Here is a 55876-nt window from a genome sequence, read left to right as displayed (position 1 = left end):
GCTCCTATGAGCGAACGCTTGCCGCGCATGGCGAAGTGCTGGAAGCCATTCGCCTGCGCAAGCCCAAGGCCGCCCGCGAGGCCATGCTCGGGCTCATCGATGTCGCCTCCAACGATCTCGAAGGGCTCGACCGCGACACCTACAATTATTCCTTCACCGGCCCGTCGACGAAGCGGCAGAGCGCGAAATAGCAAATCCAGCCTTGTATTATTTTTTATTGGCAATAATATACAAACCCTGAGCGCGCTGGCAAACAGCGGCCGCGGATGGGAGCCATGAACTCGATCGCGCAAAAGGCGGTCCCGCCCTGGCGGTTACCGATAAGCAGCTTCGTCATCTGGCTGGCGGCCATCGGGCTTTTCCTGATCTCCGGCCTCGTCTCGCCGGCCGTGTTGCAGGTGGGCCAGGTCCTCAACATCCTTCAGGTCGCGGCCTTCCTCGGTGTGCTGGCCACCGGCCAGACGCTTGCCCTCCTCATCGGCGGAATAGATCTGAGCCAGGCCGGCACGGTCACCCTCGTCAATATCGTGTCGACAAGCCTCATGCTGGGCAGCGATGCCAATATCGCATCGGCCGTCATCATATGCTTCGTCCTTGCGCTCGCGATCGGATTTCTGAACGGATTCGTGATCGTCGTCTTGCGCGTAACGCCGCTGATCGCCACGCTGGCGGCGAACTCCATCCTTTTCGGCGCAGCGCTCGTCTATACCGGAGGCGCGCCGCATGGTGCTGCGGCGCCCGCCTTTCAGTGGATCGGCGCCGGCAACCTCTTCGGCTTTCCGGTCAGTGCGATCTTCTGGCTCGTTGTCGCCCTGGCGGTCGCCTGGGCCATGAACAGGACTGTCTATGGACGCTGGATCTATGCGACGGGCGCCAATCCGCGGGCCGCGCAGCTCATGGGCGTTCCTGTCGCCTGGGTGACGATTTCCGCCTATGTGGCGAGCGCGGTTCTCGCCGCCTTCGGCGGCCTTCTGTTCACCGCCTATATCGGCGCGCCGAGCCTCGGCATCGGCAACCAGTTCCTGCTCACGGCGGTCGCTGCCGTCGTCGTCGGCGGCACGCGGCTGACCGGCGGCTCCGGCAGCGTCATCGCCACCATGGGCGGAACCCTCTTCATCACCGAGCTCAACAGCTTCACCAACATCATTCGCGCGACAACCGGCACGCAAATGGTCGTGCAAGGCGCCATCATCGCGCTGAGCGTGCTGCTCTACCGCTCGATCTCCTCGGCGCGAGGCTGAGGCACAGACGGCAAATCACGGTCGGCAGATCAACATGGGAGGATTGAAAATGACTGGGAATTCGAAAGGCTTCGTGTTGTCGAAGCGTCGCCTGCTCGCCTATGGCGCAGGTCTCGCCGGTTTTGCGGCTAGCGGCTGGGCCGGCGCGCTCGCCGATACGATCGACAACGCCGAGAAGACCGGCGCCGGCCCCAAGGTGAAGATCGAAAAGAAGAAGGGGCCCTATCGCATCGGCTTTTCCAACGGTTTTTCGGGCAACAGCTGGCGGGCCATGTGCATAAGGGCCCTCGAGCTTGAAGCGAAGGCGCAGTCCGATGTCGCCGATCTCATCATCGTCGACGGCCAGAACGACATCACCAAGCAGGTCGGCGATATCGAATCGCTGGTGAGCCAGCAGGTCGACGCCATACTCGTCATCGCCAATTCGGGAACGGCCGTCGTGCCCGCCATTCGCGCCGCGATGCAGGAAGGCATCGTCACGGTACCGTTCAACCTGCCGATCGAAGGCGAGGACTACCATGCCTATTGCGGCACCGATCCAAGCCGCAAGGGAAAATCCTCAGGCACATGGCTGAAAGATGCGCTCGGCGGCACGGGCAAGATCGTGGCGCTCGGCGGCCTTCCCGGCAATTCCTACACGGCCGCCGGATGGAAGGGCGCGCAGGAAGCCTTCGCGGGCAGCGACATCGAAGTGCTGGCCTTCAAGGATACGGACTGGTCGGAGGACAAGGCCAAGGTGGTGATGAGCGATCTCATCGCAGCCTATCCGCAGATCGACGGCATCTGGGCGGATGGCGGCCAGGTGACATCGGGCGCAAGCAAAGCCCTGCTCGCCGCAGGGCGGCCGCTGATCCCGGTCACGGGAGACGATTATAACGGCCTGCTCAAGCTCTATGATTCCGACAAGGGCAAGCAGCCGAAATTCGACATCGGTCTCATCTCCGAGCCGACCTGGGAAAGCGTGGTCGCCTTGCGCATGGCCTTGGCGCTGCTGCGCGGCGAGGAGATCCAGAAGCAGCTCATCATCACGCCCAAGCTCATCACCAAGGACAATTACAAGGACTATATGCGCCCCGATCTTCCGGACGCGGTGTTCACGGACACCAACCTGCCTGACGATGAACTGAAGAAGATCTTCAGCTGATTGCCGAAGTGACCGGAGGAGTCGAAATACCGCTGGCGGTCGAGGGAATATCGAAGGCGTTTCCTGGCGTACAGGCGCTTACGAATATTTCCTTCGACTGCCACGCTGGAGAAATCCACGCCCTTGTCGGCGAGAACGGCGCCGGGAAGTCGACGCTGATGCGCATCCTTGCCGGCGTCCATCGTCCGGATACGGGCAAGATCCTCATCGACGGCGCCGAGATCACGCTTTCAGGTCCTGCCGATGCGCGTCGGCGCGGCATCGCGATGGTCTATCAGGACACCCGGCTCGTTCCCGATCTCGACGCGGCACAGAACATCTCGCTCGGCCATGAGCCCGGCCGCGTTCTCGTCGATTACACGGCGATGCGCGCTGAGGCTCACGATCTCCTGCGCGAGCTCGGCGATGAGCTCGATCTGCGCCGGCCGGTGCAGGAGCTCTCGCTCGCCCAGCGGCAGCTGATCGAGATCGCCCGCGCGCTGACGGCCAAGGCGCGCGTCCTCATTCTGGATGAGCCGACATCCGCCTTGACGCCGCCCGAGGTGGAGAGGCTCTTCGCCATCCTGGGCCGGCTTCGCGCCCAAGGCACGGCCATCATCTTCATCTCGCACCGTCTTCCCGAAGTTTTCGCCGTTACCGATCGGATCACGGTCATGAAGGACGGCGAGATCGTCGGCACGATTGCGACCGCGGAGACGAACCAGGAGACCATCGTCTCCATGATGGTCGGCCGCGACCTGGGCCTGGCATTTCCGCCGCGCGCGTCATCGCTCGGGCCGGTCGTGCTTTCGGTCGATCATCTCGATGCGCCGGGCTCGTTCTGCGATGTGTCCTTCGATCTGCGCGCCGGCGAGATCGTCGGTCTCGGGGGAATCACCGGAAGCGGCCAACAGGCCGTCGCGCGGGCCCTCTATGGTCTCGTCCCGGCGGCCGGTTCGGTCACCATCGGCGACAGCAATGCCGCACTCTCCGATCCGGACCGGGCGATCGCAGCGGGTATCGTCTATCTCCCGGCCGACCGGCGGGGAGAGGGAATGTTCCTCCCCCATTCGGTGAGCGAGAACATCGCTTTGCCCCATATCCGCTACTGGGCGAGGCTCGGCGTCCTGGATCGCGCACGCGAGCACAGCGAAGTCACGCGCCAGATCGAGACACTCGCCATCAAAACTCCCTCGGCCCGGCAGGCCGTGGGCCTCCTGTCCGGCGGCAACCAGCAGAAGGTCGCCTTCGCGCGCTGGCTTCTGTCCAATCCGCGGGTCTGCATATTCGACGAGCCGACCCAGGGCGTCGATGTCGGCGCCAAGCTCGAGATCTATTCGATCATCCGTGCCCTCGCGGGGCGCGGCGTCGCGGTGATCGTCGTCTCCTCGGACGTTCTCGAACTGATCGGCCTGTCCGACCGCATCCTGACCTTTGCCCAGGGGCGGATCGTCGATGAGGTTAGAGGCAGCGAGGCGACGGAAGAGAGAATCGTGGGAAGCGCCGTGCGAGCCGCAGCGACAACCGGCCTTGCGCGTCTCTCGCAAGCTGCGCCGAAGCCCGCCCGCGAGCGGGGATCGGCATCGCCGCTCCTCAGACGCTACGGCCCGGCCTTTCTTCTCATGGCCATCACCTTGGCCGTCTCAGCCTATGCAACGCTTCAATCGCCCTATTTCCTCACCGGCCGCAACATGGCGAACCTCGCCATCCAGGTGACGCCGCTGCTCATCGTGGCGCTCGGACAGCTCGCCGTCATCTTGACCGGCGGGATCGACTTGTCGGTCGGCCCCAATATCAGCCTCACGACGGCCGTGGCCTCGTTCCTTCTGATCGCCGAGCCTCCATTGCCCATGCCGCTTGGCATCGCCGTCTGCCTGGCGGCGGGACTTATCGTCGGGATCGGCAATGCGCTTCTCGTCCAGACGCTCAAAATCCCCGACCTCATCGCCACGCTCGCGACATTCTCGATCGTCGCCGGGCTTGCGCTTATCGCGCGTCCATCGCCCGGAGGCTTGCTCAGCGGCGATTTCGCCTCAGGCGTGGTCGCACGCTGGTGGGGCGTGCCGATCGCCTTCGTCTTCGCTCTTCTCGCCGCGCTAATTTTCGAGTTGCTGCTGGCGCGCGGCCGGATCGGCATCAGGCTCTATGCCGTGGGCTCGAGCGAGGAAGCCGCCTATGTTGCAGGCCTTCCTACGGGCTGTGTCCGTTTCGCGGCCTATATTTTTGCCGGCCTGATGGCCGCCGTTGCGGGTCTCGTCGTCGCGGCGCGGATCGGCAGCGGCGATCCCCAGGCTGGAACGAACTTCACGCTGCTCTCGGTCACCGCCGTGGTGCTCGGCGGCACCAGCGTCTTCGGCGGGCGGGGAACGGCGGTCGGCACGCTCGTGGCGGCGATCCTCATCATGACGATCCAGAACGCCATGAACCAGCTCCATGTCTCGGCCTATTGGCAATATATATGGACCGGGCTCCTCACGCTGGCGGCGATGGCAATCTATGCCGCGCAGATCGGCCCGGTATCGACTGCGGCGCTGCGCCGGCACTTCATGCGCAGCAAGCGGATTTTCTCGGGAGCAGCCTCATGAGCCGCGTCGATCTTGTCGTCGACTGTCGCAACAAGCTCGGCGAAGTGCCCTTGTGGGATGTCGAGGAACAGGCGCTCTACTGGGTGGACATCGAGGGCAAGCTTCTGCAGCGTTACCGGCCCGGCAGCGGAACGATCGATCGCTGGCAGATGCCGGAACGGATCGGCAGCTTTGCGCTGCGCGAGCAAGGCGGGCTGATCGTCGCCTTTGCGTCGGGCATCGCCTTCTATGACCTGAAGGACGGCGCCATCGAATGGATCGCCAGGCCCGATCCCAATCCCCGCAACCGCTTCAATGAAGGCAAGTGCGACAGGAAAGGCCGCTTCTGGGCCGGCACCATGGACGACAGTCTCAGCGATCACACGGCTGCGTTGTTCCGCATCGATCCCGATCTCTCGGTGCATCGGATGATCGACAATGTCGGAATATCCAACTGCTTCGTATGGTCGCTCGCCAATGACCGCTTCTATTTCGCAGATACGCTCGACAAGCGCATCTACCGATTTGCCTATGATCATGAAAAAGGCGCGCTCGGCGACCGCGAGATTTTCGCCGACACCGCCGCGGAGAATGTCGGGCCTGACGGCGGCACGATCGATGCGGAAGGCTTCATCTGGAACACCCATTGGGACGGCTGGAAGGTCGTTCGCTACGCTCCCGATGGCAGGATCGATCGGGTCGTCGAACTGCCGATCCAGAAACCGACGAGTTGCATGTTCGGGGGGCCTGATCTCGGCACGCTCTATGTCACCTCGGCCATATGGGACCTCACCCCCGACATGCTGAAGGATCAGCCCGGCGCCGGCGGCGTGTTCGCCATCGACGCCGGCGTCCGCGGCGTGCCGGAACCACGCTTCGCCGGATAACTCAAATTCGAGATTGATCAAGCTCATGAAAATCACATCCATCAAGACCATCGTCGTGAATGCCGAGATGAGGAACTGGGTCTTCGTGAAAGTGGAGACGGACCAGGCCGGTCTCCATGGCTGGGGCGAGGCGACGCTCGAATGGAAGACGCGCGCCGTCGTCGGCGCGGTCGAGGATCTGGCCCCGCTCCTCATCGGACACGACCCGCGTGACATCGAACAAGCCTATCGCATGATGAACAAGCAAGGCTTCTGGCGCATGGGCGTCATCGGGGCCTCCGCGATCTCCGGCATCGAGGTCGCGCTGTGGGACATTCTCGGCAAGGATCTGGGGGTGCCGGTATGGCGGCTGCTCGGCGGCAAGACGCGCGAGCGGGTACCCGTCTATACCCATCTCGGCCTCGGCGACATGCGCGCCGTCTATGAAACCATGCAGCCGAACGAGCTTGTCGATCGCGCGATGGAGGTCGTCGAGAAGGGTTACCGCGCGCTCAAGGTCGTCTTCATCCCCTATACGCACTACACCGCGCCGTTGCGCGCCGTCGACCACGTCGCCAGGCTCATGGAGACCCTGCGCAAGGCCGTCGGTGATGACGTCGAGATCATGATCGACTTCCATGGCCGTCCGGCCTCGGCGGCGGCGGCCCTCGATTACATTCGCGCCCTTGCCCCGGGGCGGCCGCTCTTCGTCGAAGAGCCCGTGCCGCCCGGCAATCCGGAGTTGATGAAAGCCGTCACCGCCGCCTCGCCCGTCGCCATCGCAACCGGAGAGCGTCTTATCGGGCGCAGCGAATTCGAGCCCCTGTTCCGGCTCAACGCCATTCATATCGCGCAGCCCGATATCGCCCATACCGGCGGGCTCGCCGAATCCCGCAAGATCGCCGCCGCAGCCGAAACCGCCGGCATCGGCATCGCGCCCCACAATCCGCTCGGGCCGCTCGCCGGTGTCGCCGCCTTGCATTTCGACATCGCCACGCCGAATTTCGTGATCCAGGAAGAAATGACGGGATCGGTGCCCTGGTATTCCGAGGTCGCCGATACGCCGATCAGGATGGTCGACGGCGCTTGGCAGATTCCGCAGGCACCCGGCCTCGGCGTCGAGGTCAACGAAAAGGTCGCGGCAAAGCACCCCTTTGCGCAAGAAGTCATTCACACCAAGCACGCCACGATCGGCGACGGCACTGTGGTGGATTGGTAGCGACTAGGAAACCGGGCGTTGACCCTGCCGATCAGTCGAGCAGGTCGGCGGGCACCTTGCCGCCGTTTTCGGCAAGCTTCTTCATCAAGGCCTTGTGCAGCCAGACATTCATCTTGGCGCTGTCCTTGGTATCGCCCGTATAGTTGAGCTCCTTGGCGAGCCTCTTGCGGGCCTCGAGCCCGCTGTCGAGATCAAGCGCCTTCATCAGGTCGACGATGGACTTGCGCCAGTTGAGCTTCTGCTTCTTGCCCGCAACGGCCTTTTCCAAGACGGCGGACACATCGACGGTCGCTTGCGGGCTTGGCGCGGCCGGGGCTTCAGCAGAAGCCGTCGTCGATGCCGGTGCTTGCGGAGTTGCCGTCGTCGACGGACGGGTGGTCGGCTGGGCAGGCGCTGCATTTGCCTTGCCGAAGATTGCATCTCTGATGCCATCGAAAATTCCCATGTCTTTCTCCTGACGCCGACATAGCCGACCAAAGATGCCGTCCCTCACGTCATTCTAGGCAGCGGAGATGCCCGTCGCAAGCTGCCAATCGCATTGAAGGAAATCTCGGCGCCCATGTGAAATTCACCATCTCGCGGCAGCTTCCTTGAAACAATCGAGACCGGACGCCGTTGCCGGAAGGCAAGCCGACTTGTTGGAAAGGAGAAGCCGCATGACCGATATTCGGAAGGCCAGAATCCTCATCATCGCGACCGACGGATTCGAGCAATCGGAGCTCCTGGTGCCGCTGCAGAAGCTGCGCGAGAAAGGTGCCGTGGTCGAAATCGCCGCCCCGGACAAGACCCGCGAGCGCAGCGAGATCCGAGGATGGCGCGGCGAGAGCGCCAAGGCGGACTGGGGCGACAGCGTGCCGGTCGACAGGAGTCTCGATGATATCGATCCACAATCCTATGACGCTCTCATCGTGCCCGGAGGCGTCATGAATCCGGACAAGCTGCGTCTCGAGCCCAAGGCCATCGAAGCCGTCCAGCGTTTCACCAAGGACGGAAAGATCGTGGCCGCGATCTGCCACGGGCCGTGGCTTCTGGCCGATGCCGGTGTCGCCAAGGGCCGCCGCATGACCTGCTTCTGGTCGATCCGCAAGGATATCGAGAATGCCGGGGCCCAATGGTCGGATCAGGAGGTCGTCACCGACGACGGCATCATCACCAGCCGATCGCCCAAGGATATTCCCGCCTTCATCGACAAGATCGTCCAGGAAATCGGAGAAGGGCGCCACGCGGCGCGGCGCATCGCTGCCTGATGCCGCGGCGGGAACAATATCCCGCGGCGAAACGTTCATGGTTCCTCGGATGATACGCGCGAGGCGCCGTGGATACACAACTCGTCGAGACGATTCTGCGGCTGGGTAGCGCAGCCGCGGTGGGCATGATCGTCGGCATCAATCGCGATCTGATGAACAAGCCGATGGGCATGCGCACGCTCGGGTTGGTCGCGCTCGGCGCGGCCGTCGTATCCCTGGCTGGGATCGAATTCCGCGATTTGGCCGCCCATCCCGACGCGCTGAGCCGCGTGGTTCAGGGCATCATCCAGGGGATCATGGCCGGCATCAGCTTCATCGGCGCCGGCGTGATCTTGCGCGATCCGCATGCACATCACGTGGAAGGCTTGACGACCGCGGCAACCGTCTGGGTCACCGCCGCGCTGGGCATCGCCTGCGCGCTTGCCGCTTGGCATATCGTCGCCGTCGGCCTCGCTTTCGTTCTCATCCTGCTTGTCGGCGTCGCCTGGCTGGAGAACCGCTTCTCCCGCCGCATGCCGGATGACCCGCAATAACATGAACGTAGGAACGTTCCGGCAGACTGCCGGTTGTCGTCACGAGCAAAATCGGAGGTAAATCATGAGCCAAGCCAAGGTCACGACCGATCATGCCGAGATTCGCCGCTGGGCCGAGCAGCGTGGCGGACATCCCGCAACCGTGAAGGCCACGTCCAGTGATAGCAAGGCGGGCATATTGCGGCTGGATTTCGATCCCAAGGACGAAAGCCTGAAAGGCGTCGCCTGGGATGAGTTCTTCCGCAAATTCGACGGTGAAGAACTTGCGTTCCTTCATCAGGACAAAACGTCTGATGGGAAGCTTAGCCGCTTCCACAAATTCGTCGATCGCAACGCGGCGAACGACAACTAAGTAAGGCCAGTTCAGCCGGCGCTGTTGCCGCCATCGACCGCGAGCATCACACCCGTGATGAAGGACGATTGATCGGAGGCAAGGAAGCAGACGGCATCGGCGACTTCGGCCGGCCGGCCGACGCGGCCGAGAGGGATCGCTTCGCCAAGCGTCCGGAGCAGTTCTGCGCGCGGCAATCCGGACATGGCTCCATCCAGCATCCGCGTATCCGTGTCACCCGGACAGACGGCATTGATCCTGATCCCCTCAGCAGCGTGATCGAGCGCCATCGAGCGGGTGAGCTGGACCACCGCGCCCTTGCTCGCGCCATAGGCCGCGGCGCCGCGCGCGCCGACCAGGCCCCAGTCCGACGCAATATTGACGATGGCGCCCGATTTCTTCGCCGTCATGACGCGCAATGCCGCGCGCGACAGGCGGAAGACCGACGTCACATTCGTCTCCAATGTCGCGGTCCATTCCGCATCGGTGCATTCCATCGCCGTGCCGCGAAACAGGATGCCGGCATTGTTGACGAGGACGTCGAGGCCCCCGAACAGCTCGACCGCATGCGCAACGAGGCGGTCGGCCGCTTCCTTATGGGTGACATCGGCGGAGAGATAGTGCACCGCACCTCCCGCCGCGGGATAGCGCGCGGCAATATCGGCGGGCGACAGATTGCGACGCGCAGTCAAGAGCAGGTTCGCGCCAAGGCCGGCAAAGCGGCGAGCAATCGCTTCGCCTATGCCGGAGCTCGCCCCCGTCACCAGGACGGATTTGCCCGCAAAACTGATCATGATCCTCTCCGGCTCAATTCGACAGTGGTTCACTTTCCCGCCTGAAAGCGTATTCTTCCAAGCAGATCGGTTGTCATGGCGAGAGCGGCCGCCGTTGTCTCGATCATGCCGGGAAGGATCATCCATTCGAGCGCCCAGGCCGCACCCGAGCGCTCCTGCTCATGGATGAGAGCGTGATGGATGCCCGAAACTTGTGTCGCGTTGAAGCGCGCCATGGCCACCAGCAATTCCGCCTGAACCGGATTCTGCTTGTGATGCATGGCCGATGATGTCCCGGCTCCTTCTATTTTGACTTCGCCGATCTCATTCTGCGCCATGAGCGCAATGTCCTGGCCGATCTTCCCCAGCGTGCCCGAGACCAGCGACAGCCAGGAGGCGAATTCCGCCAGATTGTCGCGCGCGGTCTGCCAGCCTTCCGGCGCAACACCGAGGTCCAGCTCGCGCCCCAGGGCCGCGACCCAGGGGCCACGGTCGATGCCGACGGGGCCCCCCGTCTGCAGCACGAGCAGATGCGGCGCGAGGACTGCGAGCCGGTCGAGATGGCGCTTGAGAGGTGTCCGCCAGGTCGCGAGCCGGTCCGAAACACGAACCGGCAATGCCCGCTGCATCCGCGTTCGGCCCATCTGGGTGAGCGCGCCATATTCGCCGTCCAGGCGATCGATCGCCGCGAGAATATTGTTGAGGCGTTTCTCGTAGAGCGCGAGGACAGGCTTGAGCCTGAGCGTCAGCGCGGTGTCGATGACATCCTGGCTGGTGGAACGCAGATGCAGCGCATCGCGGTGGCTCTCGGGCAGGGCGTCACGCAACTGGCGGACGAGCTCGGGGACCGCCATGCCGTCGCGCTTTATGCCGGAGAGGAGCTTGTCCCGATCCACGATGAAGCTGGCGCGCAGCCGGCAAATGGCCGATGCGGCGTCGGGCGTGATTAGCCCGCTCTCGGCCTGGGCCTTGGCGAGCGCTACCTCATAGTCGAGCATGGCGGCGAGCTCGGCCTCGGCCGAAAACAACCGGGAAATCTCCTCATCCCGCCACAGCGCCTCATGCAGCGCCTGGGTCACAGGTCGAAAAACACGGTTTCGTGCGCTCCCTGCATGCGGATGTCGAAGCGATAATGGCCGCCGCCCTGATGTCGGGCCAAGAGCGTGTCGCGCCGCTCCTCGGCGATGGAAGCCAGGACCTCATCGTCCTGGTTCACTTTGGCCTCATCGTCGAAATAAAGCCGCGTATAGAGATGCGAGAGAAGGCCACGCATGAAGACGATGACGTCGATATAGGGCCTGGACGGCTTCACCGTCTCGAAGCGGAAGGAGGCATCGGGCGTCGTGCCCGTGCCCTGCCGCGCAATCCCTTCCTCTTGCCACAGCTCCACCAGGGCGTCGGTGATCGCTACTCCCTTTCCATCGAACACCTGCCCCGTGATGGTGATCCTCTTTCCTTTGCCGTCGATGCGGCCAGGGAGGAGCTGCTTGAAGGGATAGCGATATTGCTCGGGCGTCAGGACATAGGCGAAGAATGGCCCGACGGTCTGCGATGGTGTCTGATAGCGCTTCATGTCAGCGGCCCTCGAACGGGGTTTCGGCGGAGCCGCGCAGCACGATGTCGAAATCATAGCCGAGCGCGAAGCCCTCTTCGGTCACGGCGAGAGAGAAACGCGAGATCAGGCGCTCGCGCGCTTTCTCCGGCGTCCCCTGGAAGATCGGGTCATGGGCAACGAGCGGATCGCCCGGAAAATACATCTGGGTGACGAGGCGCGAGACGATGGAGGAACCGAGCAAGGAGAAATGGATGTGGCTCGGCCGCCAGGCATTGGCGTGATTGCCCCAGGGATAGGCGCCGGGCCTGACGGTCAGGAAGCGGTAGCGCCCTTCCGTATCCGTGACACAGCGCCCGCCGCCGAAGAAATTGGGGTCGAGAGGAGCCTGATGCTGGTCGGTCTTGTGGATATAGCGGCCGGCGGCATTGGCCTGCCAGAGCTCGATCAGCACTTGCGGGATCGGACGGCCGCGCTCATCGAGAACGCGGCCCGAGACGATGATGCGTTCGCCCAAAGGCTCGCCGCTGCGCCTGGCATTGCGCGTCAGGTCATGATCGTCGGGACCAATGCCGCCATGGCCATAAACGGCAAGGCTTCGCTTGCTCAGAGCCTGTTTCAAGGGAACGAGCGGCTTCGCCGGCGCCCGCAGGACCGTCGAGCGATAGGCCGGGTAGAGCAAGGGCGGATGGGCCATCCAATCGCGTCCGCCGGAGGTGCTGGTCATGCCGTGCTCCCTGGCGCGGACAGTTCCCGCTTGGCGATCTTGATCGCGCGATTGGCCGCCGGGACGCCGGCATAGAGCGCCACATGAAGCAGCGCCTCCATGATGTCGGAAGCCGAGGCGCCGGTATTCGAAGCGGCCCGGACATGCATCGCCACTTCCTCGTCATGGCCCAGCGCCGCGAGCAGCGCGATGGTGATGAGCGAGCGCTCGCGCAAACTCAGTTGCGGGCGCGACCAGACATGGCCCCAGGCGGCTTCGGTGATGAGCGCCTGGAAGGGTTCATCGAGCGAGGTCTTGTTCGCCTCGGCGCGGTCCACATGCGCCTCGCCCAGAACGCGCCGGCGCATCGCCATGCCTTGCTCGTACCGTGTCTTGGCCTCAGCCATGAGCGCCTACCTTTCCGATGAAGGACGTGATCAATTGCGCCAGTCTTCCCGGCTGCTCCAGACATGGCAAGTGGGCACAGCTCTCGATCACGGTGAAATCGCTTCCCTTGATGCGCTCCGCCATGGATTTGACGAGATCCGGCGGGGTCGAGCCGTCGCCGTCGCCGGCGATGCACAGCGTGGGGACGGCGATCCGGCCGGCGGCCGCGGTCAGATCGGCATCGCGCAGCGCAGCACAGGTGCCGGCATAGCCCCGCGCTTCCTGGCGCAGCAGCATGGTGCGCGCTCCCGCAAGGAGCGGATTGTCCGCGGTGCGGAAAGCGGGGGTGAACCAACGCGTCATGGTACCCTCGGCAATCGCGGCAAGCCCGTCTTTCTCCACCAGGCGGATGCGCTCGTTCCACAGATCGGCCGTGCCGATCCTGGTTGCCGTGCAACAGAGAATGAGCCCTCGCACCAGGTCTGGACGCGCCTCAGCCAGGCCCTGCGCGATCAATCCACCGACGGAAAGGCCGCAAATGACCGCCTTTCCGATCCTGAGGTGATCGATGAGCCCGGCAAGGTCTTGCACATGATCGGCAATGCCATAGGGCGGCGAGCCGAGCTCGGTCAGCCCATGGCCGCGCTTGTCATAGGCGAGGATCGAGGCGCTGTCGCCCAAGAGGTCGGCAACCGCATCCCATATTCTGAGATCGGTCCCGACGGAGTTGGCAAACACCAGCACCGGCTTGCCGCGACCCTTATCCGACCAGCGGTAGTGAATGACGAGACCGTGAAGTTCCGCAAATTGCATTGCAACCCCTGCCAGGAACATTCTGGCACAGCTGCCGCGCCAGTGGCAGAGGTCACGGCGCCAGGATCGGCTGTGCCTTGAGTTTCGATTCCCGGACCGGCGTGCCGGCCAGGGTCGAATTGCCTGCCACGGGGAATTGCGGGATAAGTGTGCATGATCGGTTCATCGAAACTGGCCGAGCGGCCCAAAGCCGACACGCTGCCGCCCATCCGCCAGTCGCTGCCCATGGCCTTCCTTCGTGCCCGTGAAGCCGTAATGGCGCGCTTCCGTCCCCTGCTTGCCGCGCATGATGTCAGCGAGCAGCAATGGCGGGTCATCCGCGTACTCGGTGAATCAGGCCCGCTCGACGCGACCGAGGTTGCACGGCGCTGCTGCATCATGAAGCCCAGCCTGACCCGCATCATCCGAGCGCTGGCGCAGCGCAAGCTCATCATCCGGCGCAAGGACGATGACGACGGCCGCCGCCTCATCCTTGATGCGACACCCAAGGCGCATGAGATGATCACCAGCATGATGCCTCAGATCAATGTGGTCTATGATGCGCTGGAGCAGGAATTCGGCAAGGACCGGCTCGAGCAGCTCCTCGTCATCCTGGAAGAGCTGACCGAGACCCGACCATCATGATCGCCGACCGCTGCGCCGACTTCATTCTCGGGCTTTAGGCTCAGGCCTTGAACTGACGCAGATCGCGCCGGCCGTCGAGCGCCACGCCTGCATCATGCAAATGACAGGCGACGGCATGGTTGCCCTGATGCGTCTCGAGCGCCGGCACTTCCGAGCGGCAGCGGTCCATGACATAGGCGCAGCGCGGATGGAACGGGCAGCCTCTGGGAATGGCCAAGGGGCTCGGCAATTCGCCGCGCACCGCATCGACCACCGAACGGCGCGCCGGATCGAGCTCCGGTGCGGCCTTGAGCAAGGCTTCGGTATAGGGGTGGCCGGGCGCGCCGAACAGCCTTTCGGTCTCGCCCAGCTCGACGATCGAGCCCAGATACATGACGGCGACGCGATGGGAAATATGCCGGATGAGGCGCAGATCATGGGCGATGAACAGGATGGTCAGCTTGAGGCGCTGCTGCAATTCGAGAAGCAGGTTGATGATCTGCGCCTGCACCGATACGTCGAGCGCCGAGACGAGCTCATCGGCGATGAGGAACTCGGGCTCGACCGCCAGCGCCCGCGCTATGCCGATCCTTTGCCGCTGGCCGCCGGAGAATTCATGCGGGTAGCGATCGGCGGCATCGAGCGGCAGCCGCACCAGCCCCAAGAGCTCATCGACCCTTTCGCCAACGGCCTTGCCCTGCCTCAGCTCATGGAACCGGATCGCCTCCGACAGCATCTGACGGGCGGTCATGCGCGGATTGAGCGAGCCGTAAGGGTCCTGGAACACCATCTGGACGCGGCGGTTATAGTCACGGCGCTCGGCCCCTTCGAGCTTGAGGACATCGCGGCCGCCATAGGTGATGGTGCCCCCGGTCGGGGCGAGAAGTCGAACGAGACAGCGCGCCAATGTGGACTTGCCGCAGCCCGATTCACCGACGATGCCCAGCGTCTCGCCGCGCATCAGCGCGAAGCTGACGCCGTTCAGGGCATGGACGATGCGGTGTGGCCGGCTGGCCAGCCGGTCGAGCAGCGCCTGTGGCAGCTCGAATTTCATGGCGAGGCTTTCGACGCGCATGACGGGATCGGCTGGCGCGGAGGCGCTCATCGACGCGCGACCTCCTGGTGGCGCAGGCAGGCCGTTTCGTGCCTGGGCGCAATGCGCAGCAAGGGCGGCGGCGCTTTACGGCATTCCTCGATCACGAAGGGGCAGCGCGGCGCGAAGGCGCAGCCTGCCGGCCGGCTCGTCAGCGATGGCGGCTGCCCCGCGATAGACGACAGCGGCTGGCGCAGGCCGCCACCGCGCGGCACGGAATTGAGCAAGCCCAGCGTATAGGCATGATGCGGCTCCCTGAAGATCGTCGTCACCGGTCCCGTCTCCACTACGCGGCCCGCATACATGACGGCCAGCCGGTCGCAGGTCTGGGCGATGACGCCCAGATCATGCGTCACCAGCACCACGCTCATCTTGAGATCGTCGCGCAGGCGCAAGATCAGCTTGAGGATCTGGTCCTGTATGGTGACGTCGAGCGCGGTGGTGGGCTCGTCCGCCAGCAGCAGCCGGGGCGATGAGGCGAGCGCAATCGCGATCATCGCCCTTTGCCGCATGCCGCCCGAGAACTGGTGCGGATAATCGTCGATGCGCGATCTGGCGGCCGGGATTCCGACGAGATCGAGGAGTTCGACCGCCCGCGCCTGGCGCCCCTTGGCGTCGAGATGGGTGTGCTCCTCGAGATTCTCGCGGATCTGCGTGCCGACGCCGAGCACCGGATTGAGCGCCGACATCGGTTCCTGGAAGATCATCGCGATCTCCCCACCCCGGACGCGGCGCAATTCGTGATCCGGCATGCCGAGAATGTCCCGCCCGCGCCAGAACACCTGCCCTTTGATGCGCCCCGGCGCCTTCACCAGCCTCAGGATCGAGCGCAGCGTCAGGCTTTTGCCCGAGCCCGATTCGCCCGCGAGCCCCAGCACCTCGCCCGGCAGCACGTCGAAATCGACGCCGTCCACCGCGGTCAGTTCCTGGCGCGGCAATCCGAAAGAGACCCGCAGGTCCCGCACCGAAAGCAGAGGCTCCGGCATGCCGGTGATGACATCCATCAGCGCTGCCTCCGGAACAGATCGGCGAGCCCGTCGCCGAGGAGGCTGAAAGCGAGCCCGGCGATCACGATGGCGATGCCGGGAAACACCGATATCCACCAGGCGGTGCTCATGAAATTCTTGCCGTCGGCGATGATGACGCCCCATTCGGCCGTCGGCGGCTGGGCGCCGAGGCCCAGATAGCCGAGACTCGAACCCAAAAGGATGTCGAGCGCCATGTCGGTCATCCAGTAGACGATGATGGGCGTCACCGCATTGGGCAGGAGATGGCGGAAGATGAGACGCGGCTCGGTATAGCCCAGGACGCGCGCGGCGGCGGCATAGTCGCTGTGCTTCTGCACCATGATCTCGGCGCGCGCCAGTTGCGCATAGAACACCCAGCCGACGGCGCTGACCGCGATATACATGTTGAAGAGGCCTGGCCCCAGGACCGAGACGATGGCGATCACGATCACCAGGAAGGGAAAGGTGATCGCCACATCGACGAGGCGGCCGAAGATCGTGTCGAGCCAGCCGCCGTAATAGCCGGTCAAGGTGCCGACGAAGGTGCCGAAGACGAGCGGGAAAATGGTCGAGAAGATCGCGATCTGCATGTCGACGCGCGTGGCCCAGATCACGCGCGACAGCACGTCGCGGCCGAAATTGTCGGTGCCGAAAGGATGCGCGGCACTTGGCGGCTGCATGATCGCGCCATAGTCGAAGGCGATCGGATCATAGGGCGCGAAGACCCAGGGCACGCAGGCCATCACGATCAGGAGCGCCATCAAGGTCGCGCCGGCGACCAGCGTCCAGCGCGGACGCACCAGCAGGACGGAAGAAAATACTGCCGCCGTCATTGCCGACCGACCCTTGGATCGAGCGCCGCCTGGACGAGGTCGGTGATCAGGAACACCAGCGACACGAGCAAGGCGAGGACCAGGGTCAGGCCCTGGATCACCGGATAGTCGCGGCCATAGATGGAATCGATGAGCAGCCTGCCGATTCCGGGAATGGCGAAGACCGACTCGGTGATGACGGCGCCGCTCACCAGCGTGCCGATATTCAGGCCGAACAGCACAACGGTCGGGATGAGCGCATTGCGCAGCACATGGCGGCCGAGCAGGAAGCGGCGGCGCAAGCCCTTGGCGCGGGCGAAATCGACATATTCGGCATCGAGGACCTCGATGATGCTGTTGCGCAGATTGCGCATCAGCACGGCCGACAGGCTGAGCGCCAGCGTCATGGCCGGCAGGAAGAGATGATAGATATTGTCGAAGAAGCCGTGGCCGAAGCCGCCGACCGGGAACCAGCGGAAGCGCGCCGCGAGGAAAGTCAAAAGCACGATGCCGATATAGAAGACCGGCATGGAGAGCCCGACCTGGAAGCCGGCGCGAATGAGGTTGTCGAGGGCTGAATCGCGCCTGACCGCGCCGATGAGCGCCATCGGCACCGCCAGGATGACCGCCATGATCGCGGCGAGCGCGGTCAGGAACAAGGTCACCGGCAGGCGCTGCAGGACGAGATCCAGGACCGGCACTTTGAGGATGATGGAAGAGCCGAGGTCGCCACGGAAGAAATGCTCGAGGAAGATGGCGAATTGCACCGGCAGCGGGCGGTTGAGGCCGAGCTCGGTATTGATGCGGGTCACCGCCTCATCGGTGGCATGAATGCCGAGCACGGCGCTCGTCGGGTCGCCTGGCAGCAAGCGCACCAGGATAAAGACGATGATCATGATCAGGAAGAAGGTCGGCACGACCTGCATCAGCCTGATCACTACATAGTTCAGATTCATGCTTTCACCCGGGCTCTCGGGTCAGCCGGCGAAGGCGTGATCACGGCAGGGCTCGGTTACAGCCGACCGGCGGTCACTTTTCCAAGTAAGCACCCGAAAAGATGTTGTTGCCAAGCGGGATCTGCACAAAGCCCTTCACATTCTTGCGCAAGGCAACCGGATAGCCTGACTGATAAAGGAAGATGATCGGCGCCGCCTGCATGTAGATTTCCTGGATCTCTTTGTACATGCCGGCACGCTTCTCCTTGTCCATTTCCTGCTGCGACTTTTCGAAAAGCTCGTTGATCCGCTTGTCCTCGAAACCGCCATGCAGGGATTGGATAAGGGGGTAATAGGCAAAATAGGACGTGATCTCGCTCGGATCATTGATGTCGTCGGTCCAGGGCGAAACCCGCATCTGGAAATCGGCGTCGCGATAGCGCGCGGTGCGCGTGGCATTGTCGAGCTGCTCGATATTGAGCTTGATGCCGACCTGCCCCCACATCTGCTGGATGGTGGAGAGGATTGCCGTCTCATCGGCGCTGCCCGCCAGCTGGATCGTGGAGAGTTCGGTCCCGGGCGCAATGCCCGCCTCCTGGAGCAAGGCCTTGGCCTTCTCCACGTCATAGGGATAGGCCGGGCCATTGTCCAAGACCATGGGCGTCGCCGAGGACATGAAGGACACGGTGGGAGCGCCGACATCGAAGGTCACGATCTTGATGAGGGCGCTCTTGTCGACGGCATAATTGAGAGCCTGGCGCACCTTCACATCGGCGAGGACGTTCTTGGCGCCGTTCTTGAGCGTCGGGCGGATGTTCATGCCGAGCAAGGTCACGCGCGTGGACGGAAACAGGATCATGTCGAGATTGGGATCGTTCCTCAGCTCGCCGACCCGCGCATAGGGAATGAACTCGGCGCCATCGACCTCGCCCGCCTGCAGCTTGAGGATCCGCGTCGCGTCATCGGGAATGACGGGGAAGCGCACCTTGTCGAGATAGGGCAAAGCCTTGCCGTCCTCACCCATTTGCCAGTAATGCGGGTTGCGGGCGATGACGAGCTCGGTGCCGCGCTGCCAGCTTTCGAACATGAAAGGTCCCGATCCGATCGGATGCTCGGCGAAGACCTTGGCTTTCTCCTCATCGGTCGCACCGGGCGAGGCCTCGAAAGGCTTCTGCGGCAGGATCGCGCTGTTGAAGGTGGCGAGTGCTGCGGCGAGCGTCGGATCGGGATGCTTGAGATGCAGGACGACCGTATCGGCGCCCTTCGTCTCGATGCTGTCGAGCGACACCAGGGTGAAATTCCAGATGCCGTTCTTGGGATTGCGGGCGCGGTCGAGCGACCATTTGACGTCTTCCGGCGTGATCGGCGCGCCGTCGGAGAATTTGATGCCGGGCCGCAATTTCAAGGTGAGGGTCAGGCCGTCGGCCGATACCTGATAGTCGGCGGCGAGGCCCGGCACGACGCCTTTGCCGTCGGGCGAGGGCTGCAGCAGCGTGTCATAGAGGTTGGTGAGGATCCAGATGTCGACATTGGCGTCGTTGAGCACCGGGTCCAGGAACAACGAGTCCGCATATCGCGCATAGGTCATTGTGCCGCCGCGCGTGGCGGCTTGCGCCGCCTGGCCAAGCAACAGCAGCAAACCGCAAGCCAAAAGCACCCGAAACCAGCGAGCCATGAGCGTTCTCCCTGAATGAGTATTATTGTTCTAATTGACTATGACATCACGAAGTGAACGGGCGAGTCAAGCAAGCTCAACCAGACCCTGATTTTCCCTATTTCTTTCAAATGTGTGAGAAAGAAGGCTTCCGTTACGATAGCGCAGGCAATTCTCTTCTTGCTCGTCGGCAAGCTATTGTTCTAACGTAATAGAACATCTGTCTGAGAGCCAACCCGCCGTGATGCCCTTCAACATCGATCCCGAGCTCCCCGTCCCCTTGGGTGTTCAGCTTCGGGGCGTCATCGAATATGGCATCGTGTGCGGTCAGCTGCCGGCCGGCTTGCAGCTGCCGCCGGTCAGGGCGATGGCGAGCCAGCTCAATATCGCGCCCATGACGGTGAGCCAGGTCTATAAGGAGCTGAAGGCCGCAGGCCTGCTCGAGACCAAGCAGGGCCACGGCACCTTCGTCAGCAAATCGATCCCCCAGCAGGTAAGGCCCGCGATCCTCGATCTGCAATTGCGCATCGACCAGTTGCTGCATGACGCCGCCGCCGCGGGCCTCACGGCGCCGGAGCTCGTGGCGCTCGTCAATGCGCGCATCAACCGGCGCGGTGCCGCCACGCAGGGTCTGCGCCTCGTCTTTGTCGGCCTCTTCGAGGAAGCCACCAAAGCCTATGGCGCCGATATCCAGGCGAAGCTGCCGGACGGCGATGTCATCCACACGACGACGCTCAACGCGATATTGACCAACGATCTCCTGCGCCAGCGCGCCGTCAATGCCGATCTCGTCCTCACTTTGGCCAACCGCAAGGCGGATGTGGCGGAGATCCTCGGCGGCAAGCAGCGCGTGCTCGGCATCAACTATATCCCTTCCGAGCGCACCCGCACCCTTCTCGCCGGCATCGATCCCTTGGCGCATGTCGCAATCGTCTCGACTTTCCCTGAATTCCTGCCGATCATGAAAGCCGGCGTGCAGCGCTTCGCGCCGCATGTCCATCACATCAAGGCGACCGTGCTCGAAAGCCCGGATCTCGCGGAAACGCTCAGCCGCGCCGATGTCGTCGTCCATGCGACAGGCTCCGAGAAGGCCATCGGCCTCATCAGGCCGAGCAGCTCTCATTTCGAATACCGGCACACGCCCGATCCGATCGAGATCGACCAGGTGCTGTTGCCGATGCTCGAAGCCATTCGCGGCGACTTGCCCATAACGCCGGCACCCCCCATGCCCGATCTGAGGAGATCCCATGAAAATTAAAGACATGAACTGGATGCAGGTGGAAGACTATCTGAAGCGCGACGATCGCTGCGTCGTGCCGATCGGCTCGACCGAGCAGCATGCGCAATTGAGCTTGCTGGTCGACGGCATTCTCGCCGAACGCGTGGCGACAGATGCCGCCGAGCCCTTGCGCGTGCCAGTGTTCCCGCCGGTGAATTACGGGATCACCCCCTATTTCCGCGCCTATCCCGGCACCGTCTCCTTGCGCGTCGAAACCCTGCTGCATATCGCCGAGGACATATTGGAATGCCTCGCCGAACACGGCTTCAAGCGCATCCTGATCGTCAATGGCCATGGCGGCAATTCGCCGGTGAAAGCCTTGGCGGAGCAATGGGTGACGCATCGCGCCGGAATCCGAGTCAAGTTCCATAACTGGTGGAACGCGCCCAAGACGCTGGCCAAGGTGAAGGAGATCGATCCCGCCGCCTCGCACGCCTCATGGATGGAGAATTTCCCCTGGACCCGCCTCGACGGTGTCAAGGCTCCGACCCAGCAGAAGCCGATGATCGATCTCGATCGGATGAGCGGCGTCAATGCCAAGGATATCCGCAAGCTGCTCGGCGACGGCAGTCTCGGCGGCTATTACGAACGCCCCGACGAGGAGATGCATGCACTGTGGGCGGTCGCCGTCGCCGAAACCCGCGCTCTGATCGAGCACAATTGGTGATGAGCGGCGATCCCATCCTCTTCTGGGGTGCCGGCGCCATTGGCGGCACGGTCGGCGCCTTTTTGCGCGAGGCGGGCCTGCCGGTGCTCTTCGTCGACAAGAGCGCAGCACACGTCAAGGCGATCAACAATCAAGGGCTCGCGATCACCGGGCCGATCAGGGAGTTCCGCGTCACCGCCAAGGCCGCCTTGCCGGAGGAGCTCTCCGGCCGCTTCGGCCTCATCTTCCTGTGTGTGAAGGCGCAAGATACCGCTGCCGCGGCCGACAGCCTCGCCCCCTTCCTCACCGAGGATGGCGCGGTGGTCTCGCTGCAGAACGGCCTCAATGAGCAAGTGATCGCGGCCCGCATCGGCGCTGAACGCACCGTTGGCGCATTCGTCAATTTCGGCGCCGACTATATGTCGCCCGGCGTCGTCCATTATGGCGGCCGCGGCGCGGTGGTCACGGGCGAGCTCGACGGCGAGAGCCGTCCCCGCACCCGCGATGTCCAGCGGCTGCTGCACATATTCGATGAGCGCGCGGTGCTCACCGCGAATATCTGGGGCTTCCTGTGGAGCAAGCTCGCTTACGGCGCGCTCCTCTTCGCCACCGCGCTCACCAACGACTCGATCGCCGACTGCCTTGCCAACCCCCGGTACCGGCCGGTCCTCATCGCGCTGACCCGCGAGGTGATCGATATCGCACTCGCCAACAAGATCACGCTCGAACCTTTCGACGGATTCGATCCCAAAGCCTTCATGGCGGGCAAGCGCGAGGCCGAAGCCTCGCTCGACGCGCTCGTCGCGCATAACCGGAAATCCGCCAAGACGCATAGCGGCATATGGCGCGATCTCGCGGTGAGAAAGCGCAAGACCGAGGTCCGGCCGCAGCTCGAACCGGTGGTCGCCGCCGCCCGCAGCCGCGGCCTGATGGCGCCGCTCACCCGGCGCACCATCGCGCTCATCGTCGAGATCGAGGACGGGGCGCGGCCGCTTGCTTCGGAAAATCTCGATGAGCTTGCGAAACTTCTGCCCAATGCAAGAGCGTCGACATGAAGATCGATTTCTCCGGGAAAACAGTGGTGGTGACGGGCGCCGGACATGGTTTCGGCCGCGCCATCAGCCTCGCCTTTGCCGAGCGCGGGGCGCATGTCTGGGCCTGTGATCTCAACGCACGAGGCCTCAGCGAGACCAAAAGCCTGTGCAAGGGCGCCTGCGAGACCCGCACCCTCGACATCGCCGACCGCGCGGCGGTAGGGGACCTCATCGCCGAGGCGGCAAAGGGCCGCGCGGTCGACATCCTCGTCAATAATGCCGGCGGCGTGCGCGGCCAGGTGGGAAGGCCGCTCGAGGAGATATCCGAATCCGACTGGCACAGCATCTTCGATGCCAATGTGACGGGCGCCTTCTATTGCATCCAGGCGGTGGCGCCCGGCATGAAGCAGGCGCGCTTCGGGCGCATCATCAACATCTCGAGCCGCGCCGGCCTGGAGATCAGCCTCACCGGCATCCAGGCCTATGCCTCGGCCAAGGCGGCGCAGATCGGGCTGACGCGCCAACTCGCCCATGAGCTTGGCCCCTGGGGGATCACCGTCAACAATGTGGCGCCGGGTTTCGTGCGCTCCAATCCCACGACCGAGAAGCAATGGCAGTCCTATGGCGAAGAGGGCCAGCGCCGGCTCGTCGAGTCGATCGCGCTCAAGCGCCTGGGCGCGCCCGACGACATCGCCCATGCTGTGATGTTCTTCGCCTCCGATTTCGCCGGCTGGATCACCGGCCAGGTGCTGAGCGTCGACGGGGGCAAGTGAATGACGAGACCTGAAATCGTCGACGAGCTCATCGCTTTCGCCGGCATTCCGAGCGTCAGCACCGATCCCGCTTATGCATCCCATGTCACCGAAGCGGCCGATTGGCTCGCGGAGCGCCTGAAGCGCGCCGGTCTCGACGCGGTCATCGTCCACCAGACTCCCGGCCATCCGATCGTCACGGCGCAGTGGCTCAGGGCCGAGAGTGCCCCGACCGTCCTCGTCTATGGCCATTATGACGTCCAGCCGCCCGATCCGGTGGAAAGCTGGAAGTCTCCGCCCTTCGAGCCGCAGTTGCGCGATGGACGCATCTATGGGCGCGGCGTCTCCGACGACAAGGGCCCGCTGCTCATTGCCATCAAGGCGGCCGAAGCCTGCTTGCATGGCTCCGGGCGCTTGCCGGTCAATCTCAAATTCGTGATCGAGGGCGAAGAGGAGTGCGGCAGCCCCAATCTCGAAGCCTTCATCAAGATGCATGCGGGGGAGCTTGGCGCGGATCTCGTGCTCTCCGCCGACGGCGCCATGTGGCGGCCGGACGAGCCGTCCATCACCGTCGCCAATCGCGGCCTTGCGGCGCTCGAATTCACCGTGACGGGTGCGGCCAAGGACCTGCATTCCGGCCGTCACGGCGGCGGCATCGCCAATCCGCTGCATGCGATTGCCGCTCTGGTCGCCTCCTTGCACGATGCCGACAACCGTATCGCGGTCGAAGGCTTCTATGACGCGGTGAAACCCGCCGATGACGCGGCGCGCCGGATGATCGGCGCCTTGCCCTTCGACGAGGAGCGCTATCTGCGCTCGATCGGCGCCCGCGAGGGTGTCGGCGAGAAAGGCTATTGCCTGCTGGAGCGGCAGTGGCTTAGGCCGACGCTCGACGTTAACGGCCTGTGGGGCGGCTATCAGGGCCCCGGCGGCAAGACGGTCATCGCGCGCTCTGCCTCCGCCAAGATCACTTGCCGGCTGGTGCCGGATCAAGAGCCTCAGACGATCGTCAGACTCATTTCCCGCCACTTGCAGCGCAACTGCCCCGCGGGTGTTGCGCTCGACATTCGTGCCGACGGCCACGGCTCCAAGGCCTATGAGGTGCCGGGCGACCATCCGGGCCTCGCCATCGCCGAGCGGGCGCTCCAGGAGATCTATGGCAAGCCCGCTTTGCGCGTCAGGATGGGCGCCACCATCCCGATCGGCCTCATCTTCCGCGAGGCGCTCGGCGCCGAAACGATCTTCTTCTCCTTTTCGACGGCGGACGAGGATTACCACGCCCCCAATGAATTCTTCCGGCTCTCGCGCCTCGATGAAGGGGTCAGGGCGTGGCTGCGCTATTGGGAGCTCCTCGGCGCGGAACGTGCATGACTTAAAAAACAACCAAGCATCAAACAGGGAGATACGCCATGAAGTTCGCATATCGCATTCTTGCCGTCCTGTTGTTCGCCCTCGTCAGCATCACGACGGCCGATGCCGCCAATCGCGGCGGCACGCTCACCTTCGCGCGCAACGCCGATTCGCTGTTCCTCGATCCGGTGCTCAACCAGCGCAATGTCGACATCTGGATCCTCACCAATCTCTATGACACGCTGCTGCAGCCGAGCGTCGACGGCAAGTCGATCGAGCCCGGCCTTGCCAGCGAATACAAGACCTCCGATGACGGATTGTCGCTGACGCTCAAACTCCGGTCCGGCGTCAAATTCGCCGACGGATCGCCGCTCACCGTCGATGACGTCAAATGGTCGCTCGACCGGGCGCGCAACCCCAAGAACGGCACCTGGAACTTCCTGCTCGAATCCATCGAGTCGATCGCGGTGGAGGGTACCGACACGGTGACCTTGCGGCTCAAGCATCCTGATCCGGTGATCACCGCCGCGCTCGCCATCTTCAACAGCGCCATTATGCCCAAGAAACTGTTCGAGGCGGCGCCGGGGGCCACGGAAGAGGACAAGGCGAAGGCCTTCGCCGAGCATCCGATCGGCTCGGGCCCCTTCGTGCTCGAGCGCTGGGAGCGCGGCACGGAAATGGTGCTGAAGCGCAATCCCAATTATTGGCAGGCGGGCGACGACGGCAAGCCCCTGCCCTATCTCGATGAGGTCAAGTTCGAGGTCATTCCCGACGACGCGACCCGCATCCTGAAGCTGCAGGCGGGCGAGGTCGACGCTGCCGAATTCATCCCTTACGCCCGCGTCGCCGAGCTCAAGGCGGATCCGGCCCTCAATATGGAGTTGTTCCCCTCGACCAAGGTGACCTATCTCACCCTCAATATCCGACCCAAGCTCAAGAACGGCAGCGACAATCCGCTGGCCGATGAAAAAGTGCGCCAGGCTCTCAATTATGCGGTGGACAAGACCGCCTTCATCAAGCTCGTGACCTTCGATGTCGGCAGCCCGATGCGCTCCTTCATGTCGTCCTCGACGCCTTTGTTCCATGGACCGGTGCCGGCTTACGAATTCAACCTCGATAAGGCCAAGGCGCTGCTCAAGGAAGCGGGCCGCGACGGCGGCTTCTCGGTGACCGCCATGGCGCTCGCCGGCAGCGCTGACGATTCGGCCACGCTCTCCACCATCCAGCAGATGTGGTCGGCCTTGGGCGTCACCTTGACGATCGAGCAGGCCGACAATGCCACCATGGTGGCGCGCTATAATGACGCCGACTTCCAGATCCAGACCGGCTACTGGACCGACGACATCATCGATCCGAGCGAGATCACGTCCTATTTCGCTTATTATCCGACGACGGAATCGCAGCACAGCGGCTATAATGATCCGACCATCCAGGATCTCTTCACCCAGAGCCAGAAGGAAGCCGACAAGGCCAGGCGCGCCGACCTGTACAAGCAGATCCAGGAAATATATGTGAAGGCCGCACCCATCGTCTTCCTTTATCAATCGCCGCTCGCCGTGGCGCTGCGCAAGCCCGTCAAGGACTTCGTGCAGATTCCTCTGGGCAACAATGTGTTCCTGCGCGCTCATATCGAACCGTGACCGGGAAGGGCGCCGGCTCATGGTCGATGATAATCTGCTCTTTTCTTCGATCGCTACGCTCGGCGCCCGTTACCGCGACGGGTCCTTGTCTCCCGTCGCGGTGACGCAGCAATCTTTGGACCGGATCGCCAGGCTCGATCCGGCCCTCAACAGCTTCATTACCGTTCTCGCCGAAGAAAGCCACGCCGCGGCGGAAGCGGCGGGCCGCGAGCTGAAGGCCGGGCGCGATCGCGGCCCCCTGCATGGGGTGCCGGTCGCGGTCAAGGACCTGGTCGAGATGGCGGATGTCCCGACCACTTTCGCCTCGCGCGCCGGGAGTCCGCGACAAGGAGAATCCGATGCCGTGCTGGTGCGCAGGCTGAAAGAGGCGGGCGCCGTCATCCTCGGCAAGACCAACCTGCTCGAATATGCCTATGGCGCCGTGCATCCGGATTTCGGCCAGACCAACAACCCCTGGGACGTGAAGCGCACATCGGGTGGATCGAGCGGCGGATCGGCCGCTGCCGTCGCCTCGGGCTTGAGCTTCGCCGCGGTCGGCACCGACACCGGCGGATCGATCCGCATTCCCGCCGCCTATTGCGGTGTCGTAGGCCTCAAGCCGAGCTTTGGCCTGGTCAGTCTCGACGGCGTCAAGGCGCTGTCACCGTCGCTCGATCACGCCGGGCCCATTGCACGATCCTGCGCCGATGCGGCCCTGATGCTGTCGGCCATGACCGGCATGCGGCACGACCTGCCGTCTGTCGCCATAAGGGGCTTGCGCATCGGGATCCTGCGTCATCCGGGTGCCGAGCGTTTCATGGAAGCGCCGATCCAGGCCTTGTTCGATCAGACCATCGCCCTTCTCGGGAAAGCGGGGGCTCATGTGCGGCCCCTCGAAATAGTGGAGCTCAAATCCGCCAATGATGCTGTGGCAAAGATCATCGAGCCGGAAGCGAGCCAGCTTCACCGCGACTTGCTACGCCAGGAAGGGCATGGCTTCTCGGCGATTACCCGCGACCAGCTCGAAGCGGGTTTCCACGTCACGGCTGTCGACTATCTCGACGCGTTGGCCGTGCAAGCGCGGCTGCGCGGCGCGTTCCAACAAGCCTTCGAGAGCGTCGATGCGATCCTCTCGCCCTCGGTGCCCTGGGTCGCGCCGGCCGAAGATCCGCCGATCGGCGGCGAAAGCGGCGTCGGCGAGATCATGTTCAGCGGCGTCTACAATCTGGTGGGCCTGCCTGCCCTCAGCATCCCCTCAGGCCTCACCGACCAAACCCTGCCGGGCGGACTACAGATCGTGACGCCCTGGAAAGCGGACGACCTGGCGCTCGCCATCGGGGCAGCGATCGAAGGGCTGCTGCCGGCGATGCGACATCCCGCTATCGGTGAGTCGCTCTTCGTTTCCGTGCCGTGAGCGGCTTGTATGCCGTGACCTTGATCTCGACGCGGCAGTCGAACATGAAATCGATGCGGAAAATCGATCGCGTCGGCTGGTTTTTGGTGAAGAACTCGCCATAGGCGCGGTTCATCTCGGCGAAGTCGCGCGGGTCGCGCAGCCATACCGAGGCATCGACGACGTCGGCCAGCGTGCAGCCCGCTTCCTTCAGGCTCGCTTCGATGTTGCGCAAGGTGGCGCGCGTCTCATCCGCCATGCTGCGCGGCGGCAAGCTGTTGCCGTCGCTGACGACAAGGCCATTCTTGTCATAGACCACATCGGCCGGATTGAACCCGTGATCGCCTTGCGCCGATGTGAACACGAAATCGCCGGCCCGCATCGCGAGCGAAATCGGAAAGCCAGGCTCGCTGCCATAGCCCTGGACCAAGGGCTGCGTCTTCCGCAGCGCCGGCTTCTTGCTCTTCGCGACTTTTGCCATCTCATTCCCCCATTCAGTGATCCGCCAGGGCGAAACCCGTGGCATCTATGGTCGGCTGTTCGCCTGCGACCATGGCCGCGACGACCTCGCCCGAGCCGCAGCCCATGGTCCAGCCAAGATGGCCGTGCCCGGCAGCGATGAAGAGATTGGCGATGGGCGATGGCCCGAGAATGGGCGTGCCGCTCGGCGTGACCGGCCTGACGCCTGCCCAGTATTTCGCGGTCCTTTGATCGACGCATCTGGCGAAATCCGGGAACACGCTGATGACGTTGTTGACGATGGCCGCGCATCTGGCGGCGCTCGGCGTCGTGTCGTAGCCCGCCACTTCGGCGGAGCCCGATACCCGCATGCGCTCGCCCAGCGGTACGAGCCCAAAAATGCGGCCGTCATCGATGACCGGTATCGGCGGGCGTTCCGGCCAGGCCTCGCCCGGCACCGTGATGGTGACGCCTTTCACCGGATAGATCGGGACGGTGATGCCGACGCCGCGCAGGATGAGAGGCGTGTAGCTGCCCAGGCTCGCGACGAATTTGTCGGCCCGCATCGTTCCACTGCTGGTGGCCACGGCGGCGATGCCGTTGCCGCCGCGCTCGAGGCCATGAACCGTCGTTCCATAGTGGAATTTGACGCCGAGCTCGGCGCAGCGCTCGGCCAGGCCCGTCGTGAATTTGTGACAGTCGCCGACCTCGTCGCGGGGGAAATAGATGCCGCCCGCCAATGTCGATGCCGTGCCCTTGAGCGCCGGCACGCGTCTTACGCATTCCGTCACATCGGCCTCGCTGTATGTGAGGCCTGAGCCCGACAGGAACTGCGCCGTCGCGATGCCGGCTTTCAGCGATTGCGCGTTGCTATAGATCTTGAGCACGCCTTGCGTGCGCACATCATATTCTATGCCGGTTTCGGCGCGAATCTGCTGCAGGACGCCAAGGCTGTGGAGCGCCAGGCGCAGATTGACCAGCGTATTGGCGTGGAACCGCTCTTCCGTGCAATTGGCGATGAACTTCAATCCCCAATGCCACATCTTCGGGATGGCGCCATAGCGCACCAGGAGCGGCGCATTCTCCTTGCCGAGCCATTTCAGGATCTTGATCGGCATGCCGGGCTGCGACCAGGGCTCGACCTCGCTCGCATGGATGACGCCGCCATTGCCGAAGCTGGTTTCGAGCGCCGCCCCCTTCTGGCGCTCGATCACCTCGACCTCGAAGCCGCGGCGGGCGAGGAAATAGGCCGTCGCCGTGCCCACGACGCCGGCTCCGAGCACGATGACCTTCATATCAACGGCCTCTCGCATCGACCGGCCATATGTCGACCAGCGTGTCGCCGCGTACGCAATGATAGCGGTCATAGAGATTGATGGTCGGATCGCAATGCGGCGTCAGGAACTCGACGGTATCGCCGATCTTCAGTTTCGAACTTTGCGGATCATATCCCACACCGCCATGCTCATCGCCCATCAGCCGATAGCTGGCGCCGGCAAGTTTGGGACTCACGACGACCGGCGGACCGCCCTCCGTCGCAAACGACTTGTAGCCGGCATTGACGATGGCCAGGCCTTCGCGATTGGCACTCACCACCGAGGTCTGCACGAGAAGAGCGGCGGCGAAAGGCGACGAGCCGCCCGACGTCATGGCGATCTCGAGATATTCGCGGTCCATGAACGGATAGGACCCGGGCTGGACCTCGGTATAGACGCCGCCATCGGGATCGATATCGAAAGTGCCCGTCCCGCCGCCGGTGACGATGTCGGGGACCAGACCTTCCGCCTTGAGATGATCGAGAAGCTCGCGCACGCGGATCATCTGGACGGTGGCCGCCGCCTTGCGTTCGGCATGGGTCGGAATGTGCTGAAGATGGCCATAATAGGCCTGCACGCCGGCATAGCGCAGATGCGCGGAATCCTTGATCCGGTGCACCAGCGCCGCTGCCGCTTCCACGCTCACCGTGCCGGTGCGGCCCTGCCCGACATCGAATTCGACGACGAGCGCCAGCCGCCGGCCGGCGGAGGCGCTCGCCGCCGCCAGCGCATCGACATTGGCCGGGTTGTCGGCAACGACCATCAGCCCTGAGCTCGCCAGATTGAGCGTCATCAGCCGGTCGATCATCGGCGGCGTCACGACCGGCGAGGTGATGAGGATGTTCTCGATGCCGCCCGAGGCCAGAGCTTCCGCCTCGCCCAGTGTCGCGCAGCATATGCCAATGGCCCCGGCCGCAACCTGCCGGCGGGCGATCTCGATCGACTTGGCACCCTTGCTGTGCGGCCTGAGATTGATGCCGGCCTTCCTGGCATGCGCCGCCATGGCCGCGATATTGCGCTCGAGCGCGTCGAGATCGAGAAGCAAGGCCGGGGTGTTGAGCTTCAGGCGTCCGCCTTTCACGCCGATGAATCTCTCGTTCGGTCCACGATCGGTCTTCTGGTGGTCAGCCATTTCCATTCCCCATCTCGATGCGGGCGATGCCATATGCCCCGATTTCGATCTCCCGGCCGGTCCGGGAACCCTTATGTGCGTCAAGGAAAGCGGGCTCCGCGGCCGCGGCTTCGAACGTCTCTTCATCGAGGCGGCGCGAAGCGAAATCATCTCCCGGCAGGATGACGCGCTGCGGCTCATCGCTCAGATTGGCGAGCCACAGGACGTTGCGGTTATCCCCGTCGCGATGTGCGAGAGCCCTGATCCGCGCCGGATCCGACGAGATCGTCCCGATACAAGGCCGGCCTGAGGCTTTCGCCATCCCCCGCACCACGTGATAGATCGGATGGACAGCCGGACGATCGATGATCCCGAGTTCGCCCACGAGGGCAGCCGGGCTGATGGCGGCGATGCCGTTCCGGGCAGCTTCCGCGACCGCGGCCAGCGTCCAGGCCGCGCCGAACAGGCCGCGGTGGCGTGGGTCGCTGCGCACCATCGTGCGGCGAGTATTGTCGGGATTGGCCGTCGGCGCGCCATAAGGTCCGCTGTCGAGGCCGAGGCTTGCGGCGATCATCCGATAGGGCATGTTGCCGGCGAAGGCCCGCACCGTCCGCGCCATCGCGCTGAAGGAGTCCAGATTCTCCATCATCGTGCGGTCATCCGCGGCATGGACGACGCTGCAGGCGATATGGGTGATGTAATCGATGAGGCCGACGGGCGGCCAATTGCGGTTGAGCTCGGTGAAGAAGCCGAAGGTCCCGCCGCCGATGGTCATGCCCGGGAAGGCTTCGCGCGTGGCGCGATAGACGTCGCCGAGCAGCGCCAGGGATGGCGGCGGCGGACCGGGCTCGAGGCGGATGCGGTCTTCAGCGATGGCGACCGCGATCGATTCCGGCGATAAGCCGGATTGGCGCAGCATCTCGGCGCATTCCTTGAGCTCGCGCAAGGGATCGCGGCGGCACGGCGCCACCAGCTCGAGCGTCAGGCCGGCGCCGATGGCTTGCGCCAGGGCGCCAAAGCGCTGCAGCTCACCGGTGCCATGACCGGCTCGCGGATCAAAGCGAGCATTGAGCATCTGTGCGCCAACCTCGCGCAAGAGACCGGTGACGGTCGAGGCCTCTTCCAGCCACTGCAGCGGCGCCCGCAAGCCGATGTCCGGCATGCGTGCATCACTGGCAGCGAAAGAGACCCCGACCGGGACACTGCCCCTCATTCTGGACGATCCGGTGCCTTTGGCCGGCAATCCGGAGAAACTGAGCGTCACGGCCTGCGTGACTACGCTGCCGCCCGCGATGGTGTAGGGAAAGGGCAAAGCCAACGGCCGCACATAGGTCTTGAAGGAGGCATCGAGCCAATTGCGATGATCCTCCATCTCCCATGTGTCGCCTTCCATCATGCAGGTCGCGCGGATGCCGGGCTCGACCTCATGCGAGAGGCTGCGGATGTCGAGAAAGCACTGCTCCGGATCGATGAAGCCGGGAAAGCGCGCCTCTCGCTTCGCGCCATTGGTATGGGTGACCTCGACCGGGCAGCCGGCAACACCGTCGAGCGGATGCAGGATGACGAAGCCCGTCCGGTTGGTAAGGAAATCCCTCTGAGGTCTTGCCGTGCCGGTGAAGCGCAGTGTCCCGTCGGCTCGCCCCTCGATCTCGCCCGACCATGGTAATTCGCCGTCATGGGTGCGGCAAAGCGCATCGAAAGTGACGCTGAAGCCGTTCTCCTCCTGCTTCACCACGAGATTGCTGAGCTGCGGCTCGGGCGTATCCCAGTTGCGGTCGCGCACCAGGAAGGCGATGGCGCGCAGAACCTCTCTTTCGCCCAAGCGGACCCAGCGCAATGCGCCATTCTCCAATGTCGCCGACAGCGGTCCGGCCTGGAGCTCGATCCGCTCAGGCGACGGCTGCGACGTACCGAAGAGCGCGATCGACCGTTCAATCATCCTCGCCCCCGGTGGACTTGAGAACGAGCACGGAATCCTCCATGAAGGGCGGCGCCAGGACCGCAGGTCCTTTCGTCAGCAAGGTCCCGCCTGAAATCCGCCGGCCGCTCGCCGGATCGAACCATTCGACGGAAGCCCAAGGCCCTTTGAGCGTGCCGAGCTGCACCTCGACCGGACGGCAGATGGGCAAATAGGCCGCACCGACACGGCCATCGCGGGTCAGCGCCGCCGTCACGCGGTCGAGGCCGCGCGCCTCGCCGAGTCCGCCGGAAACGAGCCGGCGCTCGAGATCGGGCACGAACTCGCTCCACGGCAGCGTCCGGAAGAAATCGCCCCAAAGCGCCATGGCGTGCGAGCCCGGCAGATCGAGGGCCGCTTGCCAGCCTTCGCCGAACAGCCAGACCGGGTGATTGCCCATGCAATGGCCGTTGCCGCCGCACAGGACCGACCAATAGGCCTGGCGGCGGATCTGCTGAGCGCTCGCATTGTGCTCGCCTTCATAGGTCGACTCGATCAGGAAGAACGGCATGGTGGGCCGGCGCTGCCAGTCCTCGATCAGGAGGCGATGCACGATGCCGTAGGTGTAGGTGATGTTGAGGTCGAGCCAGTCGGCGCCGGCGAAGGTCTCGGCGGCCGAGAATTCGGGATGGGTGTGGCCGGTGAAGAGATTGGCCGCGCCGGCGTCACGCAGGCCGTGCGCGACCGCATCGAGCCCGGCCCGCGTCTCCTCCGGATGCCAATCGCCGCCAATGCACCAGATGATATTGGCGAATCGGCCGAAGCGCTGGCCGAGGTAGGTGCCGTATTTGCGGCATCCCTCTGGCCCGGTGGCGACGATCTCGTCATACCAGCCGTCGAGATGCGGCGAGACGCCTTTGCCGCGGTCGCGCCGGTAGCCGATATAAGCGGGCGCCAGGATCACGGCGAAGCCGCGCGCGGCGCAAGCCTCGAGGACGCGCTCGGCGGCGTCGAAATAAGCGTCATTGGGCGTCGTCATGTCGCCCGGTTTCACGAAGGGCTCACGCCCGGCCCGGTCGCGGGGCGCATCCTGCGAGTAAAGATGTTCGATGAGATTGACGATGAGGGTGTTGAAGCCTTTGGCCTTGCGGTCGTCGAGATAATGCACAGCCTCGGCATGATCGAGATTGGCGATGAGCGACCAGGCGGCATCGCCCTGGATGAGGAATGGTCTTCCATCAGAATCAAGAAGGCGTCTCTTGTCGGCGGAGATCGACAGCGGATAGCGCGCCATGGGCGCCTGTGCGGCGGGGGCTGCCCTTCCCAATTCGCGCTCGACCGGATGAACCTGGTGGAAAGGGTGCATGTCTCAGCTCTCCTCGAGCATGGGCATGCGGTTGCCCGCTTCATCGAACAGCCGCAAATGCTCAAGCGGGAAGCGGACGTTGATGCGATCGCCCTCCTTCGCCTTCGTCGCGCCGTCCACACGCACCGTCAGCGCCGCGCCCGCACCCGTCCTTGCGCGTAAATAGGAGTCGGGGCCGACACGCTCCACTGCATCGATCACTGCGGGAAGCCCGCCATTGCGTATCTCGACATGTTCCGGTCGGATGCCGAGCGTCACCGGTCCAGGCTTGAGGCCCGAGGGCACAGCGGCCTCGATGGGACCGCGAAACACACCGCTTTCGATAAGGCCCCCGAACATGTTCATCGGCGGGCTGCCGACGAAGGTCGCGACGAAGACATTGGCGGGTGTCGCATAGAGCTCCGCCGGTGTGCCGACCTGCTGGACGACGCCGCTTTTCATGAGGACGATGCGGCTCGCCATGGTCATGGCCTCGACTTGGTCATGCGTCACATAGATCGTCGTGCGCCCGACGCGCTTGTGCAGCCGGACCAGCTCGGCCCGCATCTCGACGCGCAACAGCGCGTCGAGATTCGACAAGGGCTCGTCCATCAGGAAGATATAGGGCTCGCGCACGATGGCGCGGCCGAGCGCCACGCGCTGGCGCTGGCCGCCCGACAATTCGTCCGGAAAACGGTCGAGCTGGGCGCCAAGCTGCAGCAGATGTGCCGCGGTCTCGACCTTGCCGCGGACCACATCGCGGTCGATGCCGCTCATCTTCAGTGGGAAGCCGAGATTTTCGCGCACCGTCATATGCGGATAGAGCGCGTAGTTCTGGAACACCATGGCGACGTCGCGCTGGGCCGGCTTCAGATAATTGGCGAGCCGGCCGGCAATATGGATCTCGCCGCTCGTCAGCTCGTCGAGACCGGCAATGAGCTTGAGGAGCGTGCTCTTGCCGCAGCCCGAGGGCCCCAGAAGAGCAATGAACTCGCCCGGCGCCACGGTGAGGTTGACGCCGTCCAGCACCGTCGTCTTGCCGTAATGCTTGGCGACCTCGATCAGCTCGATGGCGGGGCCGGTATAGGCGTCGGGTCGGGTCAAATGAACGGTCCTCACTGCTTCAGGGCGCCGGCCAGCGAGCGCGCCAGGAACTGGCGCTGCAGCACGAAGAAGAATATGCCGATCGGCACCAGCGACATCACGGCGGAGGCCGACCACAGGCCATAATTGGCGCCGCCATGGGCGCGCAATGCCGCGATGCCGACGGTGAGCACCTGCAGTTCATCGCTGGTGGTGGCGATCAAGGGCCAGGTGAAGCTCATGAACTGGTCGGTGAAGATGATGACCGCCAGGACCACGAGGCCGGGCTTGATGAGGGGCAGCACGATGCGCCAATAGATCGCGAATTCGCTCAGGCCGTCGAGGCGCGCGGCATTCTCGAGATCGCGCGGCAGCCCTAAGATGAATTGCCGCATCAAGATGGCGCCCAAAGGATTGGCGAGCGGCGGCAGGATCAGGGCGAGATAGGTGTTGATGAGGCCGAAGGTGGAGACGAGCGACCAGAGCGGCACGATCAACGCGCCGATGGGCACCATCAGCAGGATGAGCATCAGCATGAAGACGATGCGCTTGCCGGTGAAGTCGATCTTGGCCAGCGCATAGCCCGCCATCGAATCGAGAAAGACCTTGAGCACGGTGACGCTCGTCGCGACGAACAAGGTGTTGAACATCCAGCGCAGGAATCCCGTGTCCCACAGGAGGTCGCGGTAGTTGCCGAGATAGAGCGGGATCGGCAGGAGCTTGGGCGGATAGCTGAAGATCTCGGTGCTGTCCTTGAGCGAGGCCAGGAGGACATAATAGAAGGGCGCCACCAGGATGAAGGCGACGAGGCCCAGGACGGCATGCCGGCCGAATTCCTTCCAGCGCCTGCGCCTCAGCCTGAGACGGGCGTGCTGCTCGGCATTGAACCCTATCGCCTCGGCCATCAGTCCCCTCCCCTGCGGCCGCGCAGCAAACGCATCTGGACGAGGGTGAGCAGCAATATGGCGATGATGAGGACCAGCGAGATCGCCGAGGCAGTGCCGATCTTGTTGGTCGCGCCGAACATATAGAGCCAGACGCGGTAGATGACCGTCGTCGTCGCGGTCCCTGGGCCGCCGCTGGTCAGGACGAGCGCCGTGTCGAAGACCTGCAGGCCCCAGATTGTCGCCACTACGACCGCGAAGAAGATGATCCGCCGCAACAGCGGCAAAGTGAGGTAGCGCAGGCGCGACCAGGCGGAAGCACCGTCGAGCTCGGCCGCCTGATAGAGCTCCTTGGGCAGGCCGATGATCGCGGCCACGAAGAACAGCGCCCAATAGCCGACATTGCGCCAGACATCGAGGATCGCGAGGACGATCAAGGCATGATCGGCGCCGAGCCACACGATCGGCTTGCCGCCGAGCGCCTTCACCGCCTGGTTGAACAAGCCGAAATCGACATTGGTCATGAACAGCCAGATGAGGGCGGCGACGACGCCCGGCACCAGCACCGGGAAATAGATGAGGAAGCGGTAGATCGAGCCGCCGCGCTCGATTCGGGCAAGAAGCAGCGCGACGGCCAGCGCGCCGATGAGGATCAGGGGCACCGAGATCAGGGCGAAGACCAAGGTGTTGGTGATCGCCGCCGCGGCGCCGACGGTGTCGGGAAGATCGATGAAGTTCTTGAGGCCGACGAATTTCGTCTCAGCCCCCAAGCCGCCCGAACGCAGGCTCCACCATACCGTGCCGATGACCGGCAGCACCAGGAAGATCACGAAGCAGGCGAACATGGGCGCCAGAAACGCCCAGCCCGTGAGCTCACGGCGCGCCCTCGCTTTGCGGCGCAAGCGACGATGTTCCTCGGCCGACAGGCGCAAGCCACCGGTGCTGGTTGCGGCAGCGAGACCCATCTCGACGCTCCCTTCGTCCCTGGCGCTCAGCTTAGAGACCGACTTCGCTCTTCACGATCTTCTCGACATTGGCGACGGCTTCGGCCGCCGTCACCTTGCCGGCATAGCAGTTCTGGATCTCGGCCTCCGCCAGGCCTTCGACGGTCGCCCATTGCGGGAAATTCTCGATGCCGACCGCATATTTCACGAACAGCGGCAAGGCTTCCGCAAGCTGCGGCGCGGCGTTGGTGCCATAGCCGTTCTCGGCCGCATCCGAGCGCGCCGGATAGGTGCCGGAATTGTCCGCCCAATAGGCGTCATTGGTGCCATTCGTCCAGAAGGTCATCACTTCCCACAGCAGGTCCTTGTCCGGCGATTTGGCATTGGCCATGTAATAGGTGACATCGTTGAAATTCACCTGGGTGACCGGCCCCGGCGGATAAGGCAGGAGCTTCCAGTCGAACGGTACCTTCTTCGGCAGGACCGTCGTGCCGGCGAGATCCGACGACAGGATGGCGAGCTTGCCGGCGGCAAAGGCCGCGGGTGCTGCGTCATAACTGTAAGTGCCGAGCGGCGGCGCTATGCCTTTCTTGAACAGATCCGCCATCTGCTCGGTGACCTGCACCACTTCCGGCCTCATCACATTGGGCGCCTTGAGATCGGGCGTCAGATAGGAGCCGCCGGCGGAACGCAAGCGCTGATACCATTCGCCATAGCCGCCGAGCTGGATGCCGATGCCCAGACCATAGGTCTCGCCTTCCTTTGTCATCTTGCCGATGCAATCGACGAAGCTGTCCCAGCTGTTGATGAAGCTCGCGTCGTGACCGACGGCACGCACCTTGTCCATGTTGACGAACAAGGCGTCCTCGACATGCCAGCTGATCGGCAGGCCGAGAAGTTTTGGCCCATAGCTCTCGGTGCGCTCCCAATAGAGGTACTTGGCCTTTTCGGCCGCGAAGGCCGGATCGTTGATCCGCGCGGCCCAGTCCTCAAATCCTGTGCCCGCTTCATAATCGGGATAGGAGCTTTCCGTCGTCATATAGATGTCATGGCCGCCCCCGGCCACGGAGGCACTGATCTCCTGAGCCGCCGTGCCCCACTGATACAGGCGGAAATCGAAAGTCACGTCGGGATGAAGCGCGTTGAAGGCCGACGCGATGTGCTTGTGATGGTCGATCTCGTTTGCGGACCACGGGCCGACGAGGAAGCGCACATGGCCCTTGAGGGGCTTCGCCGCCGCATAGGCCGGCCGGAAATCGGCGGCAATGGAGGCAACGGCCGCGGTCGTCAGACCCATTTGAAGGAGCCGCATGACAAGGCGCGGCGCGACAGCTTTCCGCTGAGATGAGCCTCGGAAAGCGCACAGATTTGCCGATGAATTCGCTGATTCATGACCTGTTTCCATCCCTCTTTGTGCCTCCCGGATGACCGGACTTGTCTCCAGAAGGCTTATGTACCGATCTTGAGTACAATCCCGATATAGGCCTGCGGGAGCGGTGATGTCAATTGAGCGGGCTGACATTTTCGCCGAATTTCTTGTTTCCTGCCTTGATTGCACTAAGATTTGAGCCTCGGTATTGTGCCGCGACTCGATAATGTACCAGCATAGAAACAATATGGAGTTTGAATGAGCGAGTGGTATTCGGGCTGGCCCGTCCGGCGTGACGATGTCGCCACTTCGCTCGCCGATACGTTGGAAGAGGCCATCCGCAGCGGACGGCTGGCGCCCGGCGCGCAATTGCCGACACATCGCGAATTGTCGAAACGTCTGGGCGTGGCCGTGAGCACGGTTTCTCGCGCCTATGCCGAGGCCGGCCGCCGCGGCCTCATCGGCGGCACCGTCGGACGCGGGACTTTCGTTCTGGCGACCGACAAGGAGAACGACCTCGCCTCGAACCGCGAGGTGCTGCGCCCGCTCGAACGCCTCTATCTGCCTTTGATGCAGCGCGAGGACGCGATCAATCTCAGCCTCAACGAGCCTCTCTCCGACGGCACCGGCGAGCGCTTGCGCGAGGCCTTGAAAGCGATTGCCAAAAAGCGCGATCTCGACGACCTCGCCCACTATCAGCCGCCGCAAGGACAAATGGAGCATCGTGTCGCCGGCGCAACATGGCTGCGCGAGCTCGGTGTCGACGCCCCAGCCGACGATATCTACGCCGTGTCCGGCGGGCAGACGGCGCTCATGACCATATTTCTGGCGCTGGCGCGGCCCGGCGACACGGTGCTGACCGAGGAATTGACCTGGCCCGGCGCTTTGTCGGTCGGCCGCCTCACCGGCATCCGCCTGATGCCGGTGGCGATCGACGGCGAGGGCCTGATGCCGGAGGCTTTCGAGGCCGCATGCCGCTCCTATCGGCCGCGCTTCGTCTATACGATGCCGACGCTGCACAATCCGACGACCGCGACGGCGAGCCTTGCCCGGCGCCAGGAGATCGTGCGCATCGCGCGCGAATACAATGTGCTGATTGTCGAGGACGATGCCTATGGCTTCCTGGTCGAGCCGCGCGCGACACCCTATTGCCAGCTCGCGCGCGACATCACGATCTATCTGACCAGCCTGTCGAAATCGATCGCGCCGACCTTGCGGATCGGCTTCATGGCGGTGCCGCCGCGCCTGCACAAATCCATGCGCGCCTCGACGCGCGCGACGACGGCCATGGTGTCGCCTTTGCTCCTCGAGCTCACGACGCATCTGATCAATAGCGGCGCCGGCCGCGAGGCGATCAGTTTTCAAACCAACGCGGCGCGGCACCGGCAAGAGCTTGCCGCATCGATCCTGGGCCAGGCCGGCCCGGCGCCGACCTCGCTGCATTACTGGCTGAGATTGCCTGACGACATGCGCAGCGCCGTCTTCGTCGCCGATGCGCTGGCGCGCGGCGTCGCGGTGACGCCGGGCGATGCCTTCACCGTCGTGCCGGGAAAGGATCCGGGCGGGGTGCGCCTGTGCCTGTGCAGCGAATCGAGCGAGGCGCGCGTGAAGCAGGCGCTGACGACACTGGCGCAGCTGGTGCATGCCGATCACGCGGCCGCTCTTCCGATCGTTTAGCCCTCAAGCCTTCCGGGGCACGACCGCGGTCACGGCAATCTCGACCCGGAAGGGATCGACGCCTCCCGATACCGTCACGCGCGCCGGGAAGGGACGCGGCATCACCTCCTGATAGGCGGCATCGAATGCCGGGAAGTCGATCAGGGTGTCGACAAAGACGTGGACCATGACGATGTCTGCCAGTGTCGCGCCGACTTCGTCGAGAATGATCGCGATGTTGCGGATGGCTTGCCGGGTCTGCTCGCCGATGTCGTCGCTTACCGCCTTGCCGGTGACGGGATCGTTGCCGACCTGCCCGCACACCCACACGAAGCCGTTGGCGGCGATCGCCTGCGAATAGCTTGCCGTTGGCTGAGGCGCCTTGCTCGTGCTGATCGCCTGCCTGCGCTCACCCGCCATGGCCGTCTCCTTTCCCTGCTTTTCCTGTGGCTCAAGCAAAACGTTAATTTGTACTCTCGTCAAGTACAATAGCTGCTCTCTTCGCCTATCTATCTTATCTTATTGAAATTGCTATCATTTCAGTAATGACTCTATTTCTCCTTGAGTTTGACTGTAAGTAATGTACCTTTATGAGAACAATTTTGCAGCGCCCGCAGCCGGCGCCGCAATGACAAGAGGGAGGAACCACCAAATGACAGGCAAGCACGCATCATCTCGGCAACGTTTCTCGCGGCGGGCGGTATTGGCCACGGCCACCGCCGCTCTCACCATGCCCTTCGTCATGCGCTCGGGGCGCGCCGCCGCCATACCGCTGCGCATGTCGAATCCGGGTCCCGCGGACGACTGGCAATCCAAGGGCTTCGTCAAGTTCAAGGAAGTGCTCGAGCAGGAAGCCCCCGGCGCGTTCGACGTCCAGATCCACTATAACGGCACCTTGTTCGCGCAAGGCACCGAGATCGAAGCCATGCAGCGCGGCAATCTCGAACTGGGCGTGATCACGCCGCAGGACTATGCCGCGCTCATACCGGAATATTCGATCTTCACCACCGGCTACATTTATCGCGACGCCGCCCATCTCGATGCCGTCTTCGACGGCGATATCGGCGCCGAGTACAAGGCCCGGGTCGCCAAGGATGTCGGCGTGCGGATCCTGCGCAGCCAGTATTTCGGAGCCCGCCACGTCATCTTGCGGCAAGCGCGCGACGTGAATACGCCCAAGGACCTCGCCGGCCTCAAATTGCGCATGCCGGCAGCGGAATCCTGGCTGTTCCTCGGCAATGCGCTCGGCGGCAATGCGACACCGCTCGCTTTCGAGGAAATCTATCTCGCTCTGCAGACCGGCACGATCGACGGGCTCGAAAACCCGTTGCCCGACGCCATGGCCTCCAAGTTCTATGAAGTGACGCAGCAAGTGGTGCTTACCGGGCATCTGATCGCGAGCAACTTCCCCACCGTCGCCGGGAAATTCTGGGACGGCCTCACGCCCGAGCTCAAGGCCGCCGTCGACAAGGCGGAAGCGGCCGGCAAGAAGCTCTCCGACGAAGGCGTCGCCGCGACCGAGAAGGACGCTAAGGCTTTCTTCGAAAGCAAGGGAGTCAAGGTCACGACACCCGACGTCGCCGCCTTCCGCGATGAGGTGCAGAAGAAGTTCGTCGAGTCCGACTTCGCCAAGAACTGGCCTCCCGGCATGCTGGAGCGCATCAACAAAGCGGGGACTTGACGCCCTCTCCAACTTTCCCTCTCCCGTTGCGAAGCAATGGGAGAGGGTGCCCGAAGGGCGGGTGAGGGCTCTTTATCTCAACAAGGAATACTGTCGAGCTAAGAGCGCGCTGGCCGAAAGAGCCCTCATCCGGCCTTCGGCCACCTTCTCCCACGCGTACCGCGCGGGAGAAGGGGAACGATGGAGAGCGAGTCGCGATGGAGCGTTGGATCCTACGGTGGAAGTCATTCGCCGAGCTCATGGCCGCCGCCATGTTCGCGACGATGTTCCTCGCCTTCATGGCGCAGATCCTCAGCCGCTATGTGTTCAACGTTCCCCTCTCCTGGACGCTGGAAGTGTGCTCGATCGCCTATATCTGGGTGATCTTCTGGTCGTGCGACATCCTGCTCAGCGAGCGCCAGCACATCATCTTCGACGTGCTCTATAAGAAGTTCCCGCCCAGGCCGCGGCGCTGGGTGGCCATCGCCAACACCGCCGCGATCGGCCTCACTTTCCTCGCCGCCCTGCCCGGCATCCTCGACTACATCGCCTTCCTGGGCCGGCGCCACACGATGGTCCTGCATGTGCCTTTCGACATCGTCTATTCCTGCTTCGGCATCTTCATGATCGCCGCCATCGTCGGCGCCGCCTTGCGGCTGCGCCGGCTTCTGAGTTCGTCCTGGAAACAGAATCTCTGACGGAAAGTCGCGATGAGCCTTGCCGCCTTCCTCATGTTCGCGCTGTTCTTCCTCTGGTCGTTCCTCGGCATGCCGATCGGCCATGCGATGATCGCTGCAGGCATCGTCTATCTCTTCCTTACCGGGCAGGATATCGGGCTCGTCGCCTCGCAGAGCCTCAACGGACTCTTCAACAACTTCGTCCTGATGGCGGTGCCGCTCTTCATCTTCGCCGCCGAGATCATGAATGAAAGCAAGATCACCGACCGACTGTTCGGCTTCGCCAATCTGCTCGTCGGCCGGCTGCGCGGCGGCCTCGCCCATGTGAACATCGTCTCCAGCATCATCTTCTCCGGCATGAGCGGCTCGGCGCTTGCCGATGCCGCGGGCCCCGGCAAGCTCGAGGTCGACATGATGGTGAAGGCGGGCTACGCGCCAGGCTTCGCCGCGGCGCTCAGCACGACATCGGCCATCATCGGCCCGATCATTCCGCCCTCGATCCCGATGGTGATCTATGGCGTCATCTCCAACACCTCGATCGGCTATCTGTTCATGGCCGGCGTCATTCCGGGGCTGCTGCTCGGTTTTGCGCAAATGGCCGTCGTCGCGGCGATCGCCAAGCGCCGGAATTTTCCGGTCGAGGCGCCACCGACGCGCCGGCAGGCGGTCGCGACGACACTGGACGCCTTCCCCACCTTACTGCTGCCGGCCATCATGCTGGGCGGCATCTATTCAGGCGCGGTCACGCCGACGGAGGCTGCCGCCGTCGCCAGCTTCTATGCGCTCGTCCTCGCCCTCTTCTGGTATCGCTCACTGAACCTTCGCGGACTTCTCAGTGTGCTCGTCCTGTCCTCGCGCGCCACGGCCGCCGTCGCCATCACCATCGCCGGCGCCCTGGTGATGAACTGGATCGTCGCCGCCGAGCAGATCCCTCAGGCGATGGGCGCCTGGATGAGCTCGCTCGACATGTCGCCGATCATGTTCCTGCTCATGGTCAATATCCTGTTTCTCATCCTCGGCGCCTTCCTCGATTCGCTCCTCATGCTGCTCATCATCGTGCCGATCCTGTTGCCGACCGTCGCCCATCTCGGCATCGATCCGGTGCATTTCGGCGTGACCTCGATCATCAACATGATGATCGGTCTCGTGACCCCGCCCATGGGCGAGCTCGTCTTCCTCATCGCCGGGGTCTCCGGCATCCCGGTCGCCGCCATCACGAAGGAATTGTGGATCTTCCTCATCGTGCTGATCGCGCTCCTCTTCGTCCTCGTCTTTGTGCCCGAGATCACGCTCTGGCTGCCCATGCAAATGGGCTACGAACCGGTCAGGCCTCTCTAGGCTAGATATGAATGGTGCCTTCCATATAGAGGGCGCAGCGGCCGGCGAGCCGCACCTCGTTGCCGCGCAAGGAGCAGTGCAATTCGCCGCCGCGCGGCGACAGTTGCAGAGCGAGATGCTCCGAGCGGCCGAGGCGCTCCGACCAATAGGGCACCAGCGCCAGATGCGCCGATCCGCAGACCGGATCTTCCGGCAATCCCTCTTTCGGCGCGAAGGCCCGCGATACGAACTGGCAGTTTTCACCCGGCGCCGTGACGATGACCCCATCGCGATCGAGCTTCATCAGCCTCGCCATGTCGGGTGCGAGCTTCGACACCTCGGCCTCGTCCTCGAGGAAGACGAAATACTGATTGTCGTTCACGCGTGTCTCCATGAAGGGAACGCCGAGGGCAGCTGAGAGCTCGGCCGGTGCCGGACAGCTCAGCGCCGGCAGGATGGGGAGCGTTATGGCCAGCAATTTGTCGCTCAAGCTCGCGACCTTGAGCATGCCGTTGCGGCGATGGAGAACGGCTTCCGGAAGATCGGACTTCAGGATACGCAACACGACATAGGCCGCGGCGAGCGAAGCGTGCCCGACGAGACCCAGTTCGCCCAGGGCGGTAAAATAGCGGATGTCGAAATGGGCGCCGCGGTCGACCAGGAAGGCGACGACGGCCGCATTGTGCTCCGTCGTGATGGACTGCAGCAGCGCATCGTCGAGCCATTCTTCGAGACAGCACACCATGGCCGGGTTTCCGGCGAAGACCCGGCTCGCAAATGCGTCGATCTGAAAGACATCCAGTTTCATGGCCACCTGCCAAAGGGTTGAGATTATTGTCACGCTTGCAGGGCAATGCCCGGCTTTAGGATTTTCCTGATGTTTCGTGCAGCAGTCCCATTGACAGGCGGGAGTTTTATCATCTAACGTAGCTTTGTACCGACAATCGGTACATAGTACAAGAATAATTCCACTTGGGATGGGAAACAACGGGGAGGCCGCAATGACTGCACGGCTCGGCGGACTACTGGCGCTCATGGCGAGCGCCTTCATCTTTCCGGCAATCGCTCAGGCGCAGGATTCAACGCCCCAGAAAGGCGGCACGCTCACCATGGCACGCGACAGCGAGCCTCTGACCCTCAATCCGATCGGCGCCAGCGACAATGGATCGATCTTCATGGTCGTCCAGATCTTCGACACACTGGTGGAAACGCGGGACGCAGCCGTGCCGCAGCCCGCCATCGCCAAGAGCTGGACGGTATCGGACGATTCAAAGACCTGGACATTCACGCTGCGCGACGACGTCAAATTCTCCAATGGCGATCCGCTCACCTGCGATGATGTGAAATTCTCGATCGACCGCTTCGCCGATCCCAAGGTCAATACCAGCTATGGCGGCTTCGGCGCCGCCATCGCCTCGACCGAATGCGCAAGCGCGTCGTCCTTCATCGTCAAGCTCAAGGATCCGCAAGGCGCCTTCCTCGATTATCTCTCGACCTTCATTCCCTCGATCGTGCCCAAGGCGGCTTACGAGAAAATGGGCGACAAGGCCTTTGGCGAGAAACCCGTCGGATCGGGCCCCTTCGTTCTCAAGGAATGGGTGCGCGGCCAGCGCCTGGTGCTCGAGCGCAATCCCCATTACTGGAAGAGCGGGCAGCCTTATCTCGACCAGATCGTCATCGACTATGTGCCCGATGAAAACAGCCGCATGCTCAAGGTCGAATCGGGCGAGGCGCAGATCGCGACCGAAGTGCCCTATTCGCAGATCGAGCGCATCTCAGGGCTCGCCCATGTCGATGTCCAGATCGAGGACGTCATGGCCTGGGATGCCGTCTGGTTCAACAGCCGAAAAGCGCCGTTCAACGATCCGGAGGTCATCCGGGCCCTGAACTACGCAACACCCAAGGAAGCCATGCTCAAGACCTTGATGCATGGCGCGGGCGACGTCGCCAATCATGTCATCGCCAAGGTCAAATACTGGGATGCGACGGTGCCTGCCTATCCTTACGACCTCACCAAGGCGAAGGAGGCGCTCGCCAGGTCTTCCGTGCCAAACGGCTTCACCTTCTCTTGCCTCATCGTGGCGGGCGATCAGTTCGAGCTGCAGCAGGCACAGATCCTGCAGTCGGAATGGGCCAAGATCGGCGTCAAGATGGAAGTCCAGGCGGTGGACACCGGCACCATCTGGACGCGCTGGGGCAGCGGCGATGAGAGCTGCTTCACCTTCACGGGCTCGGGCCTCTCCAGCGACGCGCTCTCCGACGACAATCTCGCCGTCGTCTTCTTCGACTTCAACGGCGGCATCCAATCCTTCTGGACCGGCTGGGACAACAAACAGGCGATCGACCTCGTCAGGCAGGCGGGCAGCACGATCGATGAGGACAAGCGCAAGGCGGCGTTCCACGAGCTGCAGCGGCTGGTGATGGCCGAATTCCCCGCCGTGCCGCTGTTCTTCATCAAGGCGCGCACCGCGGTGTCCGACAAGGTCAAGGGCTTCAAGACGCTGCCGGTCAAATGGTGGAATCTCGAGGATGTCTGGCTGGCACCCTGATATCGGCGCGGGAAGCAACAGGGAGACTCAATATTGTCGCTCTTAGCTTTCACCGGCCGAAGGCTGGCGCACTCCATCCCTGTCCTCCTCATCATCACACTGGCGGCCTTCTCGGTGATCCATCTCGTTCCCGGCGATCCAGCCCGCGTGATGCTGGGCTCGCGTGCGACCGAGGAAGCAGTTACCGCCTTGCGTGAACAGCTCGGCCTCGACAAGCCGCTGGTCACGCAATATCTCGACTTCCTCGTCAATGCGCTGCGCCTCGATTTCGGTGAATCGCTGTTCCAGCGCGCCTCCATCGGGCCTATCGTGGCGATGCGCGCCGCCCACAGCCTGGCGCTCGTCGCCTATTCCATCGTCATCTCGCTCGTCATCGCGGTTCCGCTGGCGCTATTGTCCGCCGTGAGGCGCAATCTCCTCCCCGATCACATCGTGCGGATGCTGACGACTCTCGCCTTCTGCATGCCGTCCTTCTGGACGGCGCTGCTGCTGGTCCTCTTGTTCAGCATCCGCCTCAAATTCTTTCCGACCTCGGGCCTGGGCGAAGGGATTACGGGCTATATAGCGAGCCTCACTTTGCCCGCGGTCAGCATCGGCCTTTATCTTGCGCCCATATTGTTGCGCAGCCTCAGGGCCAGCATCATCCAGACTTTGACGGCGGAATATATCGAAGCGGCGCGGGCGCGCGGCTTCAGCGAGGCCCGCGTGCTCTTCAAGCACGTGCTGCGCAATTCGCTGATATCGATGCTGACGATACTCGGCGTCAATGTCGGCTTCCTGATCTCGGGCGCCGTCATCGTGGAGAATGTATTCTCCATACCGGGGCTTGGGTCCTTCATGGTCGCGGCGATCGTCCAGCGCGACTACCCGGTGATCGTCGCCTTGACCCTGATCTTCGGCGTCGTGGTGGTCATCGCCAATTTCCTGGTCGATCTCTCTTACGCGATGCTCGATCCGAGGATACGGCAGTGAAGCCCCCTCCTCCCGGCATTGCGGAAAGCGCCTGGGCGCGGCTCAACAAGCGGGCCGTCCTCGATCGTCGCTGGGCCACGATCTCGCTCTATACCGGGATCGCGATCACGGCGGTCATCGTGGCCTTGAGCTTCGCAGCGCCTTTCCTCGGCCTCAGGGATCCTCTGGCCACGGACCTCATGAATGCTCTGGCGCCGCCGTCTTCCGAATTCCTCTTCGGCACCGATGATCTCGGCCGCGACATCTTCAGCCGCGTCCTCCATGCCGGGCGGATCGATCTCGTCTTCGGCATCGTCACGACCTATGTCTCGCTCGTCATCGGCCTCCTGATCGGCGCGCTGTCCGGCTATTTCGGCGGCATCATCGACACGATCATCATGCGCATCGTCGATCTGGTGATCTCCTTTCCCTTCATCATCCTCATCCTCACCATCGCCGCCATCGTCGGGCCGGGCCTTGCCGGCGCCTATATCGGCGTGATCGCGGTGAGCTGGGCGCTTTATGCCAGGCTGACGCGCGGCGAGATGCTGGCGATCCGCCGCCGCGAATTCATCCTGAATGCCGAAACCCTCGGCTACGGCACGCCGCGCATCATATTCGTGCATGCCCTTCCCAATCTCCTGCGTTCGAACCTCGTCTTCTCCATGTCGGATATCGTTCTCAACATCCTGACGCTGGCGGCGCTTTCCTATCTGGGCCTCGGCGTCGCGCCGCCGACCCCCGAATGGGGCGAGATGATCGCGCAAGGGCAGAAGAACCTGCTCAATGCCTGGTGGATCTCGACCTTGCCGGGGCTCGTCATCGTCCTGGCGGGCGTGGGCTTCAGCCTGATCGGCGATGGCCTCGCCGACCGGCTCGACGACAGCGGCCGATGATGTCCCACACGCCGCCAGCAAATCCGCTGCTCGATGTGCGCGATCTTTCGGTCGGCCTCACCAACCGGCATGGCGCCTTTCTCGCCGCCGACCGCGTCACGCTCCAGGTCAAGACCGGCCAGAGCCTCGGCCTTCTGGGGGAATCGGGATGCGGCAAGAGCATCACCTTGCGCGCCCTTCTCGGGCTGGTGCCGCATCCGGGAGAGATCGTCGGCGGGCACATCGAGTGGAAGGGGCGCGACTGGCGGAGCTTCAGCCGCCGTGAGATCATGAAGATGCGCGGCAAGGAAATCGCGATGATCTTCCAGGATCCCGCCTCCTGCCTCAATCCGGTCTTCACCATTGGCGATCAGATCACCGAGACGCTCCGCCTCAAGCTGGGATTGCGATCCAAGGCGGCCCAGACATACGCGGCCGATCTCCTCGATCAGGTCGGCATCCCCGCGCCCGCCGAGCGGCTCAGGCTTTATCCGCATGAGCTCTCGGGCGGCATGCGCCAGCGCGTGATGATCGCGATCGCGATCGCGACCGAGCCCGATCTGCTGCTCGCCGACGAGCCGACGACGGCGCTCGACGTCACCATCCAGGATCAGATCCTCAATCTCCTGGCGCGCCTCAAGGACCGAACCTCAATGTCGATGATCCTGGTGTCGCATGATGTCGGCGTGGTGGCGCAAAATTGCGACGTGATCGCGGTCATGTATGCCGGACGCATCATGGAATCGGGGCCCGCGCGCGAAATCCTCGAAGCTCCGCGCCATCCCTATACACGGGGGCTCCTGGCGGCGATCCCGCAATTGCGCGTGGGCGCCGGACGCCCGCCCCTCAAGACCATTGCCGGATTGCCGCCCAACCCGGCCGCGCTGCCGCAAGGCTGCCCGTTTCAACCGCGCTGTCCGTCGGCCCGGTCCGAATGCGGGACCATCCCCGTGACGCTCGACCGGAAGCTGCCGGGCCACGGGTCCGCCTGCCCGTTCGTGAATTGAGAGCCCCATGATTGCCGCCCTGGAAAATCCAATCTTGAGCGTGACCCGGCTTCGCAAGACCTATGGCGGCCGGAACTCGCTGATGAACATGATGCGGGGCACGCCGGCGCGACGCCTCGTCGCTCTCGATGACGTCTCCCTGTCAGTCGGCCGGAACGAGGTTCTGGGCATCGTGGGTGAATCGGGCAGCGGCAAGTCGACCATCGCCCGCTGCATCGTGAGACTCGAAAGACCGGATCGCGGCACTATCGCCTTCGACGGCCGGGACGTCTGGGAGGCGCGGACCCAAGGCCTCAGGCAGATCCGCCGGGACATGCAGATGATCTACCAGGATCCCTGTGGCTCGCTCAATCCGCGCCTCAGCATCGCCCGCGCCATCAGCGAGCCGGCCTTGGTGCATGGCCTGATCGGGAAGGATGGCGTTAAGCCCCTGGTCCGCGAGTTGCTCGACCGCGTGGGTCTGCCGCAATCCATGGCCGAGCTTACCCCTCGCGCTCTGTCGGGCGGACAGCGCCAGCGCGTCGCCATCGCGCGCGCTCTGGCGCTCAAGCCCCGGATGATCATCGCCGATGAGGCGGTGAGCGCGCTCGATGCCTCGGTCCAGGCGCAGATCCTCAATCTGTTCAGCGAGCTCATCCGCGATCTGGGCTTGAGCATGATCTTCATCTCGCATCAGCTCTCGGTCATCGCCCATCTCGCCGACCGCGTCGCCGTCATGTATCTCGGGCGCATCGTCGAATTGGGATCGACCGCCGATGTCTTCACCCGTCCGCGCCATCCCTATACCGAGGCGCTGCTCAAGGCGCATCCCGATCTCGAGGGCAAGGCATCGCGCGAGCCGGCATTGGCAGGCGAGATCCCCTCTTCCTACGCCATTCCAGCCGGCTGCCGCTTCAACACCCGCTGCCCCCACGCCGAAGCAGCCTGCTTCGCCAGCGATCCGCCGCCTACCGCATTCGAAGCTGGACACAGCACCTGGTGCCATGTCCTGCCCGCACTCAAAGGCATCGACGCCACATAGGAGGAAGCCCATGTATCCGATCAACTATTCGAAATTCTCCTACTATAGGATCGAGCCGGACGACCTCGATTCGGTCGAGCCGAAGCCGATCGATTTCTTGGGCGGCGGGCTCCATCGCATGGTGGGAGTCGGCATCGAGGAGCCTTGCTGCCAAGTGGTGTTCGAGGATTTCTTCCCGGGCCATGAATATAAATGGACGACCTGGGTCGACCAGCTCGATTTCGTGACCTCGGGCAAGGCCGAAATCACCTACTATCAGCCGCCGTCGCTGGAAGAGAAACGCACCGTCCTGGTCGAGGCGCCCTGCATCTATCTGATCCCGCGCGGGACGCCGCTGGTCTGGAAAGTCATCGGCGAGGAGATCTTCCGGCATTTCTCCTTCGACGTGCCGCATCCGCAATTTCCGTCCGATCTCGCCAAGAGCGTCAAGGCGAAACGTGCCGCCGGCAAAGTCTGAAGCAAGGAGGATCGCCCGTGAAGATCATTGCTGAACGTTTCGCCGGCCGCCGCGCCGTCGTCACCGGGGCCAGCGCCGGCATCGGCCGCGCCACGGCCTTGCGTCTCGCCGCCGAAGGCGCGCGGGTCGGGCTCATCGCCCGGCGCCGCGAGCCGCTCGATGAAGTCGCGCGCGAGATCCAGGCAAAAGGCGGCGAGGCTCTCGTCCTCGTCGCCGACGGCTCGGTCGAAAGCGAGATCGCGGCCGCGATGGACAGGGCGGCCAAGGAATGGGGCGGGCTCGACATCATCGTCTCCAATGCCGGGATCGAGCTCCTCGGCCAGGACGACCGCGTCGACCGCCTCGACCGCGCCATCTGGGACAAGCTCATCACGACCAACCTGACCGGCCAGTTTCTCGCCTGCAAGCACGGCGCGCGCCACCTTCTGGCGGCAGGCGGCGGCGCCATCGTCTGCCTCGGCTCCAACTGCGCCTATCTCGGCATGGCGACCAACGAGCCCGCCTATAGCGCCAGCAAGGGCGGCGTGCTGGCGATGATGAAGGTGATGGCGATCGACTATGCGCGGCTCGGCATCCGCGTGAACATGGTCATACCGGGTTTCATCGATACGCCGATGAATGCGCCAGTGATGAAGGACACGAAAGAGCTCGCTTATTGGAGCAACCAGATCCCGCTCGGGCGGCCCGGCACCGCGGATGAATGCGCCGCCGCCATATTGTGGCTCGCCTCCGACGAAGCGAGCTACTGCATCGGGACGACGCTCGTCATCGATGGCGGTCAGGCCTCCATCTGACACTGCCGGGGTTTGACTCACGCCCGGGAACATATGTCTGCACCGGAACGTTGAGAGAAGCTTGATCAACATGGGACAGACAGATGGTACGTGTCGTTGGAATAGACCATATCGTCATCAGGGTCAGCGACTATGAGAAGTCCAAGGTCTTCTACGGCCGGCTGTTCGACTTTCTCGGCTTCGAGATATCGGAGGAATATGAGGAGGCCATCGGTTGGACCAATGGCCATACGCGCTTCTGGATCGGTCCTGCGGATGAGCAAGGGCGCAAACACAAATACCGCATCGGTGATGTTGGGTTCCACCACTATGCGTTCCAGCTGCGCAGCCGGAAGGATGTCGATGCCTTGCAGGCCTTCCTCGAGAAGACCGATACCGTCATCGTCGATCCTGCTGACGAATATTACGACGACTATTATGCCGTGTTCTTTCTCGATCCGGACGGGTTGAAGCTCGAAGGGATGAAATATGGTGAAAGGCACGAACAGGCGAAGCGCAAACGTTCGGCAGCCAGGGCAGCGAAAGCGAGGAAGTCTCGCAAGAAGCGGGGTTGAAGCGACGTCGTGGCCTCTGTCGCTGTTACTGGGCCATTCGTTGGTGGGCGCGTATCGCGGACAAATGCTCCTCCGCCATATCGTGGCTGGCCTCGGTGGCAGATGAGACCGGGCGGAATGCTAAGAATATAGACCTTATATTGGATGGGTATTCAATATCATATGGCATTGACACAAGGTTGAAGTCGGGATTCAGTAGCTCAGTTCCCCATATGGAGGGAGCGTCCCATGCCAAGTAGCTATTTCGAGTCGGACCGGCTGAGACGCCTAGACCTTATCTTTGCCCGGGCGATAGCACTTCTAGAAAGACACCAAGGCGTTCCGTTGGAGACCCGGAACACCATAGCTGTCCGGATATTCGAACTCGCGGCTGAAGGCGGCCATGATGATGAGGTCATCCTGCAATATGCATTATATGGCTTAATGCGGAAGAGCACTAAGCAAAGCGATCCACCAGACAACCGTGAGAATGGGCCAAAGCTCAGCAACTCATAAAGCGTCACGCCACGCCGTTGCTCAGGGTGAGCGCGCCACGCTCGCCATCCAGCCTAGGTGGGCGGTGAGAGACTCGAACTCACACCCGGGCACGACGCAACGTAAACCAAGTCAGCGGCTGTGGCTCTCACTTTCCCTTCCCTCTTCGTACCAGCGCTCGACATCGCGGATATGGGCGTTCATCGCCCGCCAGGCGCGCTCCGGCTCATGCGCGGCGATGGCTTCGTAGATCGCCTCGTGATGGGCGAAGGCGCTCGGGAGCGCCTCGGGGATCTTGAGCGATATGCGCCGCTGCAGCGCCAGCCAGCCGACTATGGCGCGATGCATCGCGCTGAACACCTGGTTGCCGCCGATCTCGGCAATAGCGAGATGGAAGGCGACATCCGTCACCTCGAAATCCGAGAGCGACGACAAGGACTGCCGGTTGGCGTCGAGCGCCTCGGCGAGCCGCGCGATCTCGGCTTCCGTCGCCACCTCCGCCGCCTGGCGGGCGATCGCCGATTCGAACACGCGGCGCGCCTCCTGCAGCGAGCGCTCGCCCGCCTTGGTCGCGAGGAAATGGCGCGCCGAGGCCGAGATCTGGTCGACCAGACCGTCGATCGTCGGATGGACGACCCGCGCGCGCTCGCCCGCCGAGAGCTGGACGACGCCCGAGCGCTCGAGCATCAGGAGCGCCTCCCTGACCGCTGGCCTTCCGACGCCGAACCGCTCCATGAGTTCACGCTCCGGCGGCAGCTGGTCGCCCTCGGCATAGATGCCCTGGATGATCGCCTCCTCGATCTGGAGGGCGACGTCCTCGTGGATCTTGCGGCGACGGACGGTGGTGAAGGACATGAGGCTCACCTTCTCAATGCTCGCTCGCCTGCGGCGCCGCGGCGAGCGCCCGCGTCTCCTCGGCGGAGCGGGCCCGGTAGCGCACGCGCTGGGCGTCGATGAACATGGCGAGCATGATGATAAGCCCCTGGATCACCTTGATCCAGAAGACCGAAACCTTCATGAGATTGAGGCCGCGGTCGATGGTGGAGAGAAGCAGGACGCCGCCGAGTGCCCCCAGCATGGTGCCGCGCCCGCCTTGCAGGCTGACGCCGCCGATGACGGCCGCCGCCATCACCGTGAAGATGTAGCCCTCGCCGAGATTGACTTGGATGGAGGCGACGCGTCCGGCGAGCATCCAGCCGCCGAAAGCGGCCAGCACGCCGCTCACGACATAGACCTGCCTGATGCGCTTGTCGGCTTCGATCCCCGAAGCGATGGCGGCCTGCTTGTTGCCGCCGATCGCATAGAGCTCGCGCCCGAAGCGGCGATGGTTCAGCACGATGTGCCCGATGACGAAGACGAGGGCCGCGGCCACGACGGCGACGGGAATCCTGATGACGCCCGGAATGTCGATGGCCGCCGCGTGGCCTAGCCAATAGAAGACCTCCGCCGGCTCGAAATTGAGCCCGCTCGTCGCATTGCCCTGGGTGAAGGCCAGCATCGTGCCGCGCAGGATCAGCAGCATCGCCAGCGTCACGATGAAATTGTTCATCCGGCCGACCGTGATCAGGAGACCGATGATCCAGCCGATGAGCCCGCCCATGAGCAGGATGGCGCAAATCGACAGATAGGGATCGAGCAGGATGCCGCCGCCCCAGTTGGGCGCCATCGCCGGCACGATGAGCCAGATGCCGAACAGCGCGGCGAGGCCCAGCGTCGATTCCGAGGAGAGATCGAAATTGCCGGTGATCAGCACGAAGGTCTGGCCGACGACCAGAACGCCCAGCACCGCCGCGGCCGAAAGGATGTTGCTGATGTTGACGGAGGTCAGGAAGAAAGGCGACTGCAGCGTGAAGAACAGGAACACCGCCATCAGGATGAACCAGATCAGGTTCTCGAGAAGGGCCGGCACATAATCGCGCTTCATTGCACTGTCTCCTGGAACTCGCCTTCGATCGCGGCGAGGAGTTTTACGGCGGTGATCTCCTCGCGGCCCTTGCGGAATTCCCGCACGATGCGGCCGCGATAGAACACCAGGATGCGGTCCGAGATATCCATGAGCTCGCTCAATTCATCCGAGACGACGCCCACCGCCACGCCGCGCTTGCTCAGCTCGTCGACGATGCGCAGGATCTCGGCCTTGGCCGCAACGTCGACCCCCTGGGTCGGCTCGTCGAGGAACAACATGCGGGGCTCCGTCGCCGCAAGCTTTGCCACCACCACCTTCTGCTGGTTGCCGCCGCTCAGGTGCTCGACCGGCGCCTCGGGCGAGGGCGTCTTGATTCCAAGTGTCTCGATATAGGTTTTGACCAGCGCGTTTTCCTTGCGACCATCGATGAAGCCGAGCCTCGATGCGAGTTCGCGAAGAACCGAGAGCGTGATGTTGTCCCTGACCGAGCGGAGGCCGATGATGCCGAGGCCGTGCCGGTCGCGCGGCAGATAGGCGAGGCGGCGGCTGAGCGCTACGGTGGGGTTCTCCGCCGCATAGGGCTTGCCGTCGATCCTGGCCTCGCCCGATCCCAGCGCCTCGAGGCCGAAGAGGCCGCGCACGAGCGCCCCCGCACCTGAGCCTTCGAGACCGGTGAGGCCCACGACCTCGCCCGAATGAAAGGTGATGTCGACTTGGGCATAGTGGCCGAGGCGCGTGAGCCCCTTGAGCTCGAGCACCGGCGGGCCGGGCTTCGTTGGCGGCCTGCGATAACGCTCGACATTGGCGCCGCTGATGAGGCGGATGAGTTCGCCTTGCGTGATCGAGCCGACGGGCGCCTCGCCCGCAATGCGGCCGTTGCGCATGACGGTCACGCGGTCGGCCACCTCGAATATCTCCTCGAGATAATGCGAGATATAGATGAAGGAAGCGCCTCTGTCCTTCTGGCGCTTCACGAAGCCGAAGAGCTTTGCGACATCGTGCTTGGGCAAGGGGGCGGTCGGCTCGTCGAGGATGACGACGCTCGCCTCGGCGAAGAGGGCGCGGGCGATCTCGATCATCTGCCGCTCGGCGACGGAGGTGCCGTCCATGCGCCGCTTCACGTCGATATCGAGACCGAAGCGGCGGAGCCGCTCGTCCGCTTGCGCGTACATGCGCGGCCAGTCGATGAAGCCTCCCCGGGTGAGCAGCAGGCTGCCCGAGAAGATGTTCTCGGCGATCGAGAGGCTGCCCACATATTTCGCATGTTGCGATACGATGGCGATGCCTTGGGCCTTGGCCTCGGCCGTGGTGAGCCTTTGATGGCTCTTGCCTCTTACGCGGATCTCGCCCGAATCCGGCGGATAGAGGCCGGTCAGGACATGCATCAGCGTCGACTTGCCGGCGCCGTTCTTGCCGACGAGCGCATGGACCTCACCCGCGGCGACCGAAAAGGAAACATCGTCAAGGGCCCGCACACCTGGAAAATCCTTGACGATGTTGAGAAGCTCGATCTCGAGCTTCTTCGCCGTTTCGCTCATCTCGCTGCCCTTTATTGGGCACCCATCTTCTTCTCGATATTGCCCCACAGCCGCTCGTCGTCGACATTCGACTTGCCGACCGAGGTCGTGGCGAGGAACAATTGCAGGCCGACATCGGCCTTCTCGAGGCGGGCGGGCGACCAGAGCGCCCCTTCCTTCTCGATGGTCGCGGGCGCGACCGCCTCGCCTTTGAGCCTCTTCTCGATGAAATCGGCGGCAAGCACGCCGAAATCCGGAATGGGCTGGTTGGAGGACTGATCGAAGGCGCCGCTGCGGACAAGGTCGAGCGTGCCGAGGCAGCCGTCGACGCCGGCCAGATGAATGTGAGCCTTGTCGCCCGCCTTCGCGTCCTTGCCGATCTCCTTCAGCGTCTGCACCGTGCCTGCGGCATAGACGCAGTCGGAATGCATGTAGATGCCGTCGAGATCGGCCTCGGTCGAGGCGACGTCGCGCACGATGTCGACACCCTTGGCCGAATCCCAGTCGCCGACCTTGGTGAT

Annotated in this window: 56 protein-coding genes (2 of these 56 running past the window's edge); 29 read left to right on the top strand and 27 right to left on the bottom strand. The window is 63.5% G+C overall.

The features are described from left to right. The 6 genes from DS839_RS31150 to dgoD all read left to right on the top strand — a co-directional run. Positions 1-191: the end of a FadR/GntR family transcriptional regulator gene (locus DS839_RS31150; RefSeq protein WP_119274440.1), read on the top strand. 613 nt of this gene lie to the left of the window's left edge; only the last 191 of its 804 coding nucleotides appear in the window; its start codon lies off the left edge, out of view; it ends in the stop codon at positions 189-191. An 84-nt stretch (positions 192-275) separates the two neighbouring features. Beyond that, the gene (locus DS839_RS31145; RefSeq protein ID WP_162918926.1) at positions 276-1241 is read left to right on the top strand and encodes an ABC transporter permease; all 966 of its coding nucleotides are present in this window, start codon (positions 276-278) and stop codon (positions 1239-1241) included. Between the two features lie 49 nt (positions 1242-1290). Next, positions 1291-2385, top strand: a complete 1095-nt coding sequence (locus DS839_RS31140; protein WP_162918925.1) for an ABC transporter substrate-binding protein — start codon at positions 1291-1293, stop codon at positions 2383-2385. A gap of 8 nt (positions 2386-2393) precedes the next feature. Then, a complete protein-coding gene (locus DS839_RS31135) occupies positions 2394-4949 on the top strand; it encodes an ATP-binding cassette domain-containing protein (protein WP_119274437.1) in 2556 nt (851 codons plus the stop codon). Beyond that, positions 4946-5815, top strand: a complete 870-nt coding sequence (locus DS839_RS31130) for an SMP-30/gluconolactonase/LRE family protein (RefSeq protein WP_162918924.1) — start codon at positions 4946-4948, stop codon at positions 5813-5815. Before DS839_RS31135 ends, DS839_RS31130 begins: the two co-directional genes overlap by 4 nt. A 25-nt stretch (positions 5816-5840) precedes the next feature. Then, complete coding sequence (dgoD, locus tag DS839_RS31125) at positions 5841-7013, top strand: galactonate dehydratase (protein WP_119274474.1); 1173 nt, start codon at positions 5841-5843, stop codon at positions 7011-7013. A gap of 31 nt (positions 7014-7044) precedes the next feature. On the opposite strand, the gene DS839_RS31120 is transcribed toward dgoD, so the two are convergent. Beyond that, positions 7045-7458 (bottom strand): DUF3597 domain-containing protein, encoded by a 414-nt coding sequence (locus DS839_RS31120; RefSeq protein ID WP_119274435.1) that lies wholly within the window; start codon positions 7456-7458, stop codon positions 7045-7047. 211 nt (positions 7459-7669) lie between these two features. Here DS839_RS31120 and DS839_RS31115 point away from each other — a divergent pair, with 211 nt between their 5' ends. From DS839_RS31115 to DS839_RS31105, 3 genes are all read left to right on the top strand, one after another. Further along, positions 7670-8260, top strand: coding sequence for a type 1 glutamine amidotransferase domain-containing protein (locus DS839_RS31115; protein ID WP_119274434.1), 591 nt, complete (start codon positions 7670-7672; stop codon positions 8258-8260). Between the two features lie 68 nt (positions 8261-8328). Beyond that, positions 8329-8793 carry an MgtC/SapB family protein gene (locus DS839_RS31110; RefSeq protein ID WP_119274433.1) on the top strand — a complete coding sequence of 155 codons (465 nt, stop codon included), beginning with the start codon at positions 8329-8331 and terminating at the stop codon, positions 8791-8793. A 64-nt stretch (positions 8794-8857) separates the two neighbouring features. Further along, positions 8858-9145 carry a hypothetical protein gene (locus DS839_RS31105; protein WP_119274432.1) on the top strand — a complete coding sequence of 96 codons (288 nt, stop codon included), beginning with the start codon at positions 8858-8860 and terminating at the stop codon, positions 9143-9145. Between the two features lie 11 nt (positions 9146-9156). Here the strand turns inward: DS839_RS31105 and DS839_RS31100 are convergent, their stop codons facing one another. The 6 genes from DS839_RS31100 to pcaD are packed head-to-tail and all read right to left on the bottom strand — an operon-like array spanning position 9157 to position 13355. Continuing rightward, entirely contained in the window at positions 9157-9918 is a 762-nt protein-coding gene (locus DS839_RS31100; RefSeq protein ID WP_119274431.1) for an SDR family NAD(P)-dependent oxidoreductase, read from the bottom strand. 29 nt (positions 9919-9947) lie between these two features. Next, on the bottom strand, positions 9948-10976 hold the full coding sequence (locus tag DS839_RS31095; RefSeq protein ID WP_119274430.1) for a 3-carboxy-cis,cis-muconate cycloisomerase: 1029 nt from the start codon (positions 10974-10976) through the stop codon (positions 9948-9950). After that, complete coding sequence (locus tag DS839_RS31090) at positions 10973-11470, bottom strand: peptidase associated/transthyretin-like domain-containing protein (protein ID WP_119274429.1); 498 nt, start codon at positions 11468-11470, stop codon at positions 10973-10975. Before DS839_RS31090 ends, DS839_RS31095 begins: the two co-directional genes overlap by 4 nt. A gap of 1 nt (position 11471) precedes the next feature. Beyond that, on the bottom strand, positions 11472-12176 hold the full coding sequence (gene pcaH, locus DS839_RS31085; protein WP_119274428.1) for a protocatechuate 3,4-dioxygenase subunit beta: 705 nt from the start codon (positions 12174-12176) through the stop codon (positions 11472-11474). After that, entirely contained in the window at positions 12173-12562 is a 390-nt protein-coding gene (gene pcaC / locus DS839_RS31080; RefSeq protein ID WP_119274427.1) for a 4-carboxymuconolactone decarboxylase, read from the bottom strand. Before pcaC ends, pcaH begins: the two co-directional genes overlap by 4 nt. Beyond that, positions 12555-13355, bottom strand: coding sequence for a 3-oxoadipate enol-lactonase (gene pcaD, locus DS839_RS31075; protein WP_119274426.1), 801 nt, complete (start codon positions 13353-13355; stop codon positions 12555-12557). Before pcaD ends, pcaC begins: the two co-directional genes overlap by 8 nt. Positions 13356-13508: 153 nt before the next feature. Here pcaD and hpaR point away from each other — a divergent pair, with 153 nt between their 5' ends. Further along, positions 13509-13979: a homoprotocatechuate degradation operon regulator HpaR gene (gene hpaR / locus DS839_RS31070; protein ID WP_119274425.1), complete on the top strand. Its 471-nt coding sequence runs from the start codon at positions 13509-13511 to the stop codon at positions 13977-13979. 40 nt (positions 13980-14019) lie between these two features. On the opposite strand, the gene DS839_RS31065 is transcribed toward hpaR, so the two are convergent. The 5 genes from DS839_RS31065 to DS839_RS31045 form a co-directional block, all read right to left on the bottom strand. Beyond that, positions 14020-15063, bottom strand: a complete 1044-nt coding sequence (locus DS839_RS31065; protein WP_119274424.1) for an ABC transporter ATP-binding protein — start codon at positions 15061-15063, stop codon at positions 14020-14022. Then, positions 15060-16055, bottom strand: a complete 996-nt coding sequence (locus DS839_RS31060) for an ABC transporter ATP-binding protein (RefSeq protein ID WP_162918923.1) — start codon at positions 16053-16055, stop codon at positions 15060-15062. The genes DS839_RS31065 and DS839_RS31060 overlap by 4 nt, the downstream gene beginning before the upstream one ends. Continuing rightward, positions 16055-16891: an ABC transporter permease gene (locus DS839_RS31055; RefSeq protein WP_119274423.1), complete on the bottom strand. Its 837-nt coding sequence runs from the start codon at positions 16889-16891 to the stop codon at positions 16055-16057. The genes DS839_RS31060 and DS839_RS31055 overlap by 1 nt, the downstream gene beginning before the upstream one ends. Then, positions 16888-17826 (bottom strand): ABC transporter permease, encoded by a 939-nt coding sequence (locus DS839_RS31050; RefSeq protein WP_119274422.1) that lies wholly within the window; start codon positions 17824-17826, stop codon positions 16888-16890. Before DS839_RS31050 ends, DS839_RS31055 begins: the two co-directional genes overlap by 4 nt. Positions 17827-17899: 73 nt before the next feature. Continuing rightward, entirely contained in the window at positions 17900-19480 is a 1581-nt protein-coding gene (locus tag DS839_RS31045) for an ABC transporter substrate-binding protein (protein ID WP_119274421.1), read from the bottom strand. A gap of 223 nt (positions 19481-19703) precedes the next feature. Here DS839_RS31045 and DS839_RS31040 point away from each other — a divergent pair, with 223 nt between their 5' ends. Genes DS839_RS31040 through DS839_RS31010 form a run of 7 tightly spaced genes read left to right on the top strand, consistent with a single transcriptional unit; the run spans position 19704 to position 27553 of the window. After that, on the top strand, positions 19704-20717 hold the full coding sequence (locus DS839_RS31040; RefSeq protein WP_119274420.1) for a GntR family transcriptional regulator: 1014 nt from the start codon (positions 19704-19706) through the stop codon (positions 20715-20717). Beyond that, a complete protein-coding gene (locus DS839_RS31035) occupies positions 20707-21405 on the top strand; it encodes a creatininase family protein (protein ID WP_119274419.1) in 699 nt (232 codons plus the stop codon). The genes DS839_RS31040 and DS839_RS31035 overlap by 11 nt, the downstream gene beginning before the upstream one ends. Further along, positions 21405-22439, top strand: coding sequence for a ketopantoate reductase family protein (locus DS839_RS31030; RefSeq protein ID WP_119274418.1), 1035 nt, complete (start codon positions 21405-21407; stop codon positions 22437-22439). The genes DS839_RS31035 and DS839_RS31030 overlap by 1 nt, the downstream gene beginning before the upstream one ends. Next, positions 22436-23191 (top strand): SDR family NAD(P)-dependent oxidoreductase, encoded by a 756-nt coding sequence (locus DS839_RS31025; protein WP_119274417.1) that lies wholly within the window; start codon positions 22436-22438, stop codon positions 23189-23191. Before DS839_RS31030 ends, DS839_RS31025 begins: the two co-directional genes overlap by 4 nt. Further along, complete coding sequence (locus tag DS839_RS31020; protein ID WP_119274416.1) at positions 23192-24541, top strand: dipeptidase; 1350 nt, start codon at positions 23192-23194, stop codon at positions 24539-24541. Positions 24542-24579: 38 nt separating this feature from the next. Continuing rightward, positions 24580-26160, top strand: a complete 1581-nt coding sequence (locus DS839_RS31015; protein ID WP_119274415.1) for an ABC transporter substrate-binding protein — start codon at positions 24580-24582, stop codon at positions 26158-26160. A gap of 19 nt (positions 26161-26179) precedes the next feature. After that, positions 26180-27553, top strand: coding sequence for an amidase (locus DS839_RS31010; protein ID WP_119274414.1), 1374 nt, complete (start codon positions 26180-26182; stop codon positions 27551-27553). On the opposite strand, the gene DS839_RS31005 is transcribed toward DS839_RS31010, so the two are convergent. From DS839_RS31005 to DS839_RS30965, 9 genes are read right to left on the bottom strand one after another with little or no spacing between them, the layout of a single operon-like run. Beyond that, positions 27519-28013 carry a RidA family protein gene (locus tag DS839_RS31005; protein WP_119274413.1) on the bottom strand — a complete coding sequence of 165 codons (495 nt, stop codon included), beginning with the start codon at positions 28011-28013 and terminating at the stop codon, positions 27519-27521. The genes DS839_RS31010 and DS839_RS31005 overlap by 35 nt on opposite strands. A 13-nt stretch (positions 28014-28026) precedes the next feature. Beyond that, positions 28027-29286 (bottom strand): D-amino acid dehydrogenase, encoded by a 1260-nt coding sequence (locus DS839_RS31000; RefSeq protein ID WP_162918921.1) that lies wholly within the window; start codon positions 29284-29286, stop codon positions 28027-28029. Position 29287: 1 nt separating this feature from the next. Continuing rightward, on the bottom strand, positions 29288-30439 hold the full coding sequence (locus tag DS839_RS30995) for a DSD1 family PLP-dependent enzyme (RefSeq protein ID WP_119274411.1): 1152 nt from the start codon (positions 30437-30439) through the stop codon (positions 29288-29290). Then, positions 30432-32357: a D-apionate lactonase family protein gene (locus DS839_RS30990; RefSeq protein ID WP_119274410.1), complete on the bottom strand. Its 1926-nt coding sequence runs from the start codon at positions 32355-32357 to the stop codon at positions 30432-30434. Before DS839_RS30990 ends, DS839_RS30995 begins: the two co-directional genes overlap by 8 nt. Beyond that, on the bottom strand, positions 32350-33681 hold the full coding sequence (locus DS839_RS30985; RefSeq protein ID WP_119274409.1) for a glycoside hydrolase family 140 protein: 1332 nt from the start codon (positions 33679-33681) through the stop codon (positions 32350-32352). The genes DS839_RS30990 and DS839_RS30985 overlap by 8 nt, the downstream gene beginning before the upstream one ends. Positions 33682-33684: 3 nt before the next feature. Further along, positions 33685-34764, bottom strand: a complete 1080-nt coding sequence (locus tag DS839_RS30980) for an ABC transporter ATP-binding protein (protein ID WP_119274408.1) — start codon at positions 34762-34764, stop codon at positions 33685-33687. Between the two features lie 11 nt (positions 34765-34775). Further along, entirely contained in the window at positions 34776-35648 is an 873-nt protein-coding gene (locus tag DS839_RS30975) for a carbohydrate ABC transporter permease (protein ID WP_119274407.1), read from the bottom strand. Then, complete coding sequence (locus DS839_RS30970; RefSeq protein WP_119274406.1) at positions 35648-36592, bottom strand: carbohydrate ABC transporter permease; 945 nt, start codon at positions 36590-36592, stop codon at positions 35648-35650. The genes DS839_RS30975 and DS839_RS30970 overlap by 1 nt, the downstream gene beginning before the upstream one ends. A 31-nt stretch (positions 36593-36623) precedes the next feature. Continuing rightward, positions 36624-37868 carry an extracellular solute-binding protein gene (locus DS839_RS30965; RefSeq protein WP_162918920.1) on the bottom strand — a complete coding sequence of 415 codons (1245 nt, stop codon included), beginning with the start codon at positions 37866-37868 and terminating at the stop codon, positions 36624-36626. 330 nt (positions 37869-38198) lie between these two features. On the opposite strand from DS839_RS30965, the gene DS839_RS30960 reads away from it, so the two are divergent. Further along, positions 38199-39617, top strand: a complete 1419-nt coding sequence (locus DS839_RS30960) for an aminotransferase-like domain-containing protein (RefSeq protein ID WP_119274404.1) — start codon at positions 38199-38201, stop codon at positions 39615-39617. Between the two features lie 3 nt (positions 39618-39620). Here DS839_RS30960 and DS839_RS30955 read toward each other — a convergent pair whose 3' ends face one another. Beyond that, positions 39621-40016 (bottom strand): RidA family protein, encoded by a 396-nt coding sequence (locus DS839_RS30955; protein ID WP_119274403.1) that lies wholly within the window; start codon positions 40014-40016, stop codon positions 39621-39623. 232 nt (positions 40017-40248) lie between these two features. Between DS839_RS30955 and dctP the strand changes: the two genes are divergently transcribed. The 3 genes from dctP to DS839_RS30940 all read left to right on the top strand — a co-directional run bounded on the left by dctP (position 40249) and on the right by DS839_RS30940 (position 43271). Further along, the gene (gene dctP / locus DS839_RS30950; protein ID WP_119274402.1) at positions 40249-41277 is read left to right on the top strand and encodes a TRAP transporter substrate-binding protein DctP; all 1029 of its coding nucleotides are present in this window, start codon (positions 40249-40251) and stop codon (positions 41275-41277) included. Positions 41278-41474: 197 nt separating this feature from the next. Continuing rightward, complete coding sequence (locus DS839_RS30945) at positions 41475-41954, top strand: TRAP transporter small permease (protein ID WP_119274401.1); 480 nt, start codon at positions 41475-41477, stop codon at positions 41952-41954. A gap of 12 nt (positions 41955-41966) precedes the next feature. Further along, positions 41967-43271, top strand: a complete 1305-nt coding sequence (locus tag DS839_RS30940) for a TRAP transporter large permease (protein WP_119274400.1) — start codon at positions 41967-41969, stop codon at positions 43269-43271. Between the two features lies 1 nt (position 43272). On the opposite strand, the gene DS839_RS30935 is transcribed toward DS839_RS30940, so the two are convergent. Then, the gene (locus DS839_RS30935; protein ID WP_162918919.1) at positions 43273-44058 is read right to left on the bottom strand and encodes a PhzF family phenazine biosynthesis protein; all 786 of its coding nucleotides are present in this window, start codon (positions 44056-44058) and stop codon (positions 43273-43275) included. A gap of 193 nt (positions 44059-44251) precedes the next feature. Here DS839_RS30935 and DS839_RS30930 point away from each other — a divergent pair, with 193 nt between their 5' ends. The 8 genes from DS839_RS30930 (at position 44252) to DS839_RS30900 (ending at position 51458) form a co-directional block, all read left to right on the top strand. Beyond that, positions 44252-45799 carry an ABC transporter substrate-binding protein gene (locus DS839_RS30930; protein WP_162918918.1) on the top strand — a complete coding sequence of 516 codons (1548 nt, stop codon included), beginning with the start codon at positions 44252-44254 and terminating at the stop codon, positions 45797-45799. A gap of 33 nt (positions 45800-45832) precedes the next feature. Further along, positions 45833-46771, top strand: coding sequence for an ABC transporter permease (locus tag DS839_RS30925; protein WP_119274397.1), 939 nt, complete (start codon positions 45833-45835; stop codon positions 46769-46771). Further along, positions 46768-47646: an ABC transporter permease gene (locus tag DS839_RS30920; protein WP_119274396.1), complete on the top strand. Its 879-nt coding sequence runs from the start codon at positions 46768-46770 to the stop codon at positions 47644-47646. Before DS839_RS30925 ends, DS839_RS30920 begins: the two co-directional genes overlap by 4 nt. Continuing rightward, positions 47643-48632 carry an ABC transporter ATP-binding protein gene (locus DS839_RS30915; RefSeq protein WP_368912020.1) on the top strand — a complete coding sequence of 330 codons (990 nt, stop codon included), beginning with the start codon at positions 47643-47645 and terminating at the stop codon, positions 48630-48632. The genes DS839_RS30920 and DS839_RS30915 overlap by 4 nt, the downstream gene beginning before the upstream one ends. Positions 48633-48639: 7 nt before the next feature. Beyond that, positions 48640-49653, top strand: coding sequence for an ABC transporter ATP-binding protein (locus DS839_RS30910; protein WP_119274395.1), 1014 nt, complete (start codon positions 48640-48642; stop codon positions 49651-49653). Between the two features lie 10 nt (positions 49654-49663). Then, positions 49664-50110, top strand: coding sequence for a cupin domain-containing protein (locus DS839_RS36735; RefSeq protein WP_162918917.1), 447 nt, complete (start codon positions 49664-49666; stop codon positions 50108-50110). A gap of 17 nt (positions 50111-50127) precedes the next feature. Then, positions 50128-50904 carry an SDR family NAD(P)-dependent oxidoreductase gene (locus DS839_RS30905; RefSeq protein WP_162918916.1) on the top strand — a complete coding sequence of 259 codons (777 nt, stop codon included), beginning with the start codon at positions 50128-50130 and terminating at the stop codon, positions 50902-50904. Between the two features lie 83 nt (positions 50905-50987). After that, positions 50988-51458, top strand: a complete 471-nt coding sequence (locus DS839_RS30900) for a VOC family protein (protein WP_119274393.1) — start codon at positions 50988-50990, stop codon at positions 51456-51458. Positions 51459-52064: 606 nt separating this feature from the next. On the opposite strand, the gene DS839_RS30895 is transcribed toward DS839_RS30900, so the two are convergent. The 4 genes in view from DS839_RS30895 to DS839_RS30880 are tightly spaced (at most 13 nt apart) and all read right to left on the bottom strand, a layout consistent with a single transcriptional unit that may run on beyond the window. Further along, complete coding sequence (locus DS839_RS30895; RefSeq protein WP_119274392.1) at positions 52065-52787, bottom strand: FCD domain-containing protein; 723 nt, start codon at positions 52785-52787, stop codon at positions 52065-52067. Positions 52788-52800: 13 nt separating this feature from the next. After that, positions 52801-53856 carry an ABC transporter permease gene (locus tag DS839_RS30890; RefSeq protein ID WP_119274391.1) on the bottom strand — a complete coding sequence of 352 codons (1056 nt, stop codon included), beginning with the start codon at positions 53854-53856 and terminating at the stop codon, positions 52801-52803. Then, entirely contained in the window at positions 53853-55376 is a 1524-nt protein-coding gene (locus DS839_RS30885; RefSeq protein ID WP_119274390.1) for a sugar ABC transporter ATP-binding protein, read from the bottom strand. Before DS839_RS30885 ends, DS839_RS30890 begins: the two co-directional genes overlap by 4 nt. 11 nt (positions 55377-55387) lie before the next feature. Then, positions 55388-55876, bottom strand: partial view of a sugar ABC transporter substrate-binding protein gene (locus tag DS839_RS30880; RefSeq protein WP_119274389.1) — the 3' portion only. The gene runs 561 nt beyond the window's last position; only the last 489 of its 1050 coding nucleotides appear in the window; the start codon falls outside the window, past its right edge; it ends in the stop codon at positions 55388-55390.

The organism is Taklimakanibacter deserti (genome assembly GCA_003574785.1).
Note: the sequence above shows the minus strand (reverse complement) of the source record. Positions and strands in the feature narration are given on the sequence as shown.

Excerpts from the sequence above, each read along its gene's own strand:
- DS839_RS30915 (WP_368912020.1), top strand. The coding sequence starts at position 47,643 with ATGATGTCCCACACGCCGCCAGCAAATCCGCTGCTCGATGTGCGCGAT.
- DS839_RS30960 (WP_119274404.1), top strand. The coding sequence starts at position 38,199 with ATGAGCGAGTGGTATTCGGGCTGGCCCGTCCGGCGTGACGATGTCGCC.
- DS839_RS31145 (WP_162918926.1), top strand. The coding sequence starts at position 276 with ATGAACTCGATCGCGCAAAAGGCGGTCCCGCCCTGGCGGTTACCGATA.
- DS839_RS31100 (WP_119274431.1), bottom strand. The coding sequence starts at position 9,918 with ATGATCAGTTTTGCGGGCAAATCCGTCCTGGTGACGGGGGCGAGCTCC.
- DS839_RS31105 (WP_119274432.1), top strand. The coding sequence starts at position 8,858 with ATGAGCCAAGCCAAGGTCACGACCGATCATGCCGAGATTCGCCGCTGG.
- dctP (WP_119274402.1), top strand. The coding sequence starts at position 40,249 with ATGACAGGCAAGCACGCATCATCTCGGCAACGTTTCTCGCGGCGGGCG.
- DS839_RS31055 (WP_119274423.1), bottom strand. The coding sequence starts at position 16,891 with ATGACGGCGGCAGTATTTTCTTCCGTCCTGCTGGTGCGTCCGCGCTGG.
- DS839_RS31140 (WP_162918925.1), top strand. The coding sequence starts at position 1,291 with ATGACTGGGAATTCGAAAGGCTTCGTGTTGTCGAAGCGTCGCCTGCTC.
- DS839_RS31015 (WP_119274415.1), top strand. The coding sequence starts at position 24,580 with ATGAAGTTCGCATATCGCATTCTTGCCGTCCTGTTGTTCGCCCTCGTC.
- DS839_RS31090 (WP_119274429.1), bottom strand. The coding sequence starts at position 11,470 with ATGAAGCGCTATCAGACACCATCGCAGACCGTCGGGCCATTCTTCGCC.
- DS839_RS31120 (WP_119274435.1), bottom strand. The coding sequence starts at position 7,458 with ATGGGAATTTTCGATGGCATCAGAGATGCAATCTTCGGCAAGGCAAAT.
- hpaR (WP_119274425.1), top strand. The coding sequence starts at position 13,509 with ATGATCGGTTCATCGAAACTGGCCGAGCGGCCCAAAGCCGACACGCTG.
- DS839_RS31130 (WP_162918924.1), top strand. The coding sequence starts at position 4,946 with ATGAGCCGCGTCGATCTTGTCGTCGACTGTCGCAACAAGCTCGGCGAA.
- DS839_RS30970 (WP_119274406.1), bottom strand. The coding sequence starts at position 36,592 with ATGGGTCTCGCTGCCGCAACCAGCACCGGTGGCTTGCGCCTGTCGGCC.
- pcaC (WP_119274427.1), bottom strand. The coding sequence starts at position 12,562 with ATGGCTGAGGCCAAGACACGGTACGAGCAAGGCATGGCGATGCGCCGG.
- DS839_RS30995 (WP_119274411.1), bottom strand. The coding sequence starts at position 30,439 with ATGGCTGACCACCAGAAGACCGATCGTGGACCGAACGAGAGATTCATC.
- DS839_RS31045 (WP_119274421.1), bottom strand. The coding sequence starts at position 19,480 with ATGGCTCGCTGGTTTCGGGTGCTTTTGGCTTGCGGTTTGCTGCTGTTG.
- DS839_RS31050 (WP_119274422.1), bottom strand. The coding sequence starts at position 17,826 with ATGAATCTGAACTATGTAGTGATCAGGCTGATGCAGGTCGTGCCGACC.
- DS839_RS31035 (WP_119274419.1), top strand. The coding sequence starts at position 20,707 with ATGAAAATTAAAGACATGAACTGGATGCAGGTGGAAGACTATCTGAAG.
- DS839_RS31030 (WP_119274418.1), top strand. The coding sequence starts at position 21,405 with ATGAGCGGCGATCCCATCCTCTTCTGGGGTGCCGGCGCCATTGGCGGC.
- DS839_RS31000 (WP_162918921.1), bottom strand. The coding sequence starts at position 29,286 with ATGAAGGTCATCGTGCTCGGAGCCGGCGTCGTGGGCACGGCGACGGCC.
- DS839_RS30945 (WP_119274401.1), top strand. The coding sequence starts at position 41,475 with ATGGAGCGTTGGATCCTACGGTGGAAGTCATTCGCCGAGCTCATGGCC.
- DS839_RS31010 (WP_119274414.1), top strand. The coding sequence starts at position 26,180 with ATGGTCGATGATAATCTGCTCTTTTCTTCGATCGCTACGCTCGGCGCC.
- pcaH (WP_119274428.1), bottom strand. The coding sequence starts at position 12,176 with ATGACCAGCACCTCCGGCGGACGCGATTGGATGGCCCATCCGCCCTTG.
- DS839_RS31065 (WP_119274424.1), bottom strand. The coding sequence starts at position 15,063 with ATGAGCGCCTCCGCGCCAGCCGATCCCGTCATGCGCGTCGAAAGCCTC.
- DS839_RS30965 (WP_162918920.1), bottom strand. The coding sequence starts at position 37,868 with ATGGGTCTGACGACCGCGGCCGTTGCCTCCATTGCCGCCGATTTCCGG.
- DS839_RS30890 (WP_119274391.1), bottom strand. The coding sequence starts at position 53,856 with ATGAAGCGCGATTATGTGCCGGCCCTTCTCGAGAACCTGATCTGGTTC.
- DS839_RS31115 (WP_119274434.1), top strand. The coding sequence starts at position 7,670 with ATGACCGATATTCGGAAGGCCAGAATCCTCATCATCGCGACCGACGGA.
- DS839_RS30955 (WP_119274403.1), bottom strand. The coding sequence starts at position 40,016 with ATGGCGGGTGAGCGCAGGCAGGCGATCAGCACGAGCAAGGCGCCTCAG.
- DS839_RS30895 (WP_119274392.1), bottom strand. The coding sequence starts at position 52,787 with ATGTCCTTCACCACCGTCCGTCGCCGCAAGATCCACGAGGACGTCGCC.
- DS839_RS30985 (WP_119274409.1), bottom strand. The coding sequence starts at position 33,681 with ATGCACCCTTTCCACCAGGTTCATCCGGTCGAGCGCGAATTGGGAAGG.
- DS839_RS31060 (WP_162918923.1), bottom strand. The coding sequence starts at position 16,055 with ATGGATGTCATCACCGGCATGCCGGAGCCTCTGCTTTCGGTGCGGGAC.
- DS839_RS30885 (WP_119274390.1), bottom strand. The coding sequence starts at position 55,376 with ATGAGCGAAACGGCGAAGAAGCTCGAGATCGAGCTTCTCAACATCGTC.
- DS839_RS30990 (WP_119274410.1), bottom strand. The coding sequence starts at position 32,357 with ATGATTGAACGGTCGATCGCGCTCTTCGGTACGTCGCAGCCGTCGCCT.
- DS839_RS31040 (WP_119274420.1), top strand. The coding sequence starts at position 19,704 with ATGCCCTTCAACATCGATCCCGAGCTCCCCGTCCCCTTGGGTGTTCAG.
- DS839_RS30935 (WP_162918919.1), bottom strand. The coding sequence starts at position 44,058 with ATGAAACTGGATGTCTTTCAGATCGACGCATTTGCGAGCCGGGTCTTC.
- DS839_RS31005 (WP_119274413.1), bottom strand. The coding sequence starts at position 28,013 with ATGGCAAAAGTCGCGAAGAGCAAGAAGCCGGCGCTGCGGAAGACGCAG.
- DS839_RS31025 (WP_119274417.1), top strand. The coding sequence starts at position 22,436 with ATGAAGATCGATTTCTCCGGGAAAACAGTGGTGGTGACGGGCGCCGGA.
- DS839_RS36735 (WP_162918917.1), top strand. The coding sequence starts at position 49,664 with ATGTATCCGATCAACTATTCGAAATTCTCCTACTATAGGATCGAGCCG.
- DS839_RS31020 (WP_119274416.1), top strand. The coding sequence starts at position 23,192 with ATGACGAGACCTGAAATCGTCGACGAGCTCATCGCTTTCGCCGGCATT.
- DS839_RS30975 (WP_119274407.1), bottom strand. The coding sequence starts at position 35,648 with ATGGCCGAGGCGATAGGGTTCAATGCCGAGCAGCACGCCCGTCTCAGG.
- pcaD (WP_119274426.1), bottom strand. The coding sequence starts at position 13,355 with ATGCAATTTGCGGAACTTCACGGTCTCGTCATTCACTACCGCTGGTCG.
- DS839_RS30900 (WP_119274393.1), top strand. The coding sequence starts at position 50,988 with ATGGTACGTGTCGTTGGAATAGACCATATCGTCATCAGGGTCAGCGAC.
- DS839_RS30930 (WP_162918918.1), top strand. The coding sequence starts at position 44,252 with ATGACTGCACGGCTCGGCGGACTACTGGCGCTCATGGCGAGCGCCTTC.
- DS839_RS30940 (WP_119274400.1), top strand. The coding sequence starts at position 41,967 with ATGAGCCTTGCCGCCTTCCTCATGTTCGCGCTGTTCTTCCTCTGGTCG.
- dgoD (WP_119274474.1), top strand. The coding sequence starts at position 5,841 with ATGAAAATCACATCCATCAAGACCATCGTCGTGAATGCCGAGATGAGG.
- DS839_RS30910 (WP_119274395.1), top strand. The coding sequence starts at position 48,640 with ATGATTGCCGCCCTGGAAAATCCAATCTTGAGCGTGACCCGGCTTCGC.